Consider the following 56,478-nt stretch of genomic DNA (forward strand, 5'->3'; position numbering starts at 1 on the left):
GTGCGCCGGGGGGGGGGTGGCGCGCGCGGGCGGGGGGGGGGGGGGGGGCCCCCCCCCCCCCCCCCCGCCGGGGGGGGGGCCCCCCCCCCCCCCGCCCCCCCGCGGCCGGAACCTCACGTTGCACACTTCAGATCATGATCGTTCTCTATCCGGTCGCGCCTGCCTGCGGGTCCGAATGCCTGATGGACATGGTGCGCTGCCTCGATCCGCTTGCATCGCTTGCATCCGACATGCATGCCGATCCGGCGCACGCGCTGGGCGTGGTGTGCGGCGCGCTGATTCACCTGACCCGCTCGCGCGAGCATTCGTCCTGGCGCGCGGCGATCTTCTTCGTTATCTCGCTGGTGGGCGGCTACTACCTGTCATGCCGCGCGCTGCTGGACTGGCCGCATGTCGAGCCGTGGTTCGCGGGCTTCGTGTGCAGCGCGATGCTCGTGTCCGTGGCCATGCTGTCGTTCGACTGGACCGAGCGCCGCATCGTGCCGACGCTCGACCGTCTGTACAGATGGCTGGTGCGGCGCATCTGCGGATGAACACCGCGACGGCGCCGCGCCCTGCCGCGTGCTTCAGATCAGGCCTTCCGCCTTCATCGCCGCCTGCACGCCGGGCCGCGCGCCGACCCGCTCCTGATACGCGACGAGCGCCGGCCATTTGCCGAGATCGAGATCCACATGCTTCGCCCAACCGAGCACGGTGAAGAGATAGCCGTCGCCGATGCTGAAGTCGTCGCCGAGCAGAAACTGCTTGTCATCGATGTGCTGCGCGACATACGCGAGACGGCGCTCGAGCGTGGCCTTGGCGATGGCTTTGGAATCGCTGCCCACGCCCGGCGTGAAGAACGGCGAGAAGTTCTTGTGCAGCTCGGTGCCGATGAACGTGAGCCAGCTTTGGAGGCGATAGCGCGCCATCGCGTCGGCGAGCGGGGCGAGATGTTTCGCCGGAGCCTGATCGGCGACGTATTGCATGATCGCCGGACCTTCGGTCAGCAGTTCGCCGCTGTCGAGCAACAGCGCGGGAACATAGCCCTTCGGGTTGATCTGGCTGAAGTCGGCGCCGCTCGCGGTGGTCTTGGTCTTGAGATCGACGGCTTCGGTGGCGTAGGCCAGGCCGGACTCTTCGAGCGCGATATGCGAGGCGAGCGAGCACGCGCCCGCCTTGTAGAACAGTTTCAAAACATTTCCTCCAGGTTGAGAGCGCACGATTATCGACGATGTCATGCGCACCCTGCACGGGAGGACGGAAGGTCAATCGAGAATGTAGTCGGGCGTGTTCGTCGCGCAGCGCGGCGCGCGCACGAAGCCGGGGTCGGCGGCCAGATCATGCAGCGCGGTTTCGATCCCTTCGCAGATGGTGTTCAGCGCGAGATCGTTCTCTTCGTTGCCGAACGGGTCCTCGATTTGCGCCGCGATGGCTTCGAGCGCCATGAACGCATAGGCGAGCAGCAACGCGAACAAGGGCGTGAGCAGGCCGGCGCCGTCGACGAGACCGAACGGCAGGAACGCGCAGAACAGATAGATGGTGCGGTGGATCATCACCGAGTACGAGAATGGCAGCGGGGTCGAGGCGAGGCGTTCACAGCCGCCGATCACGTCCGACAGCACGTTCAGGTTGTGCTGGAAAGCGAGCACCGCATAGCCGTCGATGCTGCCCTCGCGCTGACGCTCCGCGACCCATTCGCCGAGCCACAGCATGATGAGCGCCGGGCGGAAGGTCGCGGCCGCGAGGCGCGCGTGCAGCTCGGGCGGCACGCGCGGGGCGAGATCGGCGAGGGCGTCGGTGCCGCGCAGCTGGTGACGCAGCGCATGCGCGAGGGCGCCGAGCGCGGCGAGGAACTGGCGCGACTGCACCGGCTCGCGCCGGGCAGCCAGCGACAGCGCCTGTTGCCCGAGCGCGCGCGCGGTGTTGAGCAGCGCGCCCCACAGCTTGCGGCCTTCCCACCAGCGCTCATAGGCTGCGCTGTTGCGAAAGCCGAGAAACACCGCGAGCGCGATGCCCACCAGCGCGAACGGCGGCGTGCCGAGTTCGACCGGATAGGTGCGCATGGTGTCGTGCATGACGATCGCCGTCACCGACAACGCGAAGATCAGCCCGAGCCGCGGCAGCAACTGCGGCAGCACGGAGCCGCGCCAGACGAACAACAGCCGGAACCAGTTGAGCTTGGGGCGGATGATCATGGCGGGGAGCGTGTGAGGGGTGTGGAGGGCGTGACACCCGATTATCGCGAATCAGCCGGGCATTGCGCAGGGACACTGCGTCGCGGCCGGGAACGAAAAAGGCCGTTCTTGCGAACGGCCTCGGAGGGTCTTCAGGGCGCTGTCAGACTCCGCGCGTTCAGAGCGCCGCGCGCGCGGCCCGTGCCGCCGCCCGCACCTGATCCGGCGCGGTGCCGCCCGCGTGGGCGCGGCTCGCGACCGAGCCTTCGAGCGTCAGATAATCGAACACGTCCTCGCCGATCAGATGCGCGACGTTCGGCAGTTCCTTGCGCATCTCGTCCAGCGACAGGTCCGCGATATCGCATTCACGGTCCACGCAGATGCGCACCGCATGCGCCACCGCCTCGTGCGCATCGCGGAACGGCAGGCCGCGCTTCACGAGATAGTCCGCGAGATCGGTGGCGGTGGAGAAGCCCTGCAAGGCGGCGGCGCGCATCGCCTGCGGCTTCACCGTGATGCCCGCGGCCATCTCCGCGAAAATGCGCAGCGTGTCGGCAACCGTATCGACGGTATCGAACAGCGGCTCCTTGTCTTCCTGATTGTCCTTGTTGTAGGCGAGCGGCTGGCCTTTCATCAGCGTGAGCAGCGCCATCAGGTGGCCGTTCACGCGGCCGGTCTTGCCGCGCGCGAGTTCCGGCACGTCCGGGTTCTTCTTCTGCGGCATGATCGACGAACCGGTGCAGAAGCGGTCGGCCAGATCGATGAAGCCGACGCGCGGGCTCATCCACAGCACCAGTTCCTCGGAGAAGCGCGACACGTGCGTCATGACGAGCGCCGCGGCCGCCGTGAATTCGATCGCGAAGTCGCGGTCCGACACGGCGTCGAGCGAGTTCGCGCAGATGCCCTCGAAGCCGAGCGTCTTCGCAACCGCCTCGCGGTCGATCGGATAGCTCGTGCCGGCCAGCGCCGCCGCGCCCAACGGCAGGCGGTTCACGCGCTTGCGGGCGTCGCGCATGCGTTCAGCGTCGCGCGAGAACATTTCGACGTAGGCGAGCAGATGATGGCCGAAGGTCACCGGCTGCGCGACCTGCAAATGCGTGAAGCCGGGCATGATGGTGTCGGCGTGTTGCTCGGCCATGTCGATCAGCGCGCCGCGCAGATCCTTCAGCAGCTCGCCAATGCGGTCGATCTCGCCGCGCAGCCACAGGCGGATGTCGGTCGCCACCTGGTCGTTGCGCGAGCGGCCGGTGTGCAGGCGCTTGCCGGCATCGCCGATCAGCGCGGTCAGGCGCGCCTCGATGTTCAGATGCACGTCTTCCAGGTCCAGCTTCCACTCGAACTCGCCGCGCTCGATCTCGCCCTTGATCTGCGCCATGCCGCGCTCGATGGCCGCGAGGTCGTCGGCGCCGATGATCTTCCGTGCCGCGAGCATCGACGCATGCGCGAGCGAGCCCTGGATGTCGACGAGGGCGAGGCGCTTGTCGAAGAACACCGACGACGTATAGCGTTTGACGAGCTCCGACATCGGCTCGGAGAAGCGCGCGGACCAGGCCTCGCCTTTTTTGTGGAGTTGGGAACTCATGGTGATGTGCTGTGCTGTGGCGGTCGGAGGAAGCGGCGCGAGAAGCCGCCGGAAGACTGGGATTTTAACAAAAGGCGTCACGCCTCCCCGACGAGGATCACGAGCTTCAGATCTTCGCGATGCGCCGGCTTGAAGGTGATCTGATTGAACACCACGCGGCCGCGCGCCGGATGATTGAACGCGCGCTCGCCGCCTTCGCGCTCGAACACGTCCTGCGAGGCCCAGTAGCGCGCGAACGCATCGCTCGCGGCGCTGAGGGTGTCGATCAGCGCGCGGGTGGGCGGATCGTTCAGATGGCGGATGGAATCGGCCCGGAATTCGGCTGCGAGCCGCCGCGCGCGCGTATCCCAGTCGACGATCAGCTCGCGCGCCGCCGCCGACGTGAAGGTGTAGGTCAGCAGGTTGCGGTCGTGCGCGCCGTCGAGCCAGCCGACGAACAGATCCGCCGCCGGCGCGTTCCAGCGCAGCGCGTTCCATTGCCGGTCCAGCACATAAGCGGGCGCGCCGATCAGGCCGACCGTCTGCAGCAGCGCGGCGGGCGCGTCCTGGCTGGCGGGATCGGGCTCGGCGGGATCGCGCTGCGCCGCCAGTTCGAACAGATAGGCGCGCTCGGCGCGCGACAGCTGCAACGCGACGGCGATGCGCGCGAGCGCGTCGGCGGAGGCGGACACCGGGCGGCCCTGCTCGATCCAGGTGTACCAGGTGGGACTCACGCCGCACAGTTGCGCCACTTCTTCGCGGCGCAGACCGGGCGTGCGGCGGCGCGGACCGGGCGCGAGGCCGACGGCCTGCGGCGAGAGACGTTCGCGATGCGCGCGGATGAACTCGCCGAGCGCGCGGGCGGGCGTTTCGGCGAGGATGTCGTGTTTCTCGATGGAGCTCATGCAAGGTGCTGAAAGCGGGGTTCAGCGATGACAGGTGGTGGAGATACCAGAATAACTGCTCTACTTGTACCGGTACAGGGCGGGCTCTATTGTAGCGGCTTGCAGCGCCAGACCTTCCCCACACCTCCCCACACCGAACCGGAGATTCGCCATGAAACACCACGATCAGGTCGCGGACGCCTTCGGCAGCACGGCTGCCGCCTATCTCACGAGCGCCGTCCACGCGAGCGGCGCGGATCTGCAGACGCTCGCCGCGACCTTCGCGGCCACCTGCGGCAACGCGACGGTGCTGGATATGGGCTGCGGCGCGGGCCACGCGAGCTTCGCGATTGCGCCGCACGTGCGCGAGGTGGTGGCGTACGACATCGCGCCGCAGATGCTCGCGACGGTCGAAGCCGCCGCGCGCGAGCGCGGCCTCACGACCATCCGCACGCAGCAGGGCGCGGCGGAAACGCTGCCGTTCGCGGATGCGTCGTTCAACTGGGCGGTGAGCCGGATGAGCGCGCATCACTGGCGCGACGTGCCGGCGGCGCTGCGGGAGGTGCATCGCGTGCTGAAGCCGGGCGGGCGGCTGCGCTTCATCGACATCGCGGGGATCGACGATCCGCTGTACGACACGCATATCCAGGCCATCGAAATATTGCGCGACGCTTCGCATATCCGCGACTATCGCGCGGACGAATGGCTCGCGATGCTGGACGCCGCCGGTTTCGAAGCGCGCATCGGCGAACGCTGGCGCATTCCGCTCGGATTCGATGCGTGGGTGACGCGCATGCGCACGCCGCCCGAGCGCGTGACGGCCATTCGCTCGATGTGGAACAGCGCGCCCGACGAAGTGCGCCAGTACTTCAGCGTGACGGAGGATGGCTCGTTTGAACTCGATGCAATGCTGATCGAGGCGCAGCGGCGGGACTGAGGTCAGCGGCGCCGTGGTGCTGCACACACGGCGCCGCCACGCATCAGCCGGTGTTGCGCAGGCCGGCCGCGATGCCGTTGATGGTCAGGTGAATGCCGCGCCGCAGCCGCACGTTCTGGTCGCCCGCGCGATGCCGCTTGAGCAGTTCGACCTGAAGGTGATTGAGCGGATCGAGATACGGGAAGCGGTTCTTGATCGAACGCGCGAGCAGCGGGTTGTCGGAGAGACGTTCGCCGCGGCCGGTGATCTCCGCGAGCACGGCGCACGTGCGCTCATGCTCCGCGACGATGCGCTCGAACACATGCTTGCGCAGCTTCTTGTCGCTGACGAGCTGCGCGTAGCGCGACGCGACCGCGAGATCGGTCTTGGCGAGCACCATGTCCATGTTCGACAGCAGGTTCTTGAAGAACGGCCAGGTCTTGCACATCTTGCGCAGCAGGGCGAGGCGCTTGGTGCGTTCTTCCTCGGAGCCGGTCTTGTCGAGATACGCGGTCACCGCGCTGCCGAACCCGTACCAGCCGGTCAGCAGCAGGCGGCACTGGCCCCACGAGAAGCCCCAGGGAATCGCGCGCAGATCCTCGATCTTGCGTTGCTTCGGGTCCTGCATCTTGCGCGAGGCCGGCCGGCTGCCGATGTTCAGCTCGGCGATCTCGGCGATCGGCGTCGAGGAGAAGAAGTAGTCGGTGAAGCCCGGCGTCTCGTAGACGAGCGCGCGGTACGCGGCCATCGCTGAATCCGAGAGCGTCTGCATCACTTCCTCGAACTGCGGCAACTGCGCGGGCGCATTTTCATGCGGCAGCAGCGAGGCTTCGAGCGTCGCGGCGACCACCGTCTCCAGATTGCGCCGGCCGATTTCGGGATTGCCGAACTTGCTGGAAATCACTTCGCCCTGTTCGGTCAGGCGGATCTGCCCGTCGACGGTGCCGGGCGGCTGCGACAGGATGGCCTGGTAGGTCGGGCCGCCGCCGCGTCCCACCGTGCCGCCCCGGCCATGGAACAGGCGCAGCGTCGTGCCGCGTTCCTTGAACAAGGTGACCAGCGCCAGTTCCGCGCGATACAGCTCCCAGTTCGACGTGAGAAAGCCGCCGTCCTTGTTGCTGTCGGAATAGCCGAGCATCACTTCCTGCTCGTTGCCCTGGTTGCGCACCAGCGCGTCGATGCCCGGCAGCGCGAAGAACTCGCCCATGATGACCGGCGCATTGCGCAAGTCGGCGATGGTTTCGAACAGCGGAATCACCATCAGGCCGTCGCGCGCGGAGTCTTCGCGGTTGCCGAGACAGCCTTGCAGCACGCCGGTTTCCTTCTGCAGCAGCATTACTTCCAGCAGGTCGCTGACGGTTTCCGTGTGCGAAATGATGTAGTTGCGCACGGCGCGCGCGCCGAACTTGCGACGGGTTTCGCGCGCTGCTTCCAGCACGCCGAGTTCGCTTTTCGCGAGATCGGAATAGTCAGCGTACGGCAGGCGCAGCGGACGCGGCTGGGCCAGTTCCTTCAGCAGCACCGCGCGCTTTTCTTCCTCGGAGAGCGCTGCGTAGTCGGCATTCACGCCGGCCCGCGCGAGCAGTTCGGCGATGACCGCTTCGTGGATGTCCGAGCTCTGCCGCAAGTCGATGCTCGCCAGATGGAAGCCGAACACTTCCGACGCGCGCACCAGCGGCGAGAGCCGCAGGATCGACATCGACGCGCCATGATGCTCGGCGAGCGAATCGACCAGCACGTGCAGGTCGCGGGTGAATTCGGAGGCGTCCGCGTAGGGCGTCGCGCGGATCTGCGGCGCGCCCGGTCCGGCGCTGCGCAGCGCCACGACGCCTTCGCCCAGCCGCACGCGCGCGCTGGCCGCGAGCCGTGTGTACATGCCGATCAGCGCGCGCCGGTACGGCTCGTCCGTGCGATGCACCGACTGGTCCGGCGAGGCGTCGGCGAGCGCCTGCAAGGCCTCGCTCGACCCGGCCAGCAGGTTCGACACCGACAGCTCCGCGCCCAGCAAATGCACCTGTTCCAGATAGTGTTCGAAGATCACCGTCGCCTGGCGGGTGATCGCGGTGTCGAGCGTTTCGCCGGTGACGAACGGATTGCCGTCGCGGTCGCCGCCGATCCAGCTGCCCATCTGGAAGAACGCCGGCAGGCGCACGGGCAGGCCGTGTTCGCCGAGCGCGGTCTCGATGTCCGCGTAGAGCGCCGGAATCTCGGCCAGGAAGGTGGCGCGGTAGTAGGACAGCGCGTTGTCGATTTCATCGGCGACCGTGAGGCGCGCGTCGCGCAGCATGCGCGTCTGCCACAGCGACGTCACGCGCGCGCGCAGCACCGCTTCGTTGCGGGCGCGTTCGCGCGCGGTCAGTTCCTGGTCGCGTTCGGCAAGCAGGCGGGCGATGTCGTGCTGCGCGTCGAGGATGCTCTTGCGCGACACTTCGGTCGGATGCGCGGTGAGGACCGGCACGATCAGCGCGTCGCCGAAGAACTTGTCGAGCTGCTTGCGGGTGGCGCTGACGGTCTGCTGCTCGCGCATGCGTTCGATCGCGTAGGCAATCGTGCCGGGCTGCGAGCCGGAGCCGGCCAGCGCGTGAATGCGGCGGCGGCGGTTGTGATGACGGTCTTCGGCGATGTTGGCGAGATGCGAAAAGTAGCTGAACGCGCGCACGACCGAGACGGTCTGTTCCGGCGACAGCGCGCGCAGCTTCTTTTCCAGCGTCTGCGAGGCCTCGACGTCGTCTTCGCGGCGAAACTTCACGGCCGTCTGGCGAATGGCTTCGACCACATCGAACACGGCGTCGCCTTCCTGCTCGCGCAGCACTTCGCCGAGCAGACGGCCCAGGAAGCGGATGTCTTCGAAGAGCGGCCGGTCCTTGTCGTCGCGCGCGCGGGTGGAGGGCTTCGGCGCGGTCTTCGAGGCGGTCTTTGACACGGCAGACGTCTTGAGCGCGGTTTTGGGAACGGACTTCAGCGCCGACTTCGACGCGGCCTTGATGCCGGGCCGGGGTTTCGGCGCGATGGCGGCCTTCGATGCCTTGGCGACGGTGGCTGGCTGGCTGGGGCTGGCGGGTGCGGGCGTGCCGGCGGGGGAAGACTTGGGCGATGCGGCGTTGCGGCGCGCGGAGCGAGCCGATGCAGAAGACGTCACGTTGAGTTCCTCTCAGAAGCGGCAAAGCCAGGGCACATCGACTCGAAACGCCGGACTGCCGATTCCGTCAACCGGCGTGGGGTTCGGCGGGCAAGCACCGGCCGCCGAACGGCCGTGCTTCAAACTTGCGACAGCATGCCGCGCGATTCACCGCGTCGCGGCACGCGGACCGCGCGAAGGCGGCGCCAAGCCGCCGTCCCGCTGCATCCGGATGTGCTGCGAATGCCCCGAAAGGCGCATCGGACAAGGCTTTCGCGCAATGCCGGCGGGTCGGTGAGCCGTGGCGTGCGTGCTACCATTGTTCGCTAATGTCCATTCACCAATCCCGTCATTCACTCAAGCATCAATGAATTCCGAGACGCATTCGGCGACACCGCCCGCAACCCTGACCATCGCTTCGCGGGAAAGCCGCCTTGCCCTGTGGCAAGCCGAACATGTGCGGTGTGCGCTGCACAAATTATATCCACGTTGCGACGTGAAAATCCTCGGAATGACCACGCGCGGCGATCAGATCCTCGATCGCACGCTGTCGAAGGTCGGCGGCAAGGGTCTGTTCGTGAAGGAACTCGAAGCCGCGCTCGCCGAAGGCCGCGCCGATCTCGCGGTGCATTCGCTCAAGGACGTGCCGATGGAACTGCCCGAAGGCTTTACGCTCGGCGCCATTCTCGAGCGCGAGGATCCGTGCGACGCCTTCGTCTCGCCGCACTTCGAGTCGCTCGAAGCGCTGCCGGCGGGAAGCGTTGTCGGCACCTCGAGCCTGCGCCGCGAAGCCATGATCCGCGCGCGCTTCCCGCTGCTCGACGTGCGTCCTCTGCGCGGCAATCTCGACACGCGTCTCGGCAAGCTGGATCGCGGCGAGTATGCGGCGATCATCCTCGCGGCCGCGGGTCTCAAGCGGCTTGGCCTTGAAGCACGCATCCGCGCGCGTCTCGAGCCGGCGCAGAGCCTGCCGGCGGCGGGGCAGGGCGCGCTCGGCATCGAAATCCGCGCCGACCGCGCGGAACTCGCCGCCTGGCTCGCGCCGCTGCATGACATGCGGACCGCGCTGGCCGTCGAAGCGGAACGGGCGGTATCGCGCGCGCTCGGCGGCAGTTGCGAAGTGCCGCTCGCCGCGTACGCCGAGTGGCAGGGCGACGCGCTGCATCTGCGCGGCGCGGTATCGATGCCGGATGGCCGGCGCGTGCTGCGCGCCGAGGAATCCGTGCGCGCGCCCGACCTGGCCGCCGCGCTCGCGCTGGGCCAGCGCGTGTCGACGGATCTCGAAGCGCAAGGCGCGCTGGAGATCGTCGCCGCGCTGTCCACCTTGCGCGCCGGCGACGGTCCGAACACGGCGCCCGCGGGGCCGCGTTCCTGATGCCGGGCCCGCGCCGCGCCACCGTCATCGTCACGCGTCCGGCGGGACAGTCGTCCGCGCTGCTCGCGCGTCTCGCCAGCGCCGGATTCGACACGCTGGAATTTCCGCTGATCGACATCGCGCCCGTCGCCGACGACGCCCCGCTGCGCGCCGCGCTCGATCAGCTCTATCTGTCGCCCGATGCGCCGGAGCGTTACGCGCTGGTGGTGTTCGTGTCGCCGAACGCGGTCGATCACGCGTTCAGCCGGCTTGCCGCGCCGTGGCCCGCTGACTTGCCGGTGGCGGTGGTCGGGCCTGGCTCGGTGGCCGCGCTCGCCCGCCAGGGCGTGCATGCGCCTGCGCAGCGGGTGATTACGCCGTCGGCGGAGAAAGCCGATCCCCGTTTCGATTCCGAAGCGCTGTACGCGGCCATCGAAGCCGAATTCGGCGCCACCGGTCTCGAAGGCCGGCGCGTGCTGATCGTGCGCGGCGACGGCGGCCGCGAGTGGCTCGCCGAACGCCTGACCGCCGCGGGCGCGCAGGTGGAGAAGGCCGCGGCGTACCGGCGCGTGCTGCCGGAGCCGTCGATGCAGAAGTGGGAGCGCGTGCACGCGCTGCTCACCGGCGAGCCGCCCATGCAGGACGTGCCGCACGCCTGGCTGCTGACCAGCTCCGAAGGCGTGCGCAATCTCAACGAACTCGCGTACGAGCATCTCACCGCCGATGAAATCGCCCGCCTGAAACGCGCGCCGCTGGTCTGCCCCCATCCGCGCATCGCCGAGGCCGCGCGGGGGGCGGGTTTTGATAGGATGACGGTGTCCGGCGCGGGGGACGACCGCATCGTCCAGGCGCTGGAAGCGTTATTTCCGACCGGCACGAGCGGCGCGGAGGCATCGGCCCAGACTCACGAGTCGCATCAAACGGCCCAGACCCACCGGCATCCGGAGGCTGACGCAGCCGCCGGTCCGGCTTCTCAATCGGCCCCGGCCCAGCAACCGGCCCCACAACCGGCCCATCAACCGGCTCCATCACGCATGACTGATCCGAACGATTCCAAGAAAGACTCACCTCAGCCGAACGTGACACCGCCCCTGCCGCCCAACACGCCGTTCACGCCATTCGAGCAGCAGAAGCGGCGCGGCGGCGCGGGCCTCGTGCTGTTGTGGGTCGTCGTCGTCATTCTGGCGGTGGCGGCGGGCGCGGGTGCGTTCGTCCTGAACCGCAAGTTCGACCGCGCCGGCACGCAACTGTCGCAGCGGCTCGCGCAGGCGGACCAGCAGAATGCCGAACTGCGCGCGAAGGCCGATCAGGCCGCGAGCGCCACGACCGCGCTCAACACCCAGCTCATCCAGATGCAAGGCAAGCTCGCCGACGCCGAAGCGCACAGCCAGGCGTTGCAGCAGCAATATCAGGATCTCGCGAGCAATCGCGACGACTGGACCGTCGCCGAAGTCGAGCAGATCCTGTCGAGCGCAAGCCAGCAGCTGCAACTGACCGGCAACGTGCAACTCGCGCTGTTTGCGCTGCAGAGCGCCGACACCCGCCTCGCGGCAACCAACGGCCCGCAGGTCGTGGCGATCCGCAAGGCCATCGCGCAGGACATGGACAAGCTCAAGTCCGCGCCGACCACCGACCTCACCGGTCTCGCCATCAAGCTCGATACCGCCATCGGCCAGATCGACCAGCTGCCGCTCGCCGGCGAAGCGCCGATCGCCCGTGCGCGCGCCGAGGCCGCCGCGCCGGCCGACAGCGCCTCCATCGCCGCGGCCACCGGCGAGCCGCGCTGGAAGGTGCTGTGGCGGCAGATCACGAGCGGCATCGGCCAGCAGTTGTCGAGCCTCGTGTCGGTGCGCCGCATCGATAACGCCGACGCCATGCTCACGTCGCCCGATCAAGGCTACTTCGTGCGCGAGAACGTCAAGCTGCGGCTGCTGTCGGCGCGTCTGTCGCTGTTGTCGCGCAGTGAACCCACGCTGAAGTCGGACCTGAGCGCCGCCGATGCCGCGCTGGCCCGCTACTTCGATCCGTCGTCGAAGAAGGTGGAAGCGGTGCGTGAACTGGTGAAGCAGGTCGATCAGGCGTCGCTCGCGGTGGCCGTGCCCAACCTCAACGACAGCCTCGCCGCCGTCCACCAGTTCAAGCGAGGCGGATGATGACGACTCGTGGACTCATCTGGCTTGCGCTGCTGTTCGCCGTCGCGGTGATCGTCGCGACGGTCGGCGGCTTCAACGGCGGACAGATCCTGCTGGTGATGCCGCCGTATCGCGTGGACATGTCGCTAAACCTGTTCGTGGTCGCGCTGGTGGTGTTGTTCCTGGTGCTCTATGCGCTGATCCGCGCGGCGCGCGGCGTCTGGAAGATGCCGTCGCGGGTGGCGGCGTATCGCGCGCGCAGCAAGCTGGCGAAGGCGAATGCCGCGCTGCGCGACGCGGTCGGACATCTGTATGCCGGGCGTTTCTCGAAGGCCGAGAAGGCCGCGCGCGACGCGCTCGCGGTGACCGACAACAAGGGCGCGGCCGGGCTGATCGGCGCAAGCGCGGCGCACCGGCTGCATGAATATGCCCGGCGCGACGAATGGCTCGCGCAGGTGGGCGGCCCCGAGTGGCAGGACGCGCGCCTGATGGCGACCGCCGACATGCGCGCCGACGGCCGCGATGCCGATGGCGCGCTCGTCGCGTTGACCGAGATGCAGGCGCAGGGCGGCCGGCGTATCCATGCGCAGCAGATCGCGCTGCGGGCGCAGCAGCAGTTGAAGAACTGGGGCGAGGTGCTCAAGCTCGTGCGCATGCTGGAAAAGCGCGAGGCGCTGCATCCGGCGGTGGCGGTGCGGCTGCGCCAGGTGGCGGCGGAGAACCTGCTGCGCGACCGGCGGCACAATCCCGATGCGCTGATCGAGTTCTGGCAGTCGCTCTCGGCGACCGAGCGCCAGTCGCCGCGTCTCGCCGATCTCGCAGCCGAATTGCTGATCGCGCTCGACCGTCGCGCGGAGGCGAAGAAGATCGTCGAGGACGCGCTCGCGCACAACTGGGATGCGCGGCTGTTGCGGCGTTATCCGGACTGCATCGTCGGCGGCGACGCCTTCCCGCTGATCCAGCGCGCCGAAGCCTGGCAGAAGGAGCGCAGCGAAGACGCCGATCTGCTCTTCACGCTCGGCCGGCTGTGCCTGCACCAGCAGTTGTGGGGCAAGGCGCAGGCGTTCCTCGAATCGGCGCTGAAGCTCGCCGACAACGAGCCGCTCAAGATCCGCACGCATCGCGCGCTTGCCCGTCTGCATGAGCAGCTCGGCGACACGCAGCAGGCAGCGGAACACTATCGCGCGAGCGCCATGGCGATGAACGTCGTGTGATCCGTGCCGCGCAGGGAAGGAACAGGCGGCATGAGCGAACGTTCATGCCGCTTTTTTTCTGATGTAGTGCCGTGCCCACGCGCGCCGCGGGTACGACGAATGCACGATCGCTCTGCAGAAAGCCGCATTGGTCCGGCGTCCGGCCGGAAACGGAGGCGGATATGAAGCCGGTTCTGCGCAGGTTCGTGGTCGGGTTGCTGGCGATGGCCGCTCTTGGGTCCGTCGCGCCGAGGGTCTTAGCCCAGACGCAATGGACCGGCACGTGGTCCATTGCGCCGTCCATTGCGTCCGACGCGGGCTTCAATAATCAGACGATCCGCCACATCGTGCATACGAGCATCGGCGGCACGGCTGCGCGGGTGACGCTCTCGAACCTGTACGGCACGCAGCCGGTGACGATCGGCGACGTGCATCTTGCGCGGCGCGCGCACGGGGCGGGCACGGTCGCGGGCACGGATCGCCGGGTCACGTTCAGCGGCCAGTCCTACGTCACGATTCCGGCGGGCGCTTCGGTGCAGAGCGATGCCGTCCCCTTCGACGTGCCCGCGCTCGCCGATCTCGCCGTCAGCCTGCATGTGCCGTCGAAGACGCCGCCGCACTCGACCGGCCACGATCTCGGCCTGCAGGACGTCTACATCGCGCCCGGCGACGTGAGCAGCGATGCCGCGTTCGCCGGCGGCGTCGCGAATGCGGCGGGCGGGCAATCGGTCTATTTCCTGACCGGCATCGACGTGATGAACGCCGCCGCAACGGGCGCGGTGGTGGCGTTCGGCGCGTCGATCACGGACGGATTCGGGACCACGCCGAACGCCAACCGGCGCTGGCCCAACCGGCTGGCGGTGCGGCTGGCGCGCGCGAGCATGACGGTCGGCGTGCTGAGCGAGGCCATCAGCGGCAACGACTTCATCACGGATCAGGCGGGTCAGGCCGGACTCACGCGCTTTGCCCGCGACGTGCTGGAGCAGTCGAACGTCAAATGGGTGATCGTCTCGGACGAAGCCGTGAACAGTCTCATCCACGACGATCCGCCGACGGCGCAGCAACTCGAAGACGCGTACCGGCGCTTGATCGGCCAGGCGCACGCGGCGCAGCTCGGCGTCATCTGCTCGACGCTGACGCCGTTCCAGGGCATCGCAGAGTGGACGCCGGCCATCGAGGCCGCCCGCGAGCAAATCAACGCGTTCCTGCGCGATCGCGCCGGCAGCGGCTGTGACGCCGTGCTCGATCAGGCAGCGGCGACCGGCGACGCCGGCAATCAGGCCGCCTATGCTCCGGCGTTCGATAGCGGCGACCATCTGCATCCGAATGACGCGGGTGCGCAGGCCATCGCAAACGCAGCCGATCCGGACTGGTTCGCGGCGCTGCCGCAAGTCAATGCACCGGGCGCCTGCGGCCGTCTGACGGCAGGTGAAGGTTTCGGGGTGGGTGGATCGCTGGCGGCGTGCAGCGGCGGCGTCACGCTGACGGTGCAGGACGACGGCTATCTCGTCGCGATGCACAACGGCGCGGTCATATGGTCGTCGCAAAGCGCCGGTTCGCCGGGCGCCGAAGTCCGCATGCAGGAAGACGGCAATCTGGCGCTATACGACAGGAACGGGACGCGGGTGTGGCAGACCGGCACGTCGGGTCATCCGGGCGCGGTTGCGCTGATCCAGAAGGACGGCCATCTGGTCATCTATGCCGCGAACGGGACGGCGCTGTGGTCGAGCGCCGGATGACGCGGTATCAGTACGTGGGCACCGCCGGATCGACCTGACGCGACCAAGCGTCGATGCCGCCGTACAAATTGAACATCTGCGTGAAGCCGCGCGATTCCAGGAACATCGCGACCTGGGCGCTGCGCGCGCCGTGATGGCAGATGCAGACGATCTGCGCGTCGTCGTCGAGCTCTTCGCTGCGGGCGGGAATGTCGCGCATCGGAATCGACACGATGTTGGCCAGCTTGGCGGTCTGGACTTCCCAGGGCTCGCGCACGTCGAGCAGGACGGGCGCGGGGCGCGAGGAATCGGCCAGCCACGCGGCGAGTTCGGGTGCGGTGAGATTTTGCATGGGGATCTTCGAAAGACGACGGCAAGGACAGCAAGGAACGGGAGCGCGCCGCCGTGACTGCACGGCGGCGCGAAGCGCAATCAGAAGCGGAACAGCGACGGATGCACCGCGTTCTTCAGCGGCGCGACCAGCGTTTCGAACACGTCGGACACGCGGAACTGCTTTTCGTCGACGCGGGTGACGATCTGCGCCTTCATGACCGGCGCCACGCCGACAAACGCCGCAATGCGCCCGCCAATCTTCAACTGTTCGAGGAATTCCTGCGGCATGACCGGCAGGCCGCCGGACACGCAGATCACGTCGTAGGGCGCGCCGTCGGTCCAGCCGCGCGCGCCGTCGCCGGTGATCACTTCGGCGTTCGTCACGCCGTTTGCCGCGAGGTTCTGGCGCGCGAGGTCGGCCAGTTCCGGCGAAATTTCGACGCTCGTCACGCTGCGTCCACGGTGCGCGAGCAGGGCGGCCATGTAGCCGGAACCCGTGCCGATTTCCAGCACCGTCTCGCCCTTGTGAACCGCGAGTTCCTGCAGGATGCGCGCCTCGACGCGCGGCGCCAGCATGCGTTCGCCGCCGGGCAGCGGCACTTCGAGGTCCGCGAAGGCAATGTTGCGGTACGCGGCGGGAACGAAGTTCTCACGCTTGACGATCGAAAGCAGATTGAGCACGTCCTGGTCCAGCACTTCCCACGGACGAATCTGTTGCTCGATCATGTTGAAACGCGCTTGCTCGATGTTCATGTTCTGTGTGCGTAGTGGCGACCTGGAGCGGATATGCGCCGTGGCCGGATGCGGGGCGGGAAACCAGGCGATTGTAGCAAAACGAGGGGTTTTCCCGCCTGCTTCGCGGTGCGTGCCCCAGGGCGTCTAGTGCGGCAGCCGGATGTCGAGCTTGAAGGTGACGAGGCGCGCAAGCAGGATGAACGCCGTCGAAAGGAGCACGTTGTAGATCGTGTCGACGTCGAGCCGCTCCAGTCCGAGATAGATCCAGCAGCCCGCGAACGCGCACACCGCATAGGGACGCGAATCGCGCAGGATCAGCGGGACTTCGTTGCACAGCACGTCGCGCATGACGCCGCCGAACACGCCGGTGACGACGCCCATCATCGTCGCGGTGAAGGCCGGCATTTGCGCGTCCAGCGCGATGGACGTGCCCGACACGCTGAAAAGACCGAGGCCGATCGCATCGGTCACCAGCAGTGCGCGCTGGTCGAACAGGCGCGAGGTCACGCGCAGGAACAGCGGCGCGAAGATCGCCATCGCGAAGATGAAAAGCACGTAGTCCTGGTGCTCGACCCAGTAGAACGGCCGGCGCGACAGCAGCACGTCGCGCACCGTGCCGCCGCCGAACGCCGTGACGAGCGCGACGAGAAACGCGCCGACCGCGTCGAGCCGGCGCTTGCGCGCCTCGATGAGCCCGGAGAAGGCGTACGCGAAGATCGCGAGCGCCTCCATGATGGTGATGGCGAGCGTCAGTCTAGGATGCACGTTCGGACCCCGGCCTGGACTTGTCTTCGCCACCGCGATCCTGCGGATGATTGTGCTGGCGTGAAGTGCCGCCCGGCTGCAGCAGCACGAGCACGGCGCCTGCGCCGCCGTCGTGTGGGCGCGCCTGGCAGAACGCGATGACCTCCGACTTCTGCACGAGCCACGCGCGCACTTTCCCCTTCAGCACCGGTTCGCGGCCGATCGAACCGAGTCCCTTGCCGTGGATCACGCGCAGGCAGCGCAGCCCGCGCTTCACCGATTCGCGGATGAACTCCGCCAGCGCCTCGCGCGCTTCCTCGCGCCGCATGCCGTGCAGGTCGAGTTGCGCCTGCACGATCCACGCGCCACGCCGCAGTTTGCGCACCACTTCCTGACTGATGCCCGGGCGGCTGAAGGACAGCGTGTCGTCGATATCGAGCAGGCTTTCGGGATCGTATTCGTCCGAAAGCGCTTCCTGCAGCACCGCTTCTTCGTCGCGACGGCTCTGCAACGGCAGCGGCGGGGGCGGCACGCGGGTCAGCGTCGTGCGGGGCGGGGTCTTCAGCGGCTCGACGGCGCCGATCGAGTCGATGGCGCGGCGGAATTCATCGGCATCCGCGACGCTCTCGCGCTCGGCGCGCGCTGCCGCGACGCGCTGGATCTCGCGCTGCTCGGCATCGGCCTTGAGCGCGCGCTTGAGCGTCGACAGGCCTGCGAGCCCGTCGCGCCTTACCGCGGCGGCGACATCGGCGGGCTTGGCCGGCTCGCGCGCTGCCGGCTCGGCCGATGGCGGCGCAGGCTTGCGCCGGGCTTTCGGTTCGTTCGGATGGGGGTGATTCTTCGGCATCGTTCGGCCAGCTGGAAACGTCTGGAAACTGAGTCGAGGATGGGACGCGCGTGCACCTGCCGGAAAGCAAGCCGGGCCGCCGCGCGCCTGCCGCAAAGAAAACGGGCCGGCGGCGTGAACCGTGGCCCGTTCTGCAAGCTTCCAAAAGATGAGCGATGCGCGATGCGCACCGTGCGGGCTGATCACATTCTAGCGGCTCGCCGCGCGCGCGGTCCGGCGGATCAGCGATCCGCTTCGTGGCTCATCGAATGCGGCGTGGCCGTTTCGTGGATGCTTTCGAGGTAGCGCTGTGCATCGAGCGCGGCCATGCAGCCCGTGCCCGCGCTGGTGATGGCCTGGCGATACACGTGATCCTGCACGTCGCCCGCCGCGAACACGCCGGGGATGCTGGTCGAGGTGGCGTCGCCGGTCGTGCCGCCCTTCGTGATGATGTAGCCGTTCTTCATCTCGAGCTGGTTGAGGAAGAGATCGGTATTGGGCTTGTGGCCGATCGCGACGAACACGCCCTGCAGCGCGATGTCAGTGGTGGTGCCGGTCTGCGTGTGCTTCACGCGCAGGCCCGTGACGCCGGACTGGTCGCCGGTGACTTCGTCGAGCACGTGATTCCACTTGATCTCGACCACGCCTTCCTTTTCCTTCGCCAGCAGGCGGTCGATCAGGATCGGCTCGGCGCGGAACTTGTCGCGGCGATGGATCACCGTGACCTTCTTCGCGATGCCCGCCAGATACAGCGCTTCCTCGACCGCGGTGTTGCCGCCGCCGATCACCGCGACTTCACCGTTGCGATAGAAGAAACCGTCGCAGGTGGCGCAGGCGGACACGCCCTTGCCCATGAACGCTTCTTCCGACGGCATGCCGAGATACTGCGCCGACGCGCCGGTCGCGATGATCAGCGAATCGCAGGTGTATTCGCCGGAATCGCCGATGAGACGCATCGGTTTTTCATTGAGCTTCGCGGTGTGGATGTGATCGAACACGATGTCCGTGTTGAAGGCGCGCGCGTGTTCTTCGAGACGCTGCATCAGTTCCGGGCCCTGCACGCCCGAGGGGTCGCCCGGCCAGTTTTCGACATCCGTGGTGGTCATCAGCTGGCCGCCCTGGGCGAGGCCGGTGATGAGCAGCGGCGACAGATTCGCGCGCGCCGCATAGACCGCGGCGGAGTAGCCGGCGGGGCCGGAACCGAGAATCAGCACTTTGGCGTGTTTGGGCGAAGACATGATATTGGTCCGTTTTTGATGGTCGGCTCGAAAGCGCGCCGGATGAGCGTGCGGCAGCGTGGCCAGCGCGGCTGGGCGCGGGCTGCCATGCGCGAACCGCAGCAATATCGACGCCCGCCGCGCGGCTCGTGGCCGCGTGGAGGCGCCGGAGCGCTTCCGATGAACCGTATTTGAGTGCAAAACGGGGATTATAAAGGTGCCTCGAAAAGCCTTCCGAGTGAACCTTTCAATTGCGGCGATAGGCGCGGCACGCGGTGTTCGTGCCCATGACGCCCGCGTGACGAGTGTTACAGGTTGCAAGCACCGGGCCGTTTTTACGCCGTTCCCCGCAATGCAGCGTTTACAATAGGCCACCGTTCCAGGCGGTCCCGGCGCACCGGCCGGCGAGGCCGCAAGCAGGCGACACCAAGCATCGAATCAATGGCCAAAGCACCTTATTCCGCGAGCCCGCAGGCACTGCCGCACCGCATGTCGCGGCTCTTCACCGAGATTCGCTGGATCCTCCAGGTCGCGCTCGGACTGTTCCTCGTGATGGCGCTGCTCTCGTACAGCCGCAGGGACCCGAGCTGGACCCACGCGGTCAGCGTCGAGCGCATCGCGAACTGGGCGGGCCGCGTCGGCGCCTATACGTCCGATATCCTGCTGCTCGTGTTCGGGCTGTCCTCCTACTGGCTGATCGTGCTGCTCGCGCGGCGCATCATCGCGAACTACCGGCGCATCACGCAGCCGCCGGTCGTCGATGAAGACGCGCCGAAGGACCGCACCTGGCTCGCCGAAGCCTTCGCCTTCGTGCTCGTGCTGCTCGCCTCCGACGGCATCGAGGCCTTGCGCATGTGGTCGCTCAAGGTGCAGCTGCCGCGCGCGCCCGGCGGCGTGATCGGCGACATGGTCGCGCGCCATGTGTCGCACGCGCTGGGCTTCACCGGCGCCACGCTGTTCCTGCTGATCGCGCTGGCCATCGGGCTGTCGCTGTATTTCCGCTTCTCGTGGCTCTCGGTGTGCGAGAAGGTCGGCGACGGCATTCTCAACGCCATCACCGGCGCGCAGCTGCGCCGCGAAGCCGGCCGCGACCGCAAGCTCGGCGAGGCGGCCGCGGTGAAGCGCGAGGGCAAGGTCGTGCGCTCGCGCGAGAAGAGCGAAGATCACGAGCCGGTGATGATCGTGCCTGCCGTGCCGACGCCGGCACGCTCGGAGCGCGCGGAGAAGGAAAAGCAGGTGCCGCTCTTCAAGGACCTGCCGGGCGACTCCACGCTGCCGCCGCTGGCGCTGCTCGACCCGCCGCCGAAGACCCAGGAAACCATCGCCGCCGATACCCTCGAATACACCTCGCGTCTCATCGAAAAGAAGCTGAAGGACTTCGGTGTGGAAGTGAGCGTGGTCGCGGCGTATCCGGGTCCGGTCGTCACGCGCTATGAAATCGAGCCCGCGACGGGCGTGAAGGGCAGCCAGATCGTCGGGCTCGCGAAGGATCTGGCGCGCTCGCTGTCGCTGGTGTCGATCCGCGTCGTCGAAACCATTCCGGGCAAGAACTACATGGCGCTCGAGCTGCCGAACCAGCGCCGCCAGACCGTCAAGCTCTCCGAGATCCTCGGCTCCGAAGTCTATGCGAACGGCGCGTCGCCGCTGACCATGGGCCTCGGCAAGGACATCGGCGGCAATCCGGTCTGCGCCGATCTCGCCAAGATGCCGCACTTGCTGGTCGCGGGCACGACGGGCTCGGGCAAGTCGGTCGGCATCAATGCGATGATCCTCTCGCTGCTCTACAAGGCGAGCGCGGACCAGGTGCGGCTGATCCTGATCGACCCGAAGATGCTCGAAATGAGCGTCTATGAAGGCATTCCGCATCTGCTGTGTCCGGTCGTCACCGACATGCGCCAGGCCGGCCACGCGCTCAACTGGGCGGTCGCGGAAATGGAGCGCCGCTACAAGCTGATGAGCAAAATGGGCGTGCGCAATCTCGCGAGCTTCAACAGCAAGATCGACGACGCGAAGAAGCGCGACGAAAAGATTCCGAATCCATTCAGCCTGACGCCGGACGAACCGGAACCGCTCACGCGCTTGCCGAACATCGTGGTCGTGATCGACGAACTCGCCGACCTGATGATGGTGGTCGGCAAGAAGGTCGAGGAACTGATCGCGCGGATCGCGCAGAAGGCGCGCGCGGCGGGCATCCACCTGATTCTCGCGACGCAGCGGCCTTCGGTGGACGTGATTACCGGCCTCATCAAGGCCAATGTGCCGACGCGGATGGCGTTCCAGGTCTCGTCGAAGATCGACTCGCGCACGATCCTGGACCAGCAGGGCGCGGAATCGCTGCTCGGCATGGGCGACATGCTCTATCTGCCGCCGGGCTCGGGCCTGCCGGTGCGCGTACACGGCGCGTTCGTGTCGGACGAGGAAGTGCATCGCGTGGTGGACAAGCTGAAGGAGCAGGGCGAGCCGAATTACATCGAAGGCCTGCTCGAAGGCGGCCTGGCCGGCGAGGGCGACGAAGGCTCGGCCGGCGCCAACGGAACCGGCGGCGCGGACGGCGAGTCCGATCCGTTGTACGACCAGGCGGTCGAGGTCGTCATCAAGAACCGCCGCGCGTCCATATCACTGGTGCAGCGGCACTTGCGCATCGGCTACAACCGCGCGGCGCGGCTGCTGGAGCAGATGGAGAATTCGGGGCTGGTGTCGGCGATGTCGTCGAACGGCAACCGCGAGATCCTGACCCCGGCACGCGACGCCGAATGACGCGCGGCGTGAATCAAAAGGAGAACACCACGATGCAACACCATACGGGGAGCCGCACGCTCAAGGTCCTGAGCGCCGCATTGTTTTCAGCGTCGATGCTGCTGGCGTCGCACGCCTTCGCAAGCGGCACCGAACAACTGAAGGCGTTCGTGTCGCAGGTCAAGGCGGCGCGCGGCGACTTCACGCAACAGGAAATCAAGGCGCCGGGCAAGGCCAACAACGGCGCCACGTCCACGCCCGTGCCGACCAAGGGCACGACGTCGAGCGGCACGTTCATGTTCGCGCGGCCGGGCAAGTTCATCTGGTCGTATCAGAAGCCGTACGCTCAGGTCCTGCAGGCGGACGGCGACAAGCTCTACGTGTACGACAAGGATCTGAACCAGGTCACCGTGCGCACGCTCGGCGGCGCGCTGGGTGCGAGCCCGGCGGCCATCCTGTTCGGCAGCAACGATCTCGACAAGAACTTCAACCTGCGCGATGCGGGCGAGAAGGGCGGCATCGACTGGCTCGAACTCACGCCGAAAGCGAAGGACACGCAGTTCGAGAAGGTCGGCATCGGCTTCAAGGACGGCAACCTGCAAGCGATGGAACTGCACGACGTGTTCGGCAATGTCACGCTGCTCACGTTCTCGAACATCCAGAAGAACCCGCCCATCAAGAGCGATGCGTTCAAGTTCACCGTGCCGAAGGGCGCGGACGTGATCAACGGCTGATCATCAGTTGATCAAGGCGGCCCGGCACCTGCCGGGCCGTGCTTTCCTCGCGGCTCAGTTGTAGCTCGTCGTCAGCAGGACGCGGGTCACGGAGGCGGGCGTGTCGTCGAGCGCGCGCATCGACAGCGTGCCGCCAAGTTTGCCTACGTGATAAGTGCCGCCTGCATCGGACGGCGTGGTGTTGCCCCGGCTGTCGGTGAAGCGGGTCGCGAGCAAGCGCGCGCCGGATGCCGGGCTGTGGCCGATCACCGACATCGACACCGCGGCGCTCGGCGCATCGCTTGGCTCGGCGGAGAACATCACGTGCGCGGTGCGTCCGCTCATCTGGTCGATCCGCATCGGGGAGGCGGTCGCAGATGCATTTCCCGATCCGACCGACACGCCGAATGGCGAGGCCACGATCGATCCCGTGAAGTAGATGACGCCGCCGTTCGTGCCCGCGCTCGCCATCGCGCAGTAACTCATCGCGCTGGCCAGAACGAGTTGTCCGGCCCGTCGTGCCCTACTTAGCTTTGCGTCGATCATGGTTCCCTCGTCTTAAGAGAAGGCGCTGCCCGTCCGCGATGGTCAGTCAGCGCTGCAACCGAGCACGCTTCCGGTCGTCAGGACCCGTTGTCGCGCTCAATTTTGAGATGTCCATGAATTGATATTAGGAGAAGTCGTATTGCCCGATCAATACGCTTCCGGTATTCAATTTGTAGAAAATTGTCATGCTTGTGGATGGGCCGATACTGGCCTGAAACGCTTGCCTATAAGCAATCTCAGCCGTGCGCGGCCTGCATGTCTTCGATGAACGCATCGACGATCTCGCGTTTCGCCTGGCCCGCACCGCCTGCACCGCCCCCACGCTTCGCCCGCGTGACCATCTGGAACGCGACGCGATAGCGCATCGCCCTGGGATTCAGCGGCGCGAGCAGTCCTTCCTTCACATACGGCGCGGCGAAATGCTCGGGCAGATAGCCGAGATGCTGTCCCGACAGCACGAGCATCGCGACGGCCTCCATGTTGTCCGCGACCGCGCCGACGAGTCGCGGCGCAAGCGTCCCGGCCTCGGGCAGCGGATAGCTGCGCCATGCCCAGTCGTGCTCATTGGCCTCGCTCATGCGAACACGCCCCGCGCGCGCGAACAGCGGATGTCCACGTCCGCAGTAGGCAAGCTGTTCCTCGGCGAATATCTCGACGTAATCGAGCGTCGGCACGCGATGCCAGAAATAGCCGATCGCCATCTGGATGCGCCCTGAGAGCAGCATCTCTTCGAGTTCGCCCGGCGAGCGCACGAGCACCGCGAAGCGCACGGATTCGTCGCGCTGGCGAAAGCGCGCGATGGCTTCGCTGACGCGTGCGTTCGCGCTGACCGGCGTATTGCCGATCATCCCGAGCGTAAGCGTGCCGACCAGCGTCTTGCCGACGTTGCGGGCGGTGGAGTCGAAGGTGTCGATGGCCGCGAGCAGCGTGCGGCACGCCTCGACGAACTGTTCGCCGCGCGATGTCAGCGCGAAGCCGCCGCGGCCGCGCTCGCACAGGCGATAGCCGAGCCGGGTTTCGAGCGTCGCGAGCTGCGTGCTGATGGTCGACTGCCCGACATTGAGCGTGGCCTGCGCCGAGGACACGCCGCCCGCATCGCCAATGGCGAGAAACACGCGGATCAGCCGCAGATCGAGATCGGACAAATGAGTGAACATGCGAACCGCCGATACATCGATAAAAATCGATGTGAAGTTGTTTTTGTCGTCATTTTAACGCCGGACAAAAGCGGCTATGAATGACAGCATCCCCATCCCGATTCATCCGACGCCATGAATACTTCCGCGCTGTTTGCCCCCGCCGAACACTTCGATTCCCACTTTCTCGACGCCCGCGCCGAACGTCCGCAGCCGCTGTCGGGCAACCAGATGCCGCGCTGCGGCGGCATCACGACGATGATGCGTCTGCCGCATGTCCCGTCCGCCGCCGGGCTGGATGCGTGCTTCGTCGGCGTGCCGTTCGATCTCGGCACGTCCAACCGCACCGGCGCGCGCTTCGGCCCGCGTCAGGTGCGCAGCGAATCCGTGCTGCTGCGCCCGTACAACATGGCGACGCGCGCTGCGCCGTTCGATTCGCTGCGCGTCGCGGATATCGGCGACGTCGCGATCAATCCGTACAACCTGCTCGATTCCATCGACCGCATCGAGCGTGCGTATCGCGAGATCCTGCAGCACGACTGCACGCCGCTCACGCTCGGCGGCGATCACACCATCGCGTTGCCGATCCTGCGCGCGATCCACGCGAAGCACGGCAAGGTCGGGCTGATTCACATCGACGCCCACGCGGACGTCAACGACACCATGTTCGGCGAGAGGATCGCGCACGGCACGCCGTTTCGCCGCGCGGTGGAGGAGGGCTTGCTGGACTGCTCGCGCGTCGTGCAGATCGGGCTGCGCGGCACCGGCTACGAGGCCGGCGATTTCGACTGGTGCCGCGACCAGGGCTTTCGCGTCGTGCAGACGGAGGAATGCTGGAACAAGTCGCTCGCGCCGCTGATGGACGAAGTGCGCGCGCAGATGGGCGATGGTCCGGTCTACATCACGTTCGATATCGACGGCATCGATCCGGCCTTCGCGCCCGGCACGGGCACGCCGGAGATCGCCGGCCTGACCGTGCCGCAGGCGCTGGAGATCGTGCGCGGCGCGCGCGGGCTGAATATCGTCGGCGCGGATCTGGTGGAAGTCGCGCCGCCCTACGATCCATTCGGCACCACGGCGCTGCTCGGCGCCAATCTCGCCTTCGAACTGCTGTGCGTGCTACCGGGCGTCGAGTATCGCGCGGCGCGTTGATCGCCTCGCTTGCTCGTGGCCTTACGCGTACGCGCGCCGCCGTCCCGCCACGAGCAGCAGATAGCACACCGCGCCGAGCGCGAGCGCGGGCAGCGTCGCGCCGAGGTTCGGCAGCCACTGGTTGATCGCGTGATAGGCGGCAATGCCGATGCCCCACGCAATGAACGCGCTCACATGCCAGCCGCCGGAATAGCCGTAGCGGCCGGTGGGATCGGCGAGCACGGCGGTGTCGATGCGGCGCTTGCGCACGATGAAGTGATCCGCCAGCACCACGCCGAAGAGCGGCGCGAACACCGAACCGATCAGCAGCAGGAAGTTCTGGTATTTGCCCATCTCGACGACCAGCGCGACCAGCGTACACAGCGCCCCGAACGCGCACGACAGCAGCGGCACGCTGGCGCGCGCCCAGAAAGTGCCGGTTGAAACGGCGGCGGAGTGGATGTCGGCGAAGGCGTTGTCGGTTTCATCGATCAGGATCAGGAACAGCGCCAGACCGCCGCCCGCCTGCGCGAACGCGGTGGTCAGGAGCGCGTCGCCGCCGCCGGCCGCGAGACCGTAGATTGCGCCGAGCGCGTAGAACCAGAGATTCGCGATGCCGTAGCCCAGCAGCGTGCCGCGGAACGTGCCGCCCGCGCTGCGGCCGAAGCGCGTGTAGTCGGCGATCAGCGGCAGCCACGACAGCGGCATCGCGACGACCAGGTCGATACCCGCGCCGAACGACATCTCGCCGGTGCCGGGCCGCGCCATCAGCGCGGCGAGATCGTGCTTCGCGAGCAGGTTCCAGGTCAGCCAGCCTGCGCCGCCGAGCAGCAGCCAGATGCCCCAGGTGCGCAGGAAGCGCCGCACGAAGGACAGCGGGCCGCTCACCGCGAGCAGGGTGGCGAGCGCGCCGAAGATCAGCGTCCATACGATCGGCATCGAGAAATGGAAGGATTGCTTCGCGAGGGCGTCGGCGGAATCGCGCATCACGATGATCTCGAACGAGCCCCAGCCGACCAGCTGGACCGCGTTGAGCACCGCCGGCACGGAGGCGCCGCGCACGCCGAGCGTCGGCCGCAGCGAGGACATGGCGGCGAGCCCGGTGTCCGTGCCGATCACGCCCGCGAGCGCCAGCAGCACGACGCCGACCACCGTGCCGATGCCGATCGCCGCGAGCGCATGCGGCAGCGACAGCCCCGGCACCAGCAGCGCGCCCGCCTGCGCGACCAGCAGGCCGATGCCGAGCGAGAACCACAGCGCGAAGGCGTCGCGGGTGGCGAAGGCGCGCCGTTCGGGCGGCACGGGGGTGAGCGGCGCGTAGGTGGAAGTTTCGCCGTGCGCCGCGGCGTTCGTGGTGTGCTCTTGCCCCATCGGATTGCGTCCTCATATGGTCGATGCGTTGTCCGAGACGGTCGCGCGCAGGCGGGTCCGATGCCCTCGCGGCCCGGCTGTCATAATGACCCGTTCCGCCACCGGCCGGCGCCTCTCTCGGGAAGCGCGAGATTATCGCCGCGATCCACCCAACCGCGTCAACCTGCATCGCACAGCACATGTTCGAAGAAAACCGTGGCACCGTTCCGCTCGCGGAGCGCCTGCGCCCCCGCACCATCGACGACGTGATCGGCCAGAAGCACCTGCTTGGCCCGAGCAAACCGCTGCGCGTCGCGTTCGAATCGGGCGAAGCGCATTCGATGATCCTGTGGGGCCCGCCCGGCGTCGGCAAGACCACGCTCGCGCGTCTCATGGCCGACGCGTTCCACGCGCAGTTCATCTCGCTTTCGGCGGTGCTCTCCGGTGTCAAGGATATCCGCGAGGCCGTGGAGACGGCGCAGATTCATCGCGCGAACGGACATCAGACGCTCGTGTTCGTGGATGAAGTGCATCGCTTCAACAAGAGCCAGCAGGACGCCTTCCTGCCGCACGTGGAGTCCGGCCTGTTCGTGTTCGTCGGCGCGACGACCGAGAATCCGTCGTTCGAGGTGAACAGCGCGCTCTTGTCGCGCGCGGCGGTCTACGTGCTGAAGAGCCTCGACGCCGACGAACTGAAGGAATTGCTCGAGCGCGCGAGCCGGGAGCTGGGCGGCCTCGCGTTCACGGACGAGGCCCGCGATGCGCTGGTCGGTTCCGCCGACGGCGACGGCCGCAAGCTGCTGAACAATCTCGAGATCGTCGCGCGCGCGGCGGCGCAGCAGAAGCAGGGCGAAGTCGACGGCGCGTTGCTCGGCAGCGCGCTCGCCGAGAACCTGCGCCGTTTCGACAAGGGCGGCGATGCGTTCTACGATCAGATCAGCGCGCTGCACAAGTCGGTGCGCGGCAGCAATCCCGACGGCGCGCTGTACTGGTTCTGCCGCATGCTCGACGGCGGCGCGGACCCGCGCTATCTGGCGCGGCGCATCGTGCGGATGGCGTGGGAGGACATCGGTCTCGCCGATCCGCGCGGCGCGCGCATCGCGCTCGACGCCGCCGAGACCTACGAGCGCCTCGGCACGCCGGAAGGCGAACTGGCGCTTGCGCAGGCCTTGATCTATCTGGCGGTCGCGCCGAAATCGAATGCCGGCTACAACGCGTATAACGAGGCGCGCCGCTTCGTCGGCCGCGATCAGTCGCGCGGCGTGCCGGTGCATCTGCGCAACGCGCCGACCAAGCTGATGAAGGAACTCGGCTACGGTCACGAATATCGCTACGCGCACGACGAACCCGACGCCTACGCCGCCGGCGAAACCTATCTGCCCGACGGCATGCGCGAGCCGGCGTGGTATCAGCCGACGCCGCGCGGGCTCGAAGGCAAGATCGGCGAGAAGCTCGCGCGCCTCAGCGATCTCGACGCTGCGTGGCGGCGCGAACACCCCGACGACAAGAAGCGCTGAGCGCCGATGCCTGTCCGGCCGGCGCTGGCCGTGCGCTAGAATCGACGTTTCACGAATACTCAACCAGCAGCCCCGCCATGCTCGATATCCAAACCCTCCGCAAAGACCTGGACGGCGTCGCGAAGCGCCTCGCCGACCGGGGCTTCACGCTCGATGTCGCCGCGTTTGCCGCGCTCGAAACCGAGCGCCGCGAGATCCAGACGCGCACCGAAGAATTGCAGGCGCGCCGCAACAGCCTCTCGAAGCAGATCGGCGCGATGAAGGGCCGCGGCGAGGACACCTCGGCGGTGATGGCGGAAGTGGGCGGGATCGGCGACACCATGAAGGAGTCGGCGGCGAAGCTGGACGACGTGCAGAAGCGCCTGTCCGACCTGATGCTCACCGTGCCGAACCTGGCGCACGAGAGCGTGCCGGTGGGCCGCGACGAGACGCAGAACGTCGAGGTGCGGCGCTGGGGCACGCCCCGTGCGTTCGATTTCGAGATCAAGGACCATGTGGATGTCGGCGCGCCGCTGGGCCTCGACTTCGAAACCGGCGCGAAGCTGTCGGGCGCGCGCTTCACGCTGTTGCGCGGACAGATTGCGCGGCTGCATCGCGCGCTCGCGCAGTTCATGATCGACACGCATACCGAGCAGCACGGCTATACCGAGGCGTACACGCCGTACATCGTGAATCCGGAGATTCTCTACGGCACGGGCCAGCTGCCGAAGTTCGCGGACGACATGTTCCGCGTGGAGAAGGGCGGCGAGGAGAACACGGTCACGCAGTACCTCATTTCCACGTCCGAGATCTCGCTGACCAACACCGTGCGCGAGAGCATTCTCGACGCAGCCGCGTTGCCCGTGAAGCTCACCGCGCATTCGCCGTGTTTTCGGTCGGAAGCGGGCTCGTATGGACGCGACACGCGCGGCCTGATCCGCCAGCATCAGTTCGACAAGGTGGAGATGGTGCAGGTCGTGGCGCCCGAGCATTCGTACGCCGCGCTCGACGAGATGGTCGGCCAGGCCGAAGCCATCCTGCAGAAGCTGGAGTTGCCGTATCGCCTGATTACGCTGTGCACGGGCGACATGGGCTTTTCAGCGGCGAAGACCTTCGACCTCGAAGTCTGGCTGCCGGCGCAGAACACGTATCGCGAGATTTCGAGCTGCTCGAACACCGAGGCTTTCCAGGCGCGCCGCATGCAGGCGCGCTACCGCAATGCCCAGGGCAAGCCGGAGTTCGTGCATACGCTGAACGGCTCGGGACTGGCGGTGGGCCGCACGCTCGTCGCGGTGCTGGAGAACTTCCAGAACGCGGATGGCTCGGTGACGATTCCCGCTGTGTTGCGGCCTTATATGCGCGGTCAGGAGCGTATCGAAGCCGCTGTGGGCGCATGACGCCGGCCTCGCGCTTATTTTGCTGAAGGTTGGCAAAAGGGGCTTGGCAAGGCCCGGAGACTTCGATATAGTTTCGTTCTTCGCCGAGCAACGACCCGCTTGACGAAGGCCCGAGAGGGTAGACGGAGAGGTGGCAGAGTGGTCGAATGTACCTGACTCGAAATCAGGCGTACGGTTTTCCCGTACCGTGGGTTCGAATCCCACCCTCTCCGCCAAGAACATCGAAAGCATCAAACAGAAAGGCCGCCCATTGGGCGGCCTTTCGTCATTCTGGCGTATGCGAAGCCATGCCCCTATGTGGCGCTCATCTCGATTTGATTTTCCTTGTTGACGGTTTCCATCGGTCGTCTAGAATCACTCCCCAATATGTCCCTCACCTCTGAGCCCGATCGAAAGATTGGTGTCCCATGTGGGGGATTTCCATTTGTGGCGACCGATCCTTGCATGACGGCAACCGACAAGCCGGAATTCTCTCCGTTAAAACTGCACCGCCCTTACGCAGACCAACTGGCCCTCCTGAAATCGCGAAACTTGGCTGTCGGCGACGATGCCGCGGCTTTAGCAACGCTGCAACGAATCGGTTATTACCGTCTGGTTGGCTACTGGTTCCCGCTTCGCGTCCCGACTCCAGGCAGCGATGTCCGCCGTAGCGATGACTTTCTCGACGGAGCGTCGTTCGAATTGGCCGAGGCACTCTACGAGTTCGACCGGAAATTGAGATTGCTCGTCCTCGACGCCATTGAGAGAGTCGAGGTCGCCGTGCGCGTCGATATCGCGCATTTGCTTGGGCGGCGGCATCGTCGTGCCCACGAGTCAACAGTTCAGCTGGACGCGAATTTCTGCCAGAAACGACAGGGTCCGAGAGGGCTCACGCGACATCAAGAGTGGCTTGAGAAATACAAAGAGGCACTGAGAAAAAGTCGCAAGGAAGATTTCGTCGCCCATCATGCGCAGAAATACGGCGCAGCGCTTCCAATCTGGGTGGCCACAGAGATTTGGGACTTCGGCTTACTGTCGAAATTTTTCGCCGGGATGAAGTACGGCGATCAGAACAAAATCGCAAGCCGATATGGAATCAGCGGACAACATCTGGCGTCATGGCTACGCACGATCAATTTCGTGCGAAACGTCGCTGCGCATCATTCACGGCTGTGGAACCGCAACCACCCCGAACCGCCGAAACTCCCCGACACTCAACCGCGTCAATACCTGCACCACCTGGCGAAAGATGAATTTGCACGGCGGCGGACATACGGCACGCTGTGCATCCTCCAAACCATGTTGCAAGTCATTTGCCCGGAAAGCGGATGGTCTGATGGAGTGAGAGCGCATTGCCTTACTTTTCCGCGGTCGGAGCTCGTGAGTATCCGCGCCGCAGGTTTCCCGCCGGGCTGGGAAAGTGAGCGAATCTGGACCGCTTAGTCCGTCGCCCGTCGCGGCGCGTCACCTACCGCGCGTCAACGCCCGAATAACGCCCTCAAACCGTACACCGGGCAATATCAAACCGCAGCTCCGGCTCCGGCACGCCGCCATCGTCGCTGGATGACTGCTGCACCTTCACCTCCGACCCATACACCGAAGGCGTCAAGGTCACGAGCCACGCATTCGACCCGACCATCACCTCGGTCGAACCCTGCGCGCGCCGGGTCTGCGCGGACGGAATCATGCGTTGCAGGCAGCTGGAAATATCCGACGCAGGCCGCGCCGATGAAACATGGATCACGGGCTTTGACGCGCGCAACTCGGGACCGCTCGTCGAACTGCAGGCGGCGAGGGCAGCGGCGCCCGCGACGGTAGCAAACAAATGGGCAAATCGAGGCAAGGTAGTCACGCTCCGGCAAGTCTGAACCCGGGCCACTAAAACACAAAGCCGCGTGCATCACAAGAGTGCATGTCCGCAACCGTGTCCTGGCGCCTCCGGCCAAGGAGCGGGGGCGCCGGAATGCTATCATCGGCCCCATTGTCCTCGTGCGCCGTCCGCCTGAAATCCGGTCGAAGGCCGCGCACGCAGGCCGCTGAACCCATCTGCATCGCCCCATGGCCATCACGCTCAAGACTCCCGCAGACATCGACAAGTTGCGCATCTCCGGCCGCCTGGCCGCCGAAGTTCTCGCGATGATCGGCGAACACGTCCGCCCCGGCGTCACCACCGACGAACTCGACGCCCTCTGCAACCGCTTTATCGTCGACGAACTGAAAGCCATTCCCGCCAACGTCGGCTACATGGGCTTTCCCAAAACCGTCTGCACCTCGGTGAATCACGTCGTCTGCCACGGCATTCCCGGGCCGAAGGAGCTGAAGGACGGCGACATCATCAACATCGATGTCGCCATCATCAAGGACGGCTACTACGGCGACACGAGCCGCATGTACTTCGCCGGCACACCGAACGCCGAGGCGCGCCGCCTCACTGAAACCACGTACGAGGCGATGGTGGCCGGCATCCGCGAAGTGCGCCCGGGCGCGACGCTCGGCGACATCGGGGCGGCGATCCAGGGCGTGGCGCATCGGGAAGGCTTTTCCGTGGTGCGCGAATACTGCGGTCACGGCATCGGCCGCGTGTATCACGAAGACCCGCAAGTGCTGCACTACGGTCAGCGCGGCGCGGGCCTGCGCCTCAAGCCGGGCCTCGTGTTCACGATCGAGCCGATGATCAACGCGGGCCGCGCCGCCACGCAGCAGTCGCGCGACGGCTGGACCGTGACGACCAAGGACCGCTCGCTGTCGGCGCAGTGGGAACACATGGTGGCCGTGACCGAGGAAGGTTTTGAATTGCTCACGCCCTGGCCCGACGGCACCGGCGCGTACGCGGCGCCGTGAATGCGCGATGCGACCATGAGCACGGCTACGCATTGCCATGTGCGCTGTAAAGCACTTTCCCGGATTTAGGAATTGACGGGTTCGCCCGATCGGTTGAAGCTACGCCCATGGCTACACATGCCGGACCGGCCGCACGAGCCGCGCGCATGGAGCCTGAAGTCAGAGAGAAATTGCCCGCATGAGTCCCTCATTGACCGTCAGCCGCATCGCTGCGCAACAAGGTCCGGTCCTGCGCGAACTTCGCACGGCATCGCTGCGCGAGGCGCCTTACGCATTCGGCGAGACGCTTGAAGATGCGCTGTTGCTCGAACCTTCCCAATTCGACGATACCGCCGCGCTGCACGCCAGCGCCGACAAGCTCGCGACTTTCCTGCTGTACACCGAAGGCCATCCGTGCGGGCTGGTGCATGCGTACATCGAGGACGCACCGGGCGGGCGCGCCTTCGTGAACGCGCTGTGGGTCGCGCCGGCAGTGCGTCATCTGCGCGGCGGCGAACTGCTCGTGAACGTGGCATCGCAATGGCTCGCGGAGCAGGGCGCGGCCGACGTGCACGCATGGATCGCCGATGAGAACCGCACCGCGATGCGCTTCTACGAACGCCTGGGCTTCGGCCCGACCGGCGACCGTCGCGCCATGCCCCTGCATGAGCAGGAAGCCGAATCCCTCTATGTGCATCGGCTGCATTCCGGGCAGCCTGTTTAAGCGCGCATCGCGGTCGTTACCAGCGTGCGCGCGGCACGCACCTCTCGTCGCATCTCTCGTCGCACTTCGCGTTTCCGATAGCTGAATTCGAGCCAAAAATTATGGCCGTGTGCGACAACGCCTGTAAAATACGCAAAATTTTTGGCCGTTCCTATGTCGCTCAACAAAACGCCCTATTTCGAACTGCGCAGCGGCTCCGTCGACACGCTTCTCTTCGTCGTCAAGACTCCCGACCTCGATGCCCTGCGCACCGAACTCACGCGGCGTTTCGAAGCGACTCCCGAATTCTTCGCAGGCGATGTCGTCGCCATCGACGTTCGACGTCTCGCTGAGAACGAGCGCGTCTCGCTCACCGATCTGCACACCGTGCTCGCCGGCGTGCGCATGCGTCCCATCGGCGTGGTCGCGCTGCCTGCGCAGACGTGGGCCATCCAGTGGGCCAACGAAGGCGGTCTGCCGATCCTCGAAGCCCGCGATCGCCGGGGCGCGCCGAAGCCTTCCGTCGACGAAGCCAAGCCCAACACCGAGGCCGCTGCCGTGATCGAGGCCGCCGTCGCCAATACGCCGCCGCCCGCGACGCTGCCGCAGCCGGCGACCATCATCGACCGGCCGCTGCGTTCGGGCCAGCAGGTCTACGCAAAGGGCGACCTGATCGTACTCGGGCTCGTGTCCTACGGGGCCGAGGTCATCGCGGAAGGGAATATCCATATCTATGCGCCGTTGCGGGGCCGCGCGCTCGCAGGCGTGCACGGCAATCTCGACGCGCGGATTTTCTGCACGTGTCTCGAACCGGAACTGATCTCCATCGCGGGAATCTACCGGACCACCGAGAACCCGCTGCCGGCCGACGTGCTGAGCAAGCCGGTGCAGATCTGGCTGAACGAAGAAAAACTGATGATCGAACCGCTGCGGCTGACCTGACGAGTCGCCTCCACCCGCGCGCCACCGATGCCTCAGCGCGCGCTCCAGGCAACGCGAGCGGACCTATTGACGAACACAAGGTACTTGTATGGCAAAAATCATTGTGGTGACTTCGGGAAAGGGCGGCGTCGGCAAGACGACCACCAGCGCGAGCTTCGCATCGGCGCTCGCATTGCGCGGCCACAAGACGGCCGTGATCGACTTCGACGTCGGTCTGCGCAATCTCGACCTCATCATGGGTTGCGAACGCCGCGTGGTGTACGACCTGATCAACGTCATCCAGGGCGAAGCCAATTTGCATCAGGCGCTCATCAAGGACAAGAAGTGCGAGAACCTGTTCATCCTGCCGGCTTCGCAGACCCGCGATAAAGACGCGCTCACGCTCGAAGGCGTCGAGAAGGTGATCGACGAGCTGGTCAAGATGGACTTCGAATACATCATCTGCGATTCGCCGGCGGGTATCGAATCCGGCGCGCTGATGGCCATGCACTTCGCCGATGAAGCGCTCATCGTGACGAATCCGGAAGTCTCGTCGGTGCGCGACTCGGACCGCATCCTCGGCATTCTCTCGTCGAAGACCAAGCGCGCGATGGAAGGCAAGGAGCCGATCAAGGAACACCTGCTCATCACGCGCTACAACCCGAAGCGTGTCTCCGAAGGCGAGATGCTGTCGCTGAGCGACATCCAGGAGATCTTGCGCATCGATCTGATCGGCGTGATTCCGGAGTCGGAAGCGGTGCTGCACGCATCGAACCAGGGCTTGCCCGCCGTGCATCTCGACGGCACGGATGTCGCCGAATCGTACAAGGACGTGGTGTCGCGCTTTCTCGGCGAGCAGAAGCCGCTGCGCTTCACCGATTATCAAAAGCCCGGCCTGCTGCAACGCATCTTCGGCACCAAGTAAGGGGACGCAATGTCGATTCTTTCGTTTTTGCTGGGCGAGAAGAAAAAGTCCGCTTCGGTCGCGAAGGAACGCTTGCAGTTGATCATTGCGCACGAGCGCGCAGGTGGCAAAGCCGCCGCCGATTACCTGCCGGCGTTGCAACGGGAACTCGTTGCGGTGATTTCGAAGTACGTGAAGATTTCCAACGACGACATTCGGGTCAGCCTCGAACGTCAGGACGATCTCGAAGTGCTGGAAGTGAAGATCGAAATTCCGCAAGCGTGACGTCGTGCGGCGCGTCTGCGTGCCGCACCGTTTGCTTTCCAGAAAGAGCCGGAATCGCATGATTCCGGCTCTTTCGTTTGCGGCGCTATCGTTTGCGTGCTTCTTTTTCCATGCTTCGAGATGGCGCGAGCAGGCGCATCAACAGTCGCTGACACTTGTCCACACATCGTTTCGAATTCGGGCTGCTGGCACGCCTGCGCGTGTCATCGCATCAGCCGGTCGGCACATTGAACTGTTTCGCGGAGGTTCCTGCGCCGCGAGCTTTGCCCGTGCGCCCTGCGCGCGCGTTCGATGTTTTCCGACAAGAGGTCGTTCATGAAAGTGTCCCTTCGCCGCCTGCTCGTTCAGAGCGCGATCATCGCCGCCGGCGCCGTCACGCTGTCCGGGGCGTACGCCGCCGCGGTGATCATCGCGCCGAGCGCGCCGCCCGCGCCGCGCTACGAGCGCATTCCGCCGCCGCGTGCGGGCTTCATCTGGGAAACCGGACACTGGGTCTGGCAAGGCCGCTATGTCTGGGCCGCCGGACGCTGGGTCGAAGTGCGCGCGGGCCGGCGCTGGATCGCGGGCGTGTGGTCGCCGTATCGCGGGCAGTATCGCTATGTGCCGGGGCACTGGATCTGATTCGGGTCATTTCGCCATGCCGGGCACGCGCAGAACGCGGGAAGTCCTGAACCGACGAAGCGGGCCAGGCATGTTCGCTGCGACTGAGCGAAGCATCGCTTGAACTACGGGATGCGCAGGCAGAAAAAAGAACAGGCGCGAGGCTTTCGCCTGGCGCCCTTGAACGTTCCCACGCTAGCAGGAACGGAGAGGAGAAGGGAGTCGTTCGACCACCCGGAAAGAGCCGGACGCCTGAACGACATTGCCCGGTGTGACAGCCCTCTGGCAGCGAAGTTCAAACGGTTTGAAACTTTTTGCGGGCGAACAAGTGGTTCAGGCAGTGAGGACTTCGAACGCGACGACCGCCAGGATGGCGCCGACATTCGCAATCACCGCTTCGACGACCACGCCGCGCCAGGTTGCCGGCCGGTATTTCACGGCGAGCAGCAGGGCGCTCAGCAGCGCGATGGCGATCATTGCAACCAGATGCGAGCCTTGAAGATGAAAACGCATGTCGGCCTCCTGATTGAAGCGCGGAAGAATCCGCGAATCGTTTTGTCGAACTTGTTTCGATGCCGCACCGAGTATAAGCACAGCAAAAATGACTGAATAGCGGGCCGAAAAGTCATATTGCCGCCAGCTTGCCGACTGACATCGGGTGTTACTTTAAATAACGGTCGATAAAGGGAATTTTCTCTCGGGAGTCAGTACAAACCCCGTATGTGCGCGTGACGCTTTCCCGTCGGCGCCGAACCGCAGCCCGTGGAGCATTCACCAGATGACTTCCCCGACAACACGTTCTCTCGAAGTCGATTTCTTTCGAGGAATCGTGCTGCTGATTATCGCGGTAGACCATATAACGGGAAGTGTGCTGTCGCGCTTCACGCTGCATCAATACGCCTTTTGCGATTCCGCCGAAGTGTTTGTCTTCCTGGGCGGTTACGCGTCGGCGGCGGCTTATACGGCGCTTGCGACTCGCCGTAGCATCAGGGCCGCACGCCGACGTTTTTTCCGCCGCAGCTGGGAAATCTATCGCGCCTATCTGTTCACGGCGTTCCTGATGCTGATTGGCGGCGGCCTGATGATGGCGCTGAAGATCGACACGCCGATGCTCCAGTACACCGAATGGCCCAATTTCCTTGCGCGGCCGCTCGGTCTGATCGGCGAGATCGTGACGCTCAGGCAGCAGCCGTATCTGTCGGCGGTATTGCCGATGTACGCCGTCTTTGCCCTTGCCGTGCCCGTGGTCGTGCCGCTGGCGCAGAAGAAGCCGGTCATCGCGATCTTCGCGAGCCTGCTGGTCTGGCTCGCGGCCGCGCCGCTCGCTCGCGCGTTGCCCGGCACCTATGCGGAAGCGTGGTCGTTCAATCCCTTCGCGTGGCAGCTGATGTTCGTGACCGGCATGCTCGCGCGGGTCCAGCCGATCAGCGAAGGGTTTCATGCGAGCCGCGTCGCGCGTGCGCTGACCGCTGTGGCGATCGCCGTCGCGCTGGTCTTCGCGTTCTACAAGCTGTTCTTCGAAATGCAGCCGCCGCCGGGATTCATGAAACAGAATCTCGCGACCCTGCGCATCGTGAGCTTTGCCGCCATTGCGTGGATCGTCGCGCGCGCGGTCTATTCAGGCTGGATTGGACGGCTCGCGCGCAAGCTGCCGGGCATCGTGACGATCGGGCAGCAGGGGCTCGTGTGCTTCATCGCGGGGGCGTGCGTGTCGCTCGTGCTGGATTCCGCGCTGCGGGCGATGGGCGTGCTCGGACTCGGACGCTATCCGTCGCACTGGATCCTGGGATTGATCGCGGATGGCATCGCCATCGTCACGCTGCTGGCGCTCGCGCGGTTCTGGGCCGATCGCAAGGCAGCGAAGGCCGCGCGCGACAAGGAGGTCAGGCAGGCGCAGCGGCCGGCGCCGCCGCGCGTCGCGCTCGTCAACGGCCGGCCGGTGCCCGTGCAGGCCGGCAACCGGCACGACCGCTGAGCGGCGCCGGGCTCACTCCATCGTGATATCGCGGGTCTCACGCATGCACAGCACGGCGATGAGGCTGACCGCCGCCGCCGCCGATACATACCCGCCCACCCACGTCAGGCCGCCGCGATTCGCCAGCAATTGCGCGATGTACGGCGCCACCGACGCCCCCAGAATCCCGCCCAGGTTGTACGCGACGCCCGCGCCGGTGTAGCGCACGTTGGTCGGGAACAGTTCGGGCAGCAGCGCGCCCATCGGCGCGAAGGTCACGCCCATCAGGAACAGTTCGATCGTCAGGAACAGCGCCACCTGGATCGTGTTGCCGCTGCCGAGCAGCGGCGCCATCGTGAAGCCGGACAGGATCGCGAGCAGGCAGCCGACCACCAGCACCGGCTTGCGTCCGAAGCGGTCGCTGGCGATCGCGGAAATGGGCGTGGCGAGCGCCATGAACAGCACCGCGAAGCACAGCAGGCCGAGGAAGGTCTCGCGCGCGAAGTGCAGCTTGCCGACGCCGAACGACAGCGAAAACACCGTCGAGATGTAGAACAGCGTGTAGCAGACGACCATCGCGAACGCGCCGAGCAGCGTGGGCACGAGGTGACTGCCGAGCAGGGTCGCGACCGGCACCTTGACGCGCTCCTCGCGCTCGACGGCTGCGCGGAACGCCGGCGTCTCCGCGATTTTCAGGCGCACGTACAGGCCGAGCGCAACCAGCACCGCGCTGACGATGAACGGCACGCGCCAGCCCCAGCTGCGGAACTGTTCGTCGGTGAGCGACAGCGCCAGACCGAAGAACAGGCCGTTGGACGCGAGGAAGCCGATCGACGGCCCGAGCTGCGGGAACATCCCGAACAGCCCGCGCTTGCCTTTGGGCGCGTACTCGGTAGCCAGCAGCGCCGCGCCGCCCCATTCGCCGCCGAGACCGATGCCCTGGCCGAAGCGCAGCACGCACAGCAGGATCGGCGCGAGGCTGCCGATGGAATCGTAGCCAGGGACGAAACCGATCAGGGTCGTGGAGAGCCCCATGACCAGCAGCGAGGCGACGAGAGTCGACTTGCGGCCGATGCGGTCGCCAAAATGTCCGAACAGGAACGAGCCGATCGGCCGCGCGACGAACGCGATGCCGAAGGTGACGAACGCCGACAGCGCCTGCGCGGCGGGCGAGTCGTGCGGAAAGAACACAGGGCCGATGACGAGCGCGGCGGCGGTCGCATAGACATAGAAATCGTAGAACTCGATCGCGGTGCCGATGAAGCTCGCGAAAATCACGCGGGAAGCGCTTTGGGATCCGTCGCCGGGCTTGGCGGCGGAGAGCGAGGGTGAGGACATGCTGTCTCCGTTGTCTTGGCGTTGATGCGTGTTGCGTTGATTCGTTGCTGCGTCGGGGTGTGGCGCCGTCGACTGTCGCCGTCGATTGTCGCGCGCATCGCCGGACGAAGGGCGATGGGATGACGAACGATGTCGTCGACCGGCGTGTCAGCTTTTTGTAGGGATGGTCATGCGGTGACAGCGGTGACGCTGGGAGCCAGCGTCGGGCGGCATGCGCGAGTACCGCGCGTGGTCGCGGCGCAGATGGGCTGCGCCTGAGGCGCTTCGCAGGGCGCGCGGGGTGGGCGCGGGGCGAAGGCCACGCCGGAAGCGGGTCCGGCCGGGGTGTGAAAAATTATAACGAGCGTGCGTGGCGGCCGCCACCGGTCGATGTCAGTCGATGGTCGTCGCCTGCGGCGAGTGCGAGGTTTGCAGCTGGAACTGGCCGTTGTCGTTGAACATCCAGCCTTCGAACAACTCCAGCTGGCCATTGCCGTTCAGCAGCCGCGCGGGCGGTGCGGGCAACGGCGCCGCGCGACGCAGCGAGGCCAGCGCGGTGGCTTCGGCTTCGTCGTCGCCGTTGGTGCGGTACACGGACGAATCGATCAGCCGGCCGCCGCGATCCACCGTGAACGCGACGAGCACGAAGGAACGCAGCATCGCTTGCGGCGTGCCCCTGAGCACCAGCGACGGATTGCGCTCGAAGATGCGTTGCGCGATGCGCTGCTTGTAGTCGTCGAGGGTCGAGCCTTGCGCTGCGGGCAGCGCGGTTGTGCGCGCCGCGACGACACCGGGCGGCGGCGTGAAGGTGCATGACGTCAGCGCGAGCACGGCGCACGCGCCGAGCGGGGCGGCTACAGCCGAACGGAGAGAGGCGGACATGGGAGGGCACCGTGGAAGGCTCTCCTTCCATGGTAGTGCCTGCGGGCCGGATGGGCGACGTCGACACGATCGTGCGGGCGCGCGACTTGCTGCCTTGGCTTTCACAAGGAAAGCTTCCAAGGAGCCGATCATGAACGCAGACAATCAAGCGCCGGACAATGCCCAGCCGGCCGAGCATAGCGACAACGAAAAGAGCAAGCTGCCGGAGCGGAGCGACGAGAACCGCAAGCAGGGACCGAATGATCGGCCGGGCAAGGAATCGGGCGAGGGCGAGACGCCGGTGGGTTGAAGCTCGGCGCCTTCGGCGGGCAACGGGCGTGAGTCAGTCGACGTAGGGCTTGACCAGTTCGGCGCAGCGCAGCGGCGCCGACGCTCTCACTGCGCCCGTTTCCGCCGCGCGGGTTTCAACGCAGCGGAACACGCTATTGGTCTTTTGCAGGATGTAAGTGTCTTCAGGCAGGCCGGTGCTGCGGGCGGCCACGCTCGTCACCGAGACGATGCCGTAGCCGTTCTGGATGAGATCGAAGAAGGTGGTTTCCGAATGCCGCCATTGCGCGTTCGGATTGGGCTGGGCCTGCGCCGGCAGACTGGCGGCAAGCAGCGCGCCGAAGAGAAAGGGCAGGATGCGGCCTGATTTCATATGCGTCTCCTCGTAGGGATCAATGTGGGCGGTTAGATGGGCTTGCGGCCTGTCTGTTCACCGCGATTTTCACGCATGACCGACAAAGCGCGAATGGCCCGACGATGGCTCGACGCGCCCGGCTGATTCCTGATTTCCTTCCCACAGCGTCCTGTACGCGTTGACGTGCTGTCACGAGAAAGGACTGTTTTCACCGAATCGTCCCTTGACCCTGGAGTTCCTCCAGGGTGTTTACTCGCCCCATGGCGTAAAGGGATAGCGAAAATGAAACAGTGCTGCGAAGGACATGATTCGATCATCGAGCTTCGAAAGGAGCAGGACGTGCGTGCCGTCGGACACGCACAGTGTGGCGGGCATGAACATGACCACGACCACGACCATGCACACGGCCACGACCAGGCCGCGCTGGCCCCGTCGGTTACCGCAGGCGACTTCGTCCGCACGCAGATGCGCATCGCGCAGATGGACTGCCCGACCGAGGAAGCGCTGATCCGCAAGAAGCTCGGCGCGCTGCCGGAAGTCAGCGAGATGCAGTTCAACCTGATGCAGCGCGTGCTGACGGTCGTGCATCGACCCGATGGACTCGATGCCGTGCTCAAGGCGCTCACGTCGCTCGGCTTCGCGACGGAACTCGCGGACGACGCGAAACCCGGCGCCCGCGCCGCTTCTCCCGCGCCGTCCCGCAAGCCCATGTGGCTGCTCGGGGCGGCCTGCGTCGCCGCCTTGTGCGCGGAAGCCGCGAACTGGCTCGGCGCACCCGAGTGGCTCGTCGCGGCGCTCGCGGTGCTGGCGATCGCGGGTTCGGGCGTCGGCACTTACAAGAAAGGCTGGGTCGCCATACGCAACCTGAACCTCAACATCAACGCGCTGATGAGCATCGCGGTGACCGGCGCGCTCGCGCTGCGCCAATGGCCCGAGGCCGCGATGGTGATGGTGCTGTTCACGATCGCCGAACTGATCGAGGCACGCTCGCTCGATCGCGCGCGCAATGCCATCGAAGGATTGATGAAGCTGGCGCCCGATACCGCCACCGTCAGGCAGCCGGACGGTTCGTGGCGCGACGTCGAGGCGACGGCAGTCACACCCGGCGCCATTGCGCGCGTGCGGCCGGGCGAGCGCGTCGCGCTGGACGGCCGGATCAGCACGGGCCGCTCGACGATCGATCAGTCGCCCATCACCGGCGAGAGCCTGCCCGTCGAGAAAGGGCCCGGCGATGACGTCTTCGCCGGCACGATCAACCAGTCCGGGTCGTTCGAGTACGAGGTGACGGCCGTCGCCGGCCAGTCGACGCTCGCCCGCATCATCCACGCGGTGGAGAACGCGCAAGGCACGCGCGCGCCGACGCAGCGCTTCGTCGATCAGTTCGCCCGCATCTACACGCCGATCGTGTTCCTCGTCGCGGTGGGCGTCGCCGTGCTGCCGCCGCTGCTGTTCGCGGGTGCGTGGCTCGCGTGGCTGTACAAGGCGCTGGTGTTGCTCGTGATCGCGTGCCCGTGCGCGCTGGTGATCTCGACGCCGGTGTCCATCGTCAGCGGACTGGCCGCGGCGGCCCGCAAGGGCATGCTCGTGAAGGGCGGGACCTTTCTGGAACAAGGCCGGAAACTGCGCTGGCTCGCGCTCGACAAGACCGGCACGCTGACTCACGGCAAGCCGGTGCAGGTGGCGTTCGAACAGACGACGAACGATCTCCCGGACGCCGATGTGCGCGCGATCGCCGTCAGCTTGTCGAGCCGCTCCGATCATCCGGTATCGACGGCCATCGCTCGCGCCGGCGCGGCGGACGCGGTCGGCCTGCTGCCCGTCGACGACTTCGAAGCGCTGCCGGGGCAAGGCATCGCGGGCCGCGTGAACGGGCGTCGTCATACGCTCGGCAATCACCGGATGGTGGAGGCGCTCGGCCTGTGTTCGACGGAGCTCGAAGCGCAACTGCAACGCCATGAGAAAAACGGCAGGACCGTCGTGATGCTCGCCGATGAAGAGCGCGTGCTGGCGCTGTTCGCCGTCGCGGACACGGTGAAGGACACGAGCCGCGCGGCCGTCGCCGAGCTGCATGCGCTCGGTGTGCGCACCGTCATGCTCACCGGCGACAACGCGCACACCGCGGCGGCGATTGCCCGCGAAGTGGGCGTCGATCGCGCCGAGGGCGATCAGTTACCCGAGGACAAGCTGCGGGCCGTCGAACAGCTCTCGGCGGGGGGCACGACCGTGGGCATGGTCGGCGACGGCATCAACGATGCGCCGGCGCTGGCGCGCGCGGACATTGGCTTTGCGATGGGCGCGATGGGCACGGACACGGCCATCGAAACCGCCGATGTCGCGCTGATGGACGATGACCTCAGAAAGATTCCCGCGTTCATCCGCTTGTCGAAGGCGACGCATCGCGTGCTGGTGCAGAACATCGTGCTGGCGCTGGGGATCAAGGCGGTGTTCCTGGGGCTGACCATCGGGGGCATCGGGACCATGTGGATGGCCGTGTTCGCCGATGTCGGCGCGAGTTTACTCGTGGTGGGGAATGGTTTGCGGCTGCTGCGCAAGTGACTTCGACTTACGACTTTCGATTTTCGCTTTTCGGGAGGAATGGCATGAACTGGTTCGAGCGCGCGTTTGGCGGGCATCGCGGGGAGTCGGTGCAGGGCGGTCATGGCCGTTCGCATGACGGTGGTCACGGAGGTGGTCACGGTCATCATGGCGGACACGGGAACGAGGGCTGGGGAAGGGCGCCCGCTCCGGCGGCGCCGACGCGTCCGCCCGCCGGTGTCAGCTGCCCGAGATGCAATACGAGCCAGCAGGAAGGCGCGCGCTTCTGCTCGCAGTGCGCGACGCCGCTCGTGCCGCAGTCGTGTGCGCAATGTAGTCAGGCACTCGTGCAAGGCGCGAAGTTTTGCAGCCAGTGCGGTACGGCAGTGGGGGCTTGAGTAGCGGATTGTGCGGGAGCGGTGAGGTTTGCCTCGGCGCTCTTGGATGTCGAGGCGAGGAGCCAAAAAAAAATGTCCGGGCGGGAGTGCCCGGACCAAAGCACGACGGGCCACCAGTTCCGTCGTGCGCGTGGCCTGACGACGACTGGGACGCGGCTGGCTTGTGCAGCGCGGGGTCGTCGAGGTGAGGTGCGTCGGCGCCGTCCCGGAGGACGGCGGCGCTGCTGCGTCCGGTGGTATTCGCTAGTCCCGCGAGCGGGTGGTTCGAATCGGATCGGGCCGGTGCAGCAGCGTTAGGGATAGAGTACGAAACGGCCGCGTCGCCACGATGAGCGGGAGATGAGAAAGTGATCATGCGGGGGCGGCCGGAAGGTGGCCAGAAACGACAAAGCCCCCTGAGTCGGCGACTCATGGGGCTTTTGATTGGGTGCTGGCGGAGGCGGTGTCCGCACTACACCCTTTATGGATGGGCGTTTAAGGCCGACCAATATGATTCATCCACCAACCCATCCACCATAAACTACGACAGCGTCGTGTTTGCTTTCAGGACGTTGTGCATCTCTGCCCACGTGCACTTCAACAGCATGTCAGCAGACTCTAGGCTGGCGGTCTTGTGGGCCGACAAAAGTTTGCTCGCCCTGCCGTGAACAACATCGCTTCGATGGCTGTACATTCCTTTGAACGCGCGCCGCAGCGTCCCTCGTTCAGATTCCGTCTTCCCGAGAAGGTAGGCGTACCGGTCGGCTAAGCGGTCCGTCACGTCTCTGCGACCTCCGTCGGAGCCCAGCAAGGCTTCCAACCCGATGCATCGCTGCAGAAAGGCGACGCTCTCGTTCGAGGTGGCCGATGAGTCGACGTACCACTCCATTGCTGCCCTGATTGACACAGCGTCCGGCGAGTTGAGCGATGAGAATCTGGATGCTGTATGCAGGAGACCGGTCACCGCCTGGTGAACCTCAGCGGCGTTGGAAGCCGCTCGCATTCCAGATGTCAGTAAGCCCTTTCCAGGTTGGTAGTCGATCACCTGAAGAGGTTCCTTGAATTGCAACCGCTGTAGGAAATGGCTCAGGTCATATGGGATCGCCACCCCATGCACCACAGGTCCTTTTTGTTTTCGTTCTACGACGAGACAGGGTATGTCATCCGCGTTGCTTCGCATATCCCATCGCCGCGAACTGAAAGCAAGACTAAATGCACCGGTCGCCAGAGCCACAAAGACGAGATGCTTCGTCTCAGCGAGCGCGCTACGCATCACTTGGCTGTCAGCGTTGTCGTCTGCAAGACCCGTTTCGCGAACTTTGAGGTAGCGCAATCTCCGGGTTGGACCCGATGCGCGTCTTGCGCCCAGCATATGAAAGAGATCGTTGCTGGGTTTCACTGCTCCAAGGAAAGCGGATACCTCTTCACTATGCGCGTTGTCGATGAGCGACACTTTTTCCGTGAGGGTGATCTCCGCCTGTTGTAGGTCACCGATGCCATTCAATGGAATGAAAATCTCGATCGCCGAGGGAATTTCCTCCAATGCCTCACTGATACTGCTGATCAGCCGGTTGGCCGCTTGCCCGCCGTCCAATTGATTAAGAGGGCCAGAGACATCGTTGGGGTAGGCAATCGTCCCGAGATATGCCGCCCTCCAGATAATGTTGAAAAGATCCGCTTCGTCGATATAGTTTTTCCACGGAGGTGCTTTCAGTATTTGATCACTCAGCTTGGACGCCACAGCGCGGTCTGGCGTTTCAAATACCATACCGGGCATCAATTTCAAGCTATTTACGAATGCGGAAAGTGCAGCAACTTGGCCGCCATGAAGTTTCATCTTAAGTGCTGCGCCGGCGGTTAGCGTGCGGTGTACGAAAACCACGATAATGCCAAAATTTCGCACATAAGTAGACACGCCGATTGGTCAACGACTGCGTCAATGCCGCGGTCTGTGCGATAGACCTCGTCCCCCGGTGGGGGAATACCAAAATTTGAAGGGTTCACGACACGTTGAGAAGAACGCTATGGAGCAGGGGACAGCCCGCCACTGCTTTTCCTGCGACACAGAAGATGGCGACCGATTGCGGCCATGTTGCAATGAACGAGGAGGCAAAGCCGGAATTTCTACTGTGATGTCTCCTCAAGTTTGAGGACACCTGACCCTTGCTGCAGAAGGCGCGCCTCTGGAAATAAAAAGCCCGGCGCGCGGCCGGGCAAGCAGCAAAGCAACCAGACGCCATGCAAGCGTCCGATGCAATTATGTGTGCAGCGCCGCGTCGTTCAATCTTAATTGTGGAACACTGCATTTCGCTTGTGTCAGCACTGACGAAGGCTCGGCGACAGATCTTCGTCTAATGCGCCGGACGCTCGAAAAGGCGTTATGAAATCAAGGAGAGAAGGTGACAGCAGTGGATGGACAGCGAGTCAGCGCGAAAGCGGCCGCAGAGATACTCGGCGTGCCGGCGCACATGATCAGCCGGCTTGACGCCGAGGGCCGATTCATTCAGCGATTCAAGCTAACCCGCAAGACGCATGTCTACGATTTGGCGTCGCTCTATCGATACCTCGAAGCCTGCCGCGTGAAGCCCATCGCATCACCAGCCACGAATGAACGACCTAAACCGACCGCTGCGGTGCGGAAATACCCTGTCACAGACAACGCGCCGTTCTCGCTCCTTGAGTTTCTCCCTTCCCGAGATAAGCGATAGAAGTAGGCGACGTGCAGGGTGGGTGACTTGCCCGCCTGTATCCTCAGACCGCCCTGATTTCGCGACCCGATGGCGTTTGCAAGCATGCGGTCGCAGAGCCGCACGGGATAAGAGGCTAGCAGCTCGGCGGGCGCAAATGCGGGGATCCTCCGTAATTGAGGTGGCGCAGCGCTTTTCCCCAAAACGGGGGAAATCCCCATAAATCGGGCTTTATCGGATCAAAGTGAAATATCGTCGCGCTGCTGCTAGCCGGGCGCCAGCGGGTAGGCAAGCAGATCCAATAGCCGAGGCGATACTTCCATGCGGTCCCCCTGATCAACCGGCCCGTCGCGGCGCCATCCGGTGACGAGATCTCGGGCGAGCTGAGTTGCAATTTCCGGGTGAGTCCAGCCTCGGCAGGGTAGCGATTACACGCCGTGTTTAACTACAGCGGCAAGTGACCGATTATTCTTCGAGCTCCGCAATGCTTGGGAATCCCATGTCGAACACAAGCAAAGAGTCATTCTATTCGCGCCTGATTGAGCCGATGATAAAGGAGCTAGAGCGGCTTGCACGGATCACGCGCGGAGAACAGTCCGTCGAGGACTTAAAGGCAGAGGCTTGGATAGCCGCGACAGAGATAAACGAAGCATCAGGGCGGGCCTTCGAACCGGAAGATCGAACGTTTCAGCAAGCAATCATCGATCGCCTGAAGAAGGCATTTGGAAGATTCGCAAATCGCGCCATGCGTTTCGCAGCCAGGCTCGATCACGAAGAGACCAACGGGGAAGGGGAAGTACGAAACGGGCTCGCTGCGACCTTGACTGCGCCGCAGGCATACGAGCCCGAGACATCCTTGATAGAAGCCGAAGAGGCGCACCGAAGAGAGCGAGCTGTGCGTGAGCGATACACGGAGGCTGTGGCGTACCTGCGAGTGCTTGATCGATTCGATGACGACAAATTGGCCATAGCTCGCTATCTTGCGATTCGTCGCAGCACGCTTGAATTGCGGCTACGCAAGGCAGAAGAGACTGCGCGGCAGCAAGCATCGATGTTCGATCGCGTCACGCGAATCCCTGACGATTTTTGTCCGCCACAAGGACTTTACATGCGGCCGTCGCCGACGCGCCTACGCCGGCAGATTGCACCCCGTTGCGCGTTCCTCGGATCATGGCAGCGCGGGCTGTTTTCCGCCGCTCGATCGATTTGGAGCTTTAGATGATGGCGACGGAGCGAGCGACCCTTATTAGGTCATCGACGCCGCCGACGGCATGCTTGCCGGGCTCATTCAGCCGGCTGACGGCGAGGGGTCCAAGCTCTTTCGCTTTCTTCGGCATCGTCGTTCGTCCGGGTTTCGCGGGCTGGAGAGCCTGAAATGGAGCGCGGAGGTATTACCCACCAACCCATCCACCATCAGTTATCCACCAACCCATCCACCAAAGAATCTGCGACTGAAAGCGCCGAAACGCAACGAGTCGAGACACTTCGAGCAAGTGGAATCGGGCGGAGAGGCTTATCAGGCGAGCGTTTCGACGATTGTTCGCAACGAAACGAGAAAAAACGGGCGGGGTGGCGGAGGCGGTGAGATTCGAACTCACGGAAGGATCGCTCCTTCGCCGGTTTTCAAGACCGGTGCCTTAAACCGCTCGGCCACACCTCCAGCAAGGCGCGTATTGTAGCGCAACTCGCGCCCCGAGCCGTCACCCCTCGAGCGATTTCGTCGCCCGCAGTGCCGGGAACAGCCGCATCCACAGCAGCGCGACGGCGATCGTCCCGATCCCGCCGATCAACACCGCCGGCATCGCGCCGAACAGCCCGGCGGTCATGCCCGACTCGAACTCGCCCAGCTGGTTCGACGTTCCAATGAACAGCGAGTTGATCGCGCCGACTCTTCCGCGCATGTCATCGGGCGTCTGCAACTGCACAAGCGACGTGCGCACCACCACGCTGATCACATCCGACGCGCCGAGCACGGCAAGCGCGATCAGCGAGAGCACGATGTCGTGCGACAGCCCGAACAATATCGTTGCGATGCCGAACACGATCACGCCGCCGAACAGCGCCGTGCCCGCGCGCTGCCGCAGCGGAAAGTGCGCGAGCACGATCGAGCCCGTCAGCGCGCCCACCGCCGGCGCCGCGCGCAGCACGCCGAGTCCCCACGGACCGGTATGCAGGATGTCGCGCGCATAGACGGGCAGCAGCGCCGTCGCGCCGCCGAGCAGCACGGCGAACAGATCGAGCGACAGCGCGCCGAGAATCACCGGCTTGCTGCGAATGAACCCGATGCCCGAGAACAGCGCCTCGAACGACAAGGGCGCGCGCATGCGGACTGGTTCATCGATGCTGATCGCCGCCACGGCCCACGCCGCCGCCAGGAACGCGATGGCCACCGCGCCATACACCGTCAACGCGCCGAAGCCATACAGCAGGCCGCCCAGCGCCGGGCCGAGAATCATCGCGGTCTGGTTGGCCGAGGTGGACCATGCGGTCGCCTGCTGCAACTGCGTGCGTGCGACGAGATTGGGCAACAGCGCCGCCATCGATGGCGATTCGAAAGCCCGCGCCGCGCCTGTGATCGTGGCGATGGCATAGATCGGGCCGACATGATTCCAGCCGTGCCACGCGCCGAGACACAGGGCGAGCGCGCCGATCCCCTCGATTCCCTGGCACACATACGCGATGGTGCGCCTGTCGTAGCGGTCCGCCACGTGTCCGACGACCAGCGTCAGCACGAACATCGGCAGGAACTGCGCGAGTCCGACGAAGCCGAGCGCATAGGCGCTATGGGTGATCGAATAGACCTGCCAGCCGATCGCCACCGACATCATCTGGAACGCCACCGACGACATCACCCGCGCGCTCCAGAACAGCGCGAACGGACGATGCCGCATCACCGAGCCGGACGCCGCCGTCGACGCGCTCAATTGTGCGAATCCTTCAAGAACATCTCCTGGAGATCGTTGAGAAAGCGCTGGCCGAGCTCGGTCGGCGCGATGCGCTCCGGCGTGCGCGTGATGAGTCCGCGCTGTTCCGCGCGCTGCAGCGCGGGCTCTATCGCGGACAGCGACAAGCCGGTGCGCTCCACGAAGGCATGCACCGGAAAGCCTTCCACGAGCCGCAGCGTGTTCAGCATGAACTCGAAGGGCAGATCGCGCGGACCGACTTCGCGTTCTTCCTGCACCGGGGTTTCAGTGGGCGAAAGAGCGTGATCCATGTAGCCCGCCGGATGCTTGAAGCGCGCCTGCCGCAGGATCCGCGACGGAAACGACAGCTTCGTATGCGCCCCCGCGCCAATGCCGAGGTAATCGCCGAAGCGCCAGTAATTGAGGTTGTGCCGGCTCTGCCGATGCGGCTTCGCATACGCCGATACCTCATAGCGCCCGTAGCCCGCCTCGCGCGTGCGCTCGTGAATCCACTCCTGCATGTCGGCGGAGGCATCGTCGTCGGGAAGCGCGGGCGGATACTTCGCGAAGACCGTATTCGGCTCCATCGTCAGGTGATACAGCGAGAGATGCGGCGGCGCGAACGCCAGCGCCGTCTCGATGTCCTGCCGGCATTCGTCGAGCGACTGCTGCGGCAGCGCGAACATCAGGTCGAGATTGAAGTTGTCGAAGTGCCGCGCGGCGATCTCCACGGCCTGGCGCGCCTGGCCTGCATCGTGGATGCGGCCGAGCGCCTTCAGATGCGCCTCGTTGAAGCTCTGGATGCCGATCGACAGCCGGTTCACGCCGCTCGCGCGGAACGATGCGAACTTCGCCGCCTCGAACGTGCCGGGGTTGGCTTCGAGCGTGATCTCGGCGTCGGCGTCGACGGGCAGCAGCGCGCGCACGTCCGAGAGCAGCCGGTCGAGACCGTGCGCCGACAGCAGCGAAGGCGTGCCCCCGCCGATGAAGATCGTATGCACCTGCCGTCCCCACACGAGCGGCAGCGCGCTTTCGAGATCGGCGCGCAGCGCGTCGAGATAACGGTCTTCGGGAAAGCTGTCGCCCTTCCACTCGTGCGAGTTGAAATCGCAGTACGGGCACTTGCGCACGCACCACGGAAAATGCACATACAGCGCGAGCGGCGGCAACGACGTCAGGCGGATGCTGCCCGGCGACGTAAAGGTCTGCACCACGTTGATGGTCTTCGGTCCCGCGCTCACGCCAGTTCCTTCAGTCGTTGCAGCAGATCGCGCAGCGCCAGCGCGCGGTGACTCAGCGCGTTCTTGCGGGCGGGATCGAGCTCGGCGGCGCTGGCGTGCAGCGCGGGGAGGAAGAAGTACGGGTCATAGCCGAAGCCATGCGCGCCGCGCGGTTCGTCGAGCACTTCGCCGTGCCAGCGGCCTTCTGCGATCAGCGGTTCGGGGTCTTCGGCGTGACGCACCAGCACCAGCACGCAGAAGTAATACGCGCGACGGTCCGCCACGCCGGCGAGATCCACGACCAGCCGCGCGTTGTTCGCCGCGTCGCTCTTCTCCCCACCGGCCAGCGACGCATAGCGCGCCGAATACACGCCCGGCGCGCCCTGCAACGCGCGCACGCACAGACCGGAGTCGTCGGCGAGGGCGGGCAGGCCCGTCAGCGCCGACGCATGGCGCGCCTTCGCCAGCGCATTCTCGACGAAGGTGACATGCGGCTCGGGCGCCTCGGGCACGCCGAGTTCGCCCTGCGCGATCAGTTCGATGCCCGCCGCTTCCAGCAGCGCAGCGAACTCGCGCAGCTTGCCCGCGTTGTTCGAGGCGAGCACGACACGGCCCGGCGCCGCCCCGGATGCAAACGAATCAGACACCGCGAATCCCCAGTGCTTCCTTCTGCTTCAGCACGAGCGCCTTGATGCCGCTGTCGGCGAGCGCGATCAGCTCGTTCATCTCCTCGCGCGAGAACGGCGCGCCTTCCGCCGTGCCCTGGACTTCGACGAAGCCGCCCGAGCCCGTCATCACGACGTTCATGTCGGTATCGCACTGCGAGTCTTCGTCGTAGTCGAGATCGAGCACCGGCGAGCCTTCGAAGATGCCCACCGAAATCGCCGCGACGAAGTCCTTCACCGGCGACTTCGCGATCTTGCCCGCCGCCAGCAGCTTGCTGGTGGCGTCATAGGCCGCGACGAACGCGCCGGTGATGGACGCCGTGCGCGTGCCGCCGTCGGCCTGGATCACGTCGCAGTCGAGATGCAGCGTGCGCGCGCCGAGCGCGTTCAGGTCGAACACCGAACGCAGCGCCCGGCCGATCAGACGCTGGATCTCCTGCGTGCGGCCGGTCTGCTTGCCGCGTGCGGCTTCGCGGTCGCTGCGGGTGTGCGTGGCGCGCGGCAGCATGCCGTATTCCGCGGTGAGCCAGCCCTGTTCGCGGCCGCGCAGGAATTCGGGCACGCGCTCGGCGATGCTGGCCGTGCAGATCACCTTGGTATCGCCGAATTCGACGAGCACCGAGCCTTCCGCGTGCTTCGTGTAGTTCCGCGTGATGCGCACGTCGCGCAGCTGGTTCGCGCGGCGGCCGCTCGGACGCGGGGGAGAAGGCTTCAGCAGGGGAGAGTCGGTCATGAGGATCGAGTGGTGAGAGTGAAAGCGCGCGCGTCCGGCACAGAACGCTTGCAGGACAGCCGTGAGACGCCGCGCAGCAAGGCTGGATTTTATCGCCAAACCCCGCAGGGCGTCGGGCGGGCCCGGTCCGGCCGACCCTTCGTATCGGCGGTCCGCATGGCAAAAATGGGATAATGCCGATTCTTCGCCCGGCGGTCACACACGCGCCACTCCAAGGGGCTTTCGAAAGCGCCGGGCGCTTCGTATCGAAACGGCCTTCGCAACGAAGGTCTCAATCGCGAGACGTACCATGATCTACAGCATGACTGGCTATGCCAGCGCGACGCGCGAAGTCGTCGCGGATGGCGCGGGGCCCAATGGCGCGGGCAGTTCGGGCGTCGGAGTCTCGGTGGAATTGCGCACGGTGAATTCGCGCTTCCTCGACCTCAATTTCCGCATGCCTGAAGACGTGCGCGCCACCGAGCCGCAATTGCGCGAAATGCTGATGAACAAGCTCTCGCGCGGCAAGGTCGATATCCGCATCAACCTGAATCGTGTCGAACAGACGGCCAACGCCGGCGCGCTCAACCGCGACGCGCTCAGCCAGCTCGCCACGCTCGAGCGCGCCGTGCTCGACATCTTCCCCGGCGCCGAGCGCATGCGCACCGGCGAAATCCTCCGCTGGCCCGGCGTGCTCGCGGAAAGCTCGGTGTCGCAGGACACGCTGCGCGAAGCCGTGCTCGCGTGCGGCAGGCAGGCCATCGCCGATCTCATCGAAGTGCGCGGCCGCGAAGGCGCCGCGCTCGGCAACGTGCTGCTCAACAGCGTGACGGAGATGGAAGCCATCGTTGCGCGCATTACGCCGCTCGTGCCCGAACTGATCGCGCGGCATCAGCACAAGATCGTCGAGCGCCTGCAGGATGCGCTCGGCATCGCCACCGCCGACGGCGCCTCCGCCGCCAGCGTGCCGCGCGAGGAAGTCGCCGAACGCATCCGCCAGGAAGTGACCATCTACGGCATCCGCATCGACATTGCCGAGGAATTGCAGCGTCTCAGCGCGCACCTGACCGAGACGCGCCATGTGCTGCAAAAGGGCGGCAAGGTCGGCAAGCGTCTCGACTTCATGATGCAGGAACTCAACCGCGAAGCGAACACGCTCGGCTCGAAGGCCGCCGCGAAGGAACTCGCCGACGCCTCGATGACGCTCAAGCTGCTCATCGAACAAATGCGCGAGCAAGTACAGAATCTGGAGTAACGCACCATCATGTCGAACCCCACACCGCATCGCTCGCACAGCCACTACACCGGCATCTATCCGGGCAACCTGTTCATGGTCGTCGCGCCGTCGGGCGCCGGCAAGTCCACGCTCGTGAACGCGCTGCTCGCCGAAGATCCGGCCATCCTGCTGTCGGTTTCCTATACGACGCGTGAAGCGCGTTCCAAGGAAACCAACGGCGTGCAGTATCACTTCGTGTCCGTCGATGAATTCATGGAGCGGCGCGAGCGCGGCGAGTTTCTCGAAAGCGCCGAAGTGCATGGCAACTACTACGCGACGTCCAAGCTGTGGATTGCCGACCAGATGAAGATGGGCCACGACGTGCTGCTCGAAATCGACTGGCAGGGCGCGCAGCAGGTGAAAAAGCAGTTCCGCAATGCGGTGGAGATTTTCATCCTGCCGCCGTCGCTGGATGCGCTCGAAGACCGCCTCAAGAAACGCGGCCAGGATTCCGAGAAGGTGATCGTGCGCCGTCTGCTTGCAGCCGGCAGCGAGATGGCGCATGCGTCGGAAGCGGAGTACGTGGTCATCAACGAGAATTTCGATCGCGCGCTCACCGAGTTGCGCTGCCTCGTCGCCGCGACGCGCCTGCGCTTCACGTCGCAATACGCCCGCAATACGCAGCTCTTCGTGGATCTCGGCATCCACTCCACGCCGCAATCATGAGCACCGCGGTGGCCGGGTCATATCGGTCACATAAGGTAGAATAAAGTTCATATCGAGAAGGAAACCAACATGGCCCGCATCACTGTCGAAGACTGCCTGAAACAAATCCCTAACCGCTTCGAGCTCGCACTCGCTGCAACCTATCGCGCTCGCCAGCTGGCGCAAGGCCATACGCCGAAGATCGAAAGCCGCGACAAGCCCACCGTCGTCGCACTGCGTGAAATCGCATCGGGGCAAGTGGGCATCGAAATGCTGAAGAAGGTCCCCGTCTGAGGGCTTGAATCAAGCAGGGAACCGGCGCCGGTTCCCTGATCCGTTTGCAGGCTGCAACCTGCAACCCGCCGCATCACATCACCACGGAGGAGGCGATCATGAGTCAGACACCGTTGCCCGTCTCCGCCGCCGTGGATCCCGATCTCGACACCGACGCCGACTCCTTGCTCGACGCCGACAAGCCGCACGCGGCGCGCAAGTACATCGACGCCGTTCTCGAACAGTCCTTCCGCCATCTGTTCGGCCCGACTGCCACGCCCGAGCAGCCGCGCAAGCATGACGTCGTTTCCATCGCGAAACTGACGAATGCGCTCTCCGGCTACATCACGGCCGAAGAGATCAAGGAAGTCAAGGCAGCTTTCCATTTCAGCGACGAAGCGCATCTCGGGCAGTATCGCCAGAGCGGCGAGCCGTACATCACGCATCCGGTGGCGGTCGCGGAAATCTGCGCGGGCTGGAAGCTGGATGCGCAGTCGATCATGGCGGCGCTGCTGCACGACGTGATCGAAGATCAGGGCGTGACCAAGACGGAGATTGCGGAGCGCTTCGGCGCGAAGGTCGCGGAACTGGTCGACGGGTTGTCCAAGCTGGACAAGATGGAGTTCCGCAATCGCGAGGAAGCGCAGGCGGAGAACTTCCGCAAGATGCTGCTCGCGATGGCGCGCGACGTGCGCGTGATCCTCGTGAAGCTGGCCGACCGCCTGCACAACATGCGCACGCTGGGCGCGGTGCCGCCGGAGAAACGCCGGCGCGTGGCGCGCGAGACGCTGGACATCTACGCGCCGATTGCGCACCGGCTCGGTCTGAACAATACCTATCGCGAGCTGCAGGATCTCTCGTTCGCGAACTTCAATCCGACCCGCTACGCCACGCTCGAAAAAGCGGTGAAGGCGGCGCGCGGCAACCGGCGTGAAGTGGTCGGCAAGATTCTCGAAGCGGTGCAACGCACCATCGCGGACGCCAAGATCAACGCGGAAGTCACCGGCCGCGAGAAGACGATCTTCAGCATCTACAAGAAGATGCGCGACAAGCAGTTGTCGTTCTCGCAGGTGCTCGACGTATACGGCTTTCGCGTGGTCGTCGAGAGCGCGCTCGAATGCTATACGTGCATCGGCGCGCTGCATGCGCTCTACAAGCCGGTGCCGGGCAAGTTCAAGGACTACATCGCGATCCCGAAGGTCAACGGGTATCAGTCCTTGCACACCACGCTGGTCGGCCCGTTCGGCGCGCCCATCGAGTTCCAGATCCGCACGCGCAAGATGCACGAGATCGCCGAAGCGGGCGTTGCGGCGCACTGGCTGTACAAGAACGGCGGCGCCGACCTGAACGACGTGCAGAAGCGCGCGCATCAATGGCTCAAGTCGCTGCTGGACATCCAGAGCGAAGCGGGCGATTCGAGCGAATTCCTCGAACACGTCAAGATCGACCTGTTCCCGGACGCCGTCTATGTCTTCACGCCGAAGTCGCGCATCATGCCGCTGCCACGCGGCGCCACCGCGCTCGACTTCGCGTATTCCATTCACAGCGACCTCGGCAACCAGTGCGTCGCGGTGAAGATCAACAACGAGCTCCTGCCGCTGCGCACGGAGCTGAAGAGCGGCGATATCGTCGAGGTGATCACCGCGCCGTATTCGAAGCCGAATCCCGCGTGGCTCGGTTTCGTGCGCACCGGCAAGGCGCGCTCGGCCATTCGTCACTATCTGAAGACGATGCGCCTGAACGAGTCCGTCCAGCTGGGCGAGCGCCTCGTCGATCAAAGTCTCAAGGGTTATGGCCTCGCACTGTCGGACGTCACGCCGGAAGTCTGGGAAAAGCTCGTGCTCTGGACCGGCAACAAGACGCGCCAGGAAATCTTCGCGGATATCGGCCTCGGACGCCGCGTGGCCGCGGTGATGGCCAAACGCATCGAGGTGCTGATGAACGGCCTCGATGACGACGAGCATCCGCATCGCGATCACCACAACACCAATACTGCGCCGCCGGTGGTCATCACGGGTACGGAAGGCATGTCGGTGCAGTTGTCGCCGTGCTGCCGCCCGATTCCCGGCGACGACATCATGGGCTATATCGGCATCGGCCTCGGCATGGCGATCCACACCACCGATTGCCGCGTCGCGCAGCGCATTCACAAGCGCGATCCGGGCCGCTGGATCGACGTCGCGTGGGCGCCGCAGCCAGGCCGCCTGTTCGACGTCGCCGTCAAGGTGCTGGTGAAGAACACCAAGGGCGTATTCGCGCGCGTCGCGGCCGACATCACGTCGGCGGACGCGAACATCGTGCACATCGCGATGGACGAGGACGTGTCGCAGGAAGCCAAGCTGCTGCGCTTCGTGATCCAGGTCAGCGACCGCGTGCATCTGGCCAACGTGATGCGCCGCGTGCGAACCAATCACGACGTCATGCGGATCGCGCGCGAACGTCCGAGCGACGAACCGCATCATCGCAATCAGGACGGCGGCATGCGCATCGACCGGGAACGCGCGGACTACTGATCCCGGCTCGATCCCGGCGCGGGAACGCGGCGTGCATGCTCCGTCCTCCATCGACAGGAGAGAGCGGCGCAATGAACACATCCGATCTCGAAGGCGCCACGCTCGACTACTGGGTCGCGCGCGGGCTGCACGAATTCGTTCGAGAAATCCACTTTACCGATAGCGGCGAGACGCTTTCCATCCGCGGCAACGATCGCGGACGGCCCTGGGACGGGCGCTTCCTGCCGTCTACCTCGTGGGAAGCCGCCTCCGTGGTGCTGGAGCGCGCCTGCAGGCTCGAGATGCACGATCACGGG

The 56,478-nt window shown here is 65.5% G+C and carries 51 protein-coding genes and 2 tRNA genes (1 of these 53 cut by a window edge); 29 read left to right on the top strand and 24 right to left on the bottom strand.

The genetic code is table 11. The features are described 5' to 3' along the window. The first annotated feature begins 134 nt into the window (after positions 1-134). The gene (locus QCE83_RS03010) at positions 135-533 is read left to right on the top strand and encodes a hypothetical protein (protein ID WP_309807542.1); all 399 of its coding nucleotides are present in this window, start codon (positions 135-137) and stop codon (positions 531-533) included. Between the two features lie 33 nt (positions 534-566). On the opposite strand, the gene gstA is transcribed toward QCE83_RS03010, so the two are convergent. The 4 genes from gstA to QCE83_RS03030 all read right to left on the bottom strand — a co-directional run bounded on the left by gstA (position 567) and on the right by QCE83_RS03030 (position 4,619). Then, positions 567-1,172 (bottom strand): glutathione transferase GstA, encoded by a 606-nt coding sequence (gene gstA, locus QCE83_RS03015; RefSeq protein ID WP_309807543.1) that lies wholly within the window; start codon positions 1,170-1,172, stop codon positions 567-569. Between the two features lie 72 nt (positions 1,173-1,244). Next, positions 1,245-2,174, bottom strand: a complete 930-nt coding sequence (locus tag QCE83_RS03020; protein ID WP_309807544.1) for a bestrophin family ion channel — start codon at positions 2,172-2,174, stop codon at positions 1,245-1,247. A gap of 157 nt (positions 2,175-2,331) precedes the next feature. Next, entirely contained in the window at positions 2,332-3,735 is a 1,404-nt protein-coding gene (argH, locus tag QCE83_RS03025) for an argininosuccinate lyase (protein WP_309807545.1), read from the bottom strand. 77 nt (positions 3,736-3,812) lie between these two features. Then, positions 3,813-4,619, bottom strand: a complete 807-nt coding sequence (locus QCE83_RS03030) for a helix-turn-helix transcriptional regulator (protein ID WP_309807546.1) — start codon at positions 4,617-4,619, stop codon at positions 3,813-3,815. Positions 4,620-4,770: 151 nt separating this feature from the next. Here QCE83_RS03030 and QCE83_RS03035 point away from each other — a divergent pair, with 151 nt between their 5' ends. Next, positions 4,771-5,535 (top strand): class I SAM-dependent methyltransferase, encoded by a 765-nt coding sequence (locus tag QCE83_RS03035; protein WP_309807547.1) that lies wholly within the window; start codon positions 4,771-4,773, stop codon positions 5,533-5,535. 43 nt (positions 5,536-5,578) lie between these two features. On the opposite strand, the gene ppc is transcribed toward QCE83_RS03035, so the two are convergent. Then, entirely contained in the window at positions 5,579-8,653 is a 3,075-nt protein-coding gene (gene ppc, locus QCE83_RS03040; protein ID WP_309807548.1) for a phosphoenolpyruvate carboxylase, read from the bottom strand. Positions 8,654-8,999: 346 nt separating this feature from the next. On the opposite strand from ppc, the gene hemC reads away from it, so the two are divergent. The 4 genes from hemC (at position 9,000) to QCE83_RS03060 (ending at position 15,050) form a co-directional block, all read left to right on the top strand. Continuing rightward, positions 9,000-10,007 (top strand): hydroxymethylbilane synthase, encoded by a 1,008-nt coding sequence (gene hemC / locus QCE83_RS03045; protein ID WP_309807549.1) that lies wholly within the window; start codon positions 9,000-9,002, stop codon positions 10,005-10,007. Next, entirely contained in the window at positions 10,007-12,139 is a 2,133-nt protein-coding gene (gene hemDX, locus QCE83_RS03050; protein WP_309807550.1) for a fused uroporphyrinogen-III synthase HemD/membrane protein HemX, read from the top strand. Before hemC ends, hemDX begins: the two co-directional genes overlap by 1 nt. Next, entirely contained in the window at positions 12,139-13,332 is a 1,194-nt protein-coding gene (locus tag QCE83_RS03055) for a heme biosynthesis protein HemY (protein WP_309811419.1), read from the top strand. The genes hemDX and QCE83_RS03055 overlap by 1 nt, the downstream gene beginning before the upstream one ends. Positions 13,333-13,493: 161 nt before the next feature. After that, a complete protein-coding gene (locus tag QCE83_RS03060; RefSeq protein WP_309807551.1) occupies positions 13,494-15,050 on the top strand; it encodes a GDSL-type esterase/lipase family protein in 1,557 nt (518 codons plus the stop codon). 7 nt (positions 15,051-15,057) lie between these two features. Here QCE83_RS03060 and QCE83_RS03065 read toward each other — a convergent pair whose 3' ends face one another. The 5 genes from QCE83_RS03065 to trxB all read right to left on the bottom strand — a co-directional run bounded on the left by QCE83_RS03065 (position 15,058) and on the right by trxB (position 18,905). After that, positions 15,058-15,381, bottom strand: coding sequence for a rhodanese-like domain-containing protein (locus QCE83_RS03065; protein WP_309807552.1), 324 nt, complete (start codon positions 15,379-15,381; stop codon positions 15,058-15,060). 80 nt (positions 15,382-15,461) lie between these two features. Next, on the bottom strand, positions 15,462-16,115 hold the full coding sequence (locus QCE83_RS03070; protein ID WP_309807553.1) for a protein-L-isoaspartate O-methyltransferase: 654 nt from the start codon (positions 16,113-16,115) through the stop codon (positions 15,462-15,464). Between the two features lie 126 nt (positions 16,116-16,241). Continuing rightward, complete coding sequence (locus tag QCE83_RS03075) at positions 16,242-16,862, bottom strand: trimeric intracellular cation channel family protein (RefSeq protein WP_309807554.1); 621 nt, start codon at positions 16,860-16,862, stop codon at positions 16,242-16,244. After that, on the bottom strand, positions 16,852-17,688 hold the full coding sequence (locus tag QCE83_RS03080; RefSeq protein ID WP_309807555.1) for a Smr/MutS family protein: 837 nt from the start codon (positions 17,686-17,688) through the stop codon (positions 16,852-16,854). Before QCE83_RS03080 ends, QCE83_RS03075 begins: the two co-directional genes overlap by 11 nt. Positions 17,689-17,909: 221 nt before the next feature. Then, complete coding sequence (gene trxB, locus QCE83_RS03085) at positions 17,910-18,905, bottom strand: thioredoxin-disulfide reductase (protein ID WP_309807557.1); 996 nt, start codon at positions 18,903-18,905, stop codon at positions 17,910-17,912. Between the two features lie 420 nt (positions 18,906-19,325). On the opposite strand from trxB, the gene QCE83_RS03090 reads away from it, so the two are divergent. Continuing rightward, the gene (locus tag QCE83_RS03090; RefSeq protein WP_309807558.1) at positions 19,326-21,641 is read left to right on the top strand and encodes a DNA translocase FtsK 4TM domain-containing protein; all 2,316 of its coding nucleotides are present in this window, start codon (positions 19,326-19,328) and stop codon (positions 21,639-21,641) included. 32 nt (positions 21,642-21,673) lie between these two features. Further along, complete coding sequence (gene lolA / locus QCE83_RS03095) at positions 21,674-22,354, top strand: outer membrane lipoprotein chaperone LolA (RefSeq protein WP_309807559.1); 681 nt, start codon at positions 21,674-21,676, stop codon at positions 22,352-22,354. Between the two features lie 54 nt (positions 22,355-22,408). Here the strand turns inward: lolA and QCE83_RS03100 are convergent, their stop codons facing one another. Together QCE83_RS03100 and QCE83_RS03105 are read right to left on the bottom strand one after the other, a co-directional pair. After that, positions 22,409-22,879 carry a hypothetical protein gene (locus tag QCE83_RS03100; RefSeq protein ID WP_309807560.1) on the bottom strand — a complete coding sequence of 157 codons (471 nt, stop codon included), beginning with the start codon at positions 22,877-22,879 and terminating at the stop codon, positions 22,409-22,411. 236 nt (positions 22,880-23,115) lie between these two features. After that, complete coding sequence (locus QCE83_RS03105; RefSeq protein ID WP_309807561.1) at positions 23,116-24,036, bottom strand: LysR family transcriptional regulator; 921 nt, start codon at positions 24,034-24,036, stop codon at positions 23,116-23,118. A gap of 114 nt (positions 24,037-24,150) precedes the next feature. On the opposite strand from QCE83_RS03105, the gene speB reads away from it, so the two are divergent. Beyond that, entirely contained in the window at positions 24,151-25,167 is a 1,017-nt protein-coding gene (speB, locus tag QCE83_RS03110; RefSeq protein WP_309807562.1) for an agmatinase, read from the top strand. A gap of 21 nt (positions 25,168-25,188) precedes the next feature. Here speB and cytX read toward each other — a convergent pair whose 3' ends face one another. Further along, a complete protein-coding gene (gene cytX, locus QCE83_RS03115) occupies positions 25,189-26,517 on the bottom strand; it encodes a putative hydroxymethylpyrimidine transporter CytX (protein WP_309807563.1) in 1,329 nt (442 codons plus the stop codon). 179 nt (positions 26,518-26,696) lie between these two features. Here cytX and QCE83_RS03120 point away from each other — a divergent pair, with 179 nt between their 5' ends. The 4 genes from QCE83_RS03120 (at position 26,697) to QCE83_RS03135 (ending at position 30,811) form a co-directional block, all read left to right on the top strand. After that, on the top strand, positions 26,697-28,013 hold the full coding sequence (locus QCE83_RS03120) for a replication-associated recombination protein A (protein WP_309807564.1): 1,317 nt from the start codon (positions 26,697-26,699) through the stop codon (positions 28,011-28,013). A gap of 77 nt (positions 28,014-28,090) precedes the next feature. Then, positions 28,091-29,389: a serine--tRNA ligase gene (serS, locus tag QCE83_RS03125; RefSeq protein WP_309807565.1), complete on the top strand. Its 1,299-nt coding sequence runs from the start codon at positions 28,091-28,093 to the stop codon at positions 29,387-29,389. Between the two features lie 124 nt (positions 29,390-29,513). Beyond that, a tRNA-Ser gene (locus QCE83_RS03130) sits at positions 29,514-29,604 on the top strand. A 229-nt stretch (positions 29,605-29,833) separates the two neighbouring features. After that, complete coding sequence (locus tag QCE83_RS03135) at positions 29,834-30,811, top strand: Abi family protein (protein WP_309807566.1); 978 nt, start codon at positions 29,834-29,836, stop codon at positions 30,809-30,811. A 55-nt stretch (positions 30,812-30,866) separates the two neighbouring features. Here the strand turns inward: QCE83_RS03135 and QCE83_RS03140 are convergent, their stop codons facing one another. Next, the gene (locus QCE83_RS03140; protein ID WP_309807567.1) at positions 30,867-31,193 is read right to left on the bottom strand and encodes a hypothetical protein; all 327 of its coding nucleotides are present in this window, start codon (positions 31,191-31,193) and stop codon (positions 30,867-30,869) included. Positions 31,194-31,426: 233 nt separating this feature from the next. Here QCE83_RS03140 and map point away from each other — a divergent pair, with 233 nt between their 5' ends. The 6 genes from map to QCE83_RS03170 all read left to right on the top strand — a co-directional run bounded on the left by map (position 31,427) and on the right by QCE83_RS03170 (position 35,622). Beyond that, positions 31,427-32,209 (top strand): type I methionyl aminopeptidase, encoded by a 783-nt coding sequence (gene map, locus QCE83_RS03145; protein ID WP_309807568.1) that lies wholly within the window; start codon positions 31,427-31,429, stop codon positions 32,207-32,209. Between the two features lie 178 nt (positions 32,210-32,387). Continuing rightward, positions 32,388-32,912 carry a GNAT family N-acetyltransferase gene (locus tag QCE83_RS03150; protein WP_309807569.1) on the top strand — a complete coding sequence of 175 codons (525 nt, stop codon included), beginning with the start codon at positions 32,388-32,390 and terminating at the stop codon, positions 32,910-32,912. A 153-nt stretch (positions 32,913-33,065) separates the two neighbouring features. Beyond that, entirely contained in the window at positions 33,066-33,833 is a 768-nt protein-coding gene (minC, locus tag QCE83_RS03155; RefSeq protein ID WP_309807570.1) for a septum site-determining protein MinC, read from the top strand. A gap of 88 nt (positions 33,834-33,921) precedes the next feature. Further along, positions 33,922-34,737 carry a septum site-determining protein MinD gene (gene minD, locus QCE83_RS03160; RefSeq protein ID WP_309807571.1) on the top strand — a complete coding sequence of 272 codons (816 nt, stop codon included), beginning with the start codon at positions 33,922-33,924 and terminating at the stop codon, positions 34,735-34,737. Positions 34,738-34,746: 9 nt separating this feature from the next. Further along, complete coding sequence (gene minE / locus QCE83_RS03165; RefSeq protein WP_035926261.1) at positions 34,747-35,001, top strand: cell division topological specificity factor MinE; 255 nt, start codon at positions 34,747-34,749, stop codon at positions 34,999-35,001. Positions 35,002-35,316: 315 nt separating this feature from the next. Beyond that, a complete protein-coding gene (locus tag QCE83_RS03170; protein ID WP_309807572.1) occupies positions 35,317-35,622 on the top strand; it encodes a hypothetical protein in 306 nt (101 codons plus the stop codon). 312 nt (positions 35,623-35,934) lie between these two features. On the opposite strand, the gene QCE83_RS03175 is transcribed toward QCE83_RS03170, so the two are convergent. Next, positions 35,935-36,114: a hypothetical protein gene (locus QCE83_RS03175; RefSeq protein ID WP_309807573.1), complete on the bottom strand. Its 180-nt coding sequence runs from the start codon at positions 36,112-36,114 to the stop codon at positions 35,935-35,937. A 265-nt stretch (positions 36,115-36,379) separates the two neighbouring features. On the opposite strand from QCE83_RS03175, the gene opgC reads away from it, so the two are divergent. Then, positions 36,380-37,576 (top strand): OpgC domain-containing protein, encoded by a 1,197-nt coding sequence (gene opgC / locus QCE83_RS03180; protein ID WP_309807574.1) that lies wholly within the window; start codon positions 36,380-36,382, stop codon positions 37,574-37,576. A gap of 12 nt (positions 37,577-37,588) precedes the next feature. Here the strand turns inward: opgC and QCE83_RS03185 are convergent, their stop codons facing one another. Both QCE83_RS03185 and QCE83_RS03190 read right to left on the bottom strand, forming a co-directional pair. Next, positions 37,589-38,893 (bottom strand): MFS transporter, encoded by a 1,305-nt coding sequence (locus QCE83_RS03185; RefSeq protein ID WP_309807576.1) that lies wholly within the window; start codon positions 38,891-38,893, stop codon positions 37,589-37,591. Positions 38,894-39,265: 372 nt separating this feature from the next. Next, positions 39,266-39,754: a TonB family protein gene (locus tag QCE83_RS03190; RefSeq protein ID WP_309807577.1), complete on the bottom strand. Its 489-nt coding sequence runs from the start codon at positions 39,752-39,754 to the stop codon at positions 39,266-39,268. A 130-nt stretch (positions 39,755-39,884) separates the two neighbouring features. On the opposite strand from QCE83_RS03190, the gene QCE83_RS03195 reads away from it, so the two are divergent. Then, positions 39,885-40,043, top strand: a complete 159-nt coding sequence (locus QCE83_RS03195) for a hypothetical protein (RefSeq protein ID WP_309807578.1) — start codon at positions 39,885-39,887, stop codon at positions 40,041-40,043. Between the two features lie 33 nt (positions 40,044-40,076). Here the strand turns inward: QCE83_RS03195 and QCE83_RS03200 are convergent, their stop codons facing one another. Next, complete coding sequence (locus QCE83_RS03200) at positions 40,077-40,394, bottom strand: hypothetical protein (protein ID WP_309807579.1); 318 nt, start codon at positions 40,392-40,394, stop codon at positions 40,077-40,079. A 264-nt stretch (positions 40,395-40,658) separates the two neighbouring features. On the opposite strand from QCE83_RS03200, the gene QCE83_RS03205 reads away from it, so the two are divergent. After that, positions 40,659-42,932: a heavy metal translocating P-type ATPase gene (locus QCE83_RS03205; protein WP_309807580.1), complete on the top strand. Its 2,274-nt coding sequence runs from the start codon at positions 40,659-40,661 to the stop codon at positions 42,930-42,932. Between the two features lie 44 nt (positions 42,933-42,976). Then, the gene (locus QCE83_RS03210; protein WP_309807581.1) at positions 42,977-43,309 is read left to right on the top strand and encodes a zinc-ribbon domain-containing protein; all 333 of its coding nucleotides are present in this window, start codon (positions 42,977-42,979) and stop codon (positions 43,307-43,309) included. 520 nt (positions 43,310-43,829) lie between these two features. Here QCE83_RS03210 and QCE83_RS03215 read toward each other — a convergent pair. Then, the gene (locus tag QCE83_RS03215) at positions 43,830-45,125 is read right to left on the bottom strand and encodes a HEPN domain-containing protein (RefSeq protein WP_309807583.1); all 1,296 of its coding nucleotides are present in this window, start codon (positions 45,123-45,125) and stop codon (positions 43,830-43,832) included. A 1,349-nt stretch (positions 45,126-46,474) separates the two neighbouring features. On the opposite strand from QCE83_RS03215, the gene QCE83_RS03220 reads away from it, so the two are divergent. After that, on the top strand, positions 46,475-47,197 hold the full coding sequence (locus QCE83_RS03220; protein ID WP_309807584.1) for a hypothetical protein: 723 nt from the start codon (positions 46,475-46,477) through the stop codon (positions 47,195-47,197). A gap of 348 nt (positions 47,198-47,545) precedes the next feature. Here QCE83_RS03220 and QCE83_RS03225 read toward each other — a convergent pair. The 5 genes from QCE83_RS03225 to rph all read right to left on the bottom strand — a co-directional run bounded on the left by QCE83_RS03225 (position 47,546) and on the right by rph (position 51,496). Then, a tRNA-Ser gene (locus QCE83_RS03225) sits at positions 47,546-47,635 on the bottom strand. Between the two features lie 40 nt (positions 47,636-47,675). Continuing rightward, on the bottom strand, positions 47,676-48,866 hold the full coding sequence (locus QCE83_RS03230) for an MFS transporter (protein ID WP_309811422.1): 1,191 nt from the start codon (positions 48,864-48,866) through the stop codon (positions 47,676-47,678). Positions 48,867-48,895: 29 nt separating this feature from the next. Next, a complete protein-coding gene (hemW, locus tag QCE83_RS03235; RefSeq protein WP_309807585.1) occupies positions 48,896-50,119 on the bottom strand; it encodes a radical SAM family heme chaperone HemW in 1,224 nt (407 codons plus the stop codon). Further along, positions 50,116-50,745, bottom strand: coding sequence for an RdgB/HAM1 family non-canonical purine NTP pyrophosphatase (rdgB, locus tag QCE83_RS03240; protein ID WP_309807586.1), 630 nt, complete (start codon positions 50,743-50,745; stop codon positions 50,116-50,118). Before rdgB ends, hemW begins: the two co-directional genes overlap by 4 nt. Beyond that, positions 50,738-51,496 (bottom strand): ribonuclease PH, encoded by a 759-nt coding sequence (gene rph, locus QCE83_RS03245; protein ID WP_404984113.1) that lies wholly within the window; start codon positions 51,494-51,496, stop codon positions 50,738-50,740. Before rph ends, rdgB begins: the two co-directional genes overlap by 8 nt. Before the next feature lie 289 nt (positions 51,497-51,785). Here rph and QCE83_RS03250 point away from each other — a divergent pair, with 289 nt between their 5' ends. The 5 genes from QCE83_RS03250 to QCE83_RS03270 form a co-directional block, all read left to right on the top strand. Beyond that, positions 51,786-52,730: a YicC/YloC family endoribonuclease gene (locus tag QCE83_RS03250; RefSeq protein ID WP_309807587.1), complete on the top strand. Its 945-nt coding sequence runs from the start codon at positions 51,786-51,788 to the stop codon at positions 52,728-52,730. Positions 52,731-52,739: 9 nt separating this feature from the next. Continuing rightward, positions 52,740-53,417 (top strand): guanylate kinase, encoded by a 678-nt coding sequence (gene gmk, locus QCE83_RS03255; RefSeq protein ID WP_309807588.1) that lies wholly within the window; start codon positions 52,740-52,742, stop codon positions 53,415-53,417. A gap of 69 nt (positions 53,418-53,486) precedes the next feature. Then, a complete protein-coding gene (gene rpoZ, locus QCE83_RS03260) occupies positions 53,487-53,690 on the top strand; it encodes a DNA-directed RNA polymerase subunit omega (RefSeq protein ID WP_050456014.1) in 204 nt (67 codons plus the stop codon). A 98-nt stretch (positions 53,691-53,788) separates the two neighbouring features. After that, positions 53,789-56,182, top strand: coding sequence for a bifunctional (p)ppGpp synthetase/guanosine-3',5'-bis(diphosphate) 3'-pyrophosphohydrolase (locus QCE83_RS03265; RefSeq protein ID WP_309807590.1), 2,394 nt, complete (start codon positions 53,789-53,791; stop codon positions 56,180-56,182). 71 nt (positions 56,183-56,253) lie between these two features. Next, a protein-coding gene (locus QCE83_RS03270; RefSeq protein ID WP_309807592.1) for a phage protein NinX family protein crosses the window boundary here: on the top strand, positions 56,254-56,478 show its beginning. 267 nt of this gene lie beyond the right edge of the window; the window shows 225 of its 492 coding nt (coding positions 1-225); the start codon lies at positions 56,254-56,256; its stop codon lies off the right edge, out of view.

Origin of the sequence: Caballeronia sp. LZ034LL (assembly GCF_031451215.1) — a bacterium.
Classification (GTDB): Bacteria; Pseudomonadota; Gammaproteobacteria; order Burkholderiales; family Burkholderiaceae; genus Caballeronia.

What these genes read in the sequence shown, in the direction of transcription:
- QCE83_RS03210 (WP_309807581.1), top strand. Translation starts at nt 42,977, where the DNA reads ATGAACTGGTTCGAGCGCGCGTTTGGCGGGCATCGCGGGGAGTCGGTG.
- QCE83_RS03080 (WP_309807555.1), bottom strand. Translation starts at nt 17,688, where the DNA reads ATGCCGAAGAATCACCCCCATCCGAACGAACCGAAAGCCCGGCGCAAG.
- QCE83_RS03230 (WP_309811422.1), bottom strand. Translation starts at nt 48,866, where the DNA reads ATGCGGCATCGTCCGTTCGCGCTGTTCTGGAGCGCGCGGGTGATGTCG.
- QCE83_RS03135 (WP_309807566.1), top strand. Translation starts at nt 29,834, where the DNA reads ATGACGGCAACCGACAAGCCGGAATTCTCTCCGTTAAAACTGCACCGC.
- QCE83_RS03190 (WP_309807577.1), bottom strand. Translation starts at nt 39,754, where the DNA reads ATGTCCGCCTCTCTCCGTTCGGCTGTAGCCGCCCCGCTCGGCGCGTGC.
- QCE83_RS03120 (WP_309807564.1), top strand. Translation starts at nt 26,697, where the DNA reads ATGTTCGAAGAAAACCGTGGCACCGTTCCGCTCGCGGAGCGCCTGCGC.
- serS (WP_309807565.1), top strand. Translation starts at nt 28,091, where the DNA reads ATGCTCGATATCCAAACCCTCCGCAAAGACCTGGACGGCGTCGCGAAG.
- trxB (WP_309807557.1), bottom strand. Translation starts at nt 18,905, where the DNA reads ATGTCTTCGCCCAAACACGCCAAAGTGCTGATTCTCGGTTCCGGCCCC.
- hemDX (WP_309807550.1), top strand. Translation starts at nt 10,007, where the DNA reads ATGCCGGGCCCGCGCCGCGCCACCGTCATCGTCACGCGTCCGGCGGGA.
- QCE83_RS03055 (WP_309811419.1), top strand. Translation starts at nt 12,139, where the DNA reads ATGACGACTCGTGGACTCATCTGGCTTGCGCTGCTGTTCGCCGTCGCG.
- QCE83_RS03105 (WP_309807561.1), bottom strand. Translation starts at nt 24,036, where the DNA reads ATGTTCACTCATTTGTCCGATCTCGATCTGCGGCTGATCCGCGTGTTT.
- rpoZ (WP_050456014.1), top strand. Translation starts at nt 53,487, where the DNA reads ATGGCCCGCATCACTGTCGAAGACTGCCTGAAACAAATCCCTAACCGC.
- QCE83_RS03205 (WP_309807580.1), top strand. Translation starts at nt 40,659, where the DNA reads ATGAAACAGTGCTGCGAAGGACATGATTCGATCATCGAGCTTCGAAAG.
- QCE83_RS03090 (WP_309807558.1), top strand. Translation starts at nt 19,326, where the DNA reads ATGGCCAAAGCACCTTATTCCGCGAGCCCGCAGGCACTGCCGCACCGC.
- QCE83_RS03150 (WP_309807569.1), top strand. Translation starts at nt 32,388, where the DNA reads ATGAGTCCCTCATTGACCGTCAGCCGCATCGCTGCGCAACAAGGTCCG.
- minD (WP_309807571.1), top strand. Translation starts at nt 33,922, where the DNA reads ATGGCAAAAATCATTGTGGTGACTTCGGGAAAGGGCGGCGTCGGCAAG.
- QCE83_RS03215 (WP_309807583.1), bottom strand. Translation starts at nt 45,125, where the DNA reads ATGAAACTTCATGGCGGCCAAGTTGCTGCACTTTCCGCATTCGTAAAT.
- QCE83_RS03265 (WP_309807590.1), top strand. Translation starts at nt 53,789, where the DNA reads ATGAGTCAGACACCGTTGCCCGTCTCCGCCGCCGTGGATCCCGATCTC.
- minE (WP_035926261.1), top strand. Translation starts at nt 34,747, where the DNA reads ATGTCGATTCTTTCGTTTTTGCTGGGCGAGAAGAAAAAGTCCGCTTCG.
- speB (WP_309807562.1), top strand. Translation starts at nt 24,151, where the DNA reads ATGAATACTTCCGCGCTGTTTGCCCCCGCCGAACACTTCGATTCCCAC.
- cytX (WP_309807563.1), bottom strand. Translation starts at nt 26,517, where the DNA reads ATGGGGCAAGAGCACACCACGAACGCCGCGGCGCACGGCGAAACTTCC.
- rph (WP_404984113.1), bottom strand. Translation starts at nt 51,496, where the DNA reads ATGACCGACTCTCCCCTGCTGAAGCCTTCTCCCCCGCGTCCGAGCGGC.
- QCE83_RS03065 (WP_309807552.1), bottom strand. Translation starts at nt 15,381, where the DNA reads ATGCAAAATCTCACCGCACCCGAACTCGCCGCGTGGCTGGCCGATTCC.
- lolA (WP_309807559.1), top strand. Translation starts at nt 21,674, where the DNA reads ATGCAACACCATACGGGGAGCCGCACGCTCAAGGTCCTGAGCGCCGCA.
- opgC (WP_309807574.1), top strand. Translation starts at nt 36,380, where the DNA reads ATGACTTCCCCGACAACACGTTCTCTCGAAGTCGATTTCTTTCGAGGA.
- minC (WP_309807570.1), top strand. Translation starts at nt 33,066, where the DNA reads ATGTCGCTCAACAAAACGCCCTATTTCGAACTGCGCAGCGGCTCCGTC.
- QCE83_RS03020 (WP_309807544.1), bottom strand. Translation starts at nt 2,174, where the DNA reads ATGATCATCCGCCCCAAGCTCAACTGGTTCCGGCTGTTGTTCGTCTGG.
- QCE83_RS03250 (WP_309807587.1), top strand. Translation starts at nt 51,786, where the DNA reads ATGATCTACAGCATGACTGGCTATGCCAGCGCGACGCGCGAAGTCGTC.
- QCE83_RS03060 (WP_309807551.1), top strand. Translation starts at nt 13,494, where the DNA reads ATGAAGCCGGTTCTGCGCAGGTTCGTGGTCGGGTTGCTGGCGATGGCC.
- gmk (WP_309807588.1), top strand. Translation starts at nt 52,740, where the DNA reads ATGTCGAACCCCACACCGCATCGCTCGCACAGCCACTACACCGGCATC.
- argH (WP_309807545.1), bottom strand. Translation starts at nt 3,735, where the DNA reads ATGAGTTCCCAACTCCACAAAAAAGGCGAGGCCTGGTCCGCGCGCTTC.
- QCE83_RS03175 (WP_309807573.1), bottom strand. Translation starts at nt 36,114, where the DNA reads ATGCGTTTTCATCTTCAAGGCTCGCATCTGGTTGCAATGATCGCCATC.
- QCE83_RS03010 (WP_309807542.1), top strand. Translation starts at nt 135, where the DNA reads ATGATCGTTCTCTATCCGGTCGCGCCTGCCTGCGGGTCCGAATGCCTG.
- QCE83_RS03070 (WP_309807553.1), bottom strand. Translation starts at nt 16,115, where the DNA reads ATGAACATCGAGCAAGCGCGTTTCAACATGATCGAGCAACAGATTCGT.
- QCE83_RS03195 (WP_309807578.1), top strand. Translation starts at nt 39,885, where the DNA reads ATGAACGCAGACAATCAAGCGCCGGACAATGCCCAGCCGGCCGAGCAT.
- QCE83_RS03030 (WP_309807546.1), bottom strand. Translation starts at nt 4,619, where the DNA reads ATGAGCTCCATCGAGAAACACGACATCCTCGCCGAAACGCCCGCCCGC.
- hemC (WP_309807549.1), top strand. Translation starts at nt 9,000, where the DNA reads ATGAATTCCGAGACGCATTCGGCGACACCGCCCGCAACCCTGACCATC.
- QCE83_RS03185 (WP_309807576.1), bottom strand. Translation starts at nt 38,893, where the DNA reads ATGTCCTCACCCTCGCTCTCCGCCGCCAAGCCCGGCGACGGATCCCAA.
- QCE83_RS03170 (WP_309807572.1), top strand. Translation starts at nt 35,317, where the DNA reads ATGAAAGTGTCCCTTCGCCGCCTGCTCGTTCAGAGCGCGATCATCGCC.
- QCE83_RS03100 (WP_309807560.1), bottom strand. Translation starts at nt 22,879, where the DNA reads ATGATCGACGCAAAGCTAAGTAGGGCACGACGGGCCGGACAACTCGTT.
- map (WP_309807568.1), top strand. Translation starts at nt 31,427, where the DNA reads ATGGCCATCACGCTCAAGACTCCCGCAGACATCGACAAGTTGCGCATC.
- QCE83_RS03035 (WP_309807547.1), top strand. Translation starts at nt 4,771, where the DNA reads ATGAAACACCACGATCAGGTCGCGGACGCCTTCGGCAGCACGGCTGCC.
- QCE83_RS03200 (WP_309807579.1), bottom strand. Translation starts at nt 40,394, where the DNA reads ATGAAATCAGGCCGCATCCTGCCCTTTCTCTTCGGCGCGCTGCTTGCC.
- QCE83_RS03220 (WP_309807584.1), top strand. Translation starts at nt 46,475, where the DNA reads ATGTCGAACACAAGCAAAGAGTCATTCTATTCGCGCCTGATTGAGCCG.